At 45.1% G+C, this 57,671-nt stretch carries 40 protein-coding genes and 1 tRNA gene (1 of these 41 running past the window's edge); 21 read left to right on the plus strand and 20 right to left on the minus strand.

Going from position 1 to position 57,671, the window contains the following annotated elements; genetic code table 11:
* Positions 1-119: 119 nt before the first annotated feature.
* The 5 genes from V7R55_RS17030 (at position 120) to dusC (ending at position 3,084) form a co-directional block, all read left to right on the plus strand.
* Positions 120-195 (plus strand) — tRNA-Glu (locus V7R55_RS17030).
* Between the two features lie 350 nt (positions 196-545).
* The gene (locus V7R55_RS17035; protein ID WP_334060450.1) at positions 546-1,451 is read left to right on the plus strand and encodes a M14 family metallopeptidase; all 906 of its coding nucleotides are present in this window, start codon (positions 546-548) and stop codon (positions 1,449-1,451) included.
* Between the two features lie 59 nt (positions 1,452-1,510).
* A complete protein-coding gene (locus tag V7R55_RS17040; RefSeq protein WP_334060451.1) occupies positions 1,511-1,732 on the plus strand; it encodes a hypothetical protein in 222 nt (73 codons plus the stop codon).
* Positions 1,729-1,902, plus strand: a complete 174-nt coding sequence (locus V7R55_RS17045; RefSeq protein WP_334060452.1) for a DUF1289 domain-containing protein — start codon at positions 1,729-1,731, stop codon at positions 1,900-1,902. The genes V7R55_RS17040 and V7R55_RS17045 overlap by 4 nt, the downstream gene beginning before the upstream one ends.
* A 243-nt stretch (positions 1,903-2,145) precedes the next feature.
* Positions 2,146-3,084 (plus strand): tRNA dihydrouridine(16) synthase DusC, encoded by a 939-nt coding sequence (gene dusC, locus V7R55_RS17050; RefSeq protein WP_334060453.1) that lies wholly within the window; start codon positions 2,146-2,148, stop codon positions 3,082-3,084.
* Positions 3,085-3,110: 26 nt separating this feature from the next.
* On the opposite strand, the gene V7R55_RS17055 is transcribed toward dusC, so the two are convergent.
* From V7R55_RS17055 to V7R55_RS17065, 3 genes are all read right to left on the minus strand, one after another.
* Positions 3,111-4,085 (minus strand): transposase, encoded by a 975-nt coding sequence (locus tag V7R55_RS17055; protein ID WP_334060454.1) that lies wholly within the window; start codon positions 4,083-4,085, stop codon positions 3,111-3,113.
* A gap of 306 nt (positions 4,086-4,391) precedes the next feature.
* On the minus strand, positions 4,392-4,574 hold the full coding sequence (locus V7R55_RS17060; RefSeq protein ID WP_334060455.1) for a hypothetical protein: 183 nt from the start codon (positions 4,572-4,574) through the stop codon (positions 4,392-4,394).
* Positions 4,575-4,619: 45 nt separating this feature from the next.
* The gene (locus tag V7R55_RS17065; protein WP_334060456.1) at positions 4,620-5,276 is read right to left on the minus strand and encodes an arylesterase; all 657 of its coding nucleotides are present in this window, start codon (positions 5,274-5,276) and stop codon (positions 4,620-4,622) included.
* Between the two features lie 16 nt (positions 5,277-5,292).
* On the opposite strand from V7R55_RS17065, the gene V7R55_RS17070 reads away from it, so the two are divergent.
* Together V7R55_RS17070 and V7R55_RS17075 are read left to right on the plus strand one after the other, a co-directional pair.
* Positions 5,293-5,991, plus strand: coding sequence for an ABC transporter ATP-binding protein (locus V7R55_RS17070; protein WP_334060457.1), 699 nt, complete (start codon positions 5,293-5,295; stop codon positions 5,989-5,991).
* Positions 5,992-8,514: an ABC transporter permease gene (locus V7R55_RS17075; protein WP_334060458.1), complete on the plus strand. Its 2,523-nt coding sequence runs from the start codon at positions 5,992-5,994 to the stop codon at positions 8,512-8,514.
* 290 nt (positions 8,515-8,804) lie between these two features.
* On the opposite strand, the gene V7R55_RS17080 is transcribed toward V7R55_RS17075, so the two are convergent.
* Together V7R55_RS17080 and folX are read right to left on the minus strand one after the other, a co-directional pair.
* Positions 8,805-9,701 (minus strand): TIGR01777 family oxidoreductase, encoded by an 897-nt coding sequence (locus V7R55_RS17080; RefSeq protein WP_334060459.1) that lies wholly within the window; start codon positions 9,699-9,701, stop codon positions 8,805-8,807.
* A gap of 23 nt (positions 9,702-9,724) precedes the next feature.
* A complete protein-coding gene (folX, locus tag V7R55_RS17085; protein ID WP_012517852.1) occupies positions 9,725-10,093 on the minus strand; it encodes a dihydroneopterin triphosphate 2'-epimerase in 369 nt (122 codons plus the stop codon).
* Between the two features lie 73 nt (positions 10,094-10,166).
* Between folX and V7R55_RS17090 the strand changes: the two genes are divergently transcribed.
* Complete coding sequence (locus V7R55_RS17090; RefSeq protein ID WP_334060460.1) at positions 10,167-11,207, plus strand: AI-2E family transporter; 1,041 nt, start codon at positions 10,167-10,169, stop codon at positions 11,205-11,207.
* Positions 11,208-11,608: 401 nt separating this feature from the next.
* Here V7R55_RS17090 and V7R55_RS17095 read toward each other — a convergent pair whose 3' ends face one another.
* From V7R55_RS17095 to V7R55_RS17105, 3 genes are read right to left on the minus strand one after another with little or no spacing between them, the layout of a single operon-like run.
* On the minus strand, positions 11,609-12,940 hold the full coding sequence (locus V7R55_RS17095) for an ATP-binding protein (protein ID WP_334060461.1): 1,332 nt from the start codon (positions 12,938-12,940) through the stop codon (positions 11,609-11,611).
* Positions 12,937-13,611, minus strand: coding sequence for a response regulator transcription factor (locus V7R55_RS17100; protein WP_014948936.1), 675 nt, complete (start codon positions 13,609-13,611; stop codon positions 12,937-12,939). The genes V7R55_RS17095 and V7R55_RS17100 overlap by 4 nt, the downstream gene beginning before the upstream one ends.
* Position 13,612: 1 nt before the next feature.
* On the minus strand, positions 13,613-13,882 hold the full coding sequence (locus tag V7R55_RS17105) for a PepSY domain-containing protein (protein ID WP_334060462.1): 270 nt from the start codon (positions 13,880-13,882) through the stop codon (positions 13,613-13,615).
* 639 nt (positions 13,883-14,521) lie between these two features.
* Here V7R55_RS17105 and V7R55_RS17110 point away from each other — a divergent pair.
* Positions 14,522-14,986 carry a pyridoxamine 5'-phosphate oxidase family protein gene (locus V7R55_RS17110; RefSeq protein ID WP_334060463.1) on the plus strand — a complete coding sequence of 155 codons (465 nt, stop codon included), beginning with the start codon at positions 14,522-14,524 and terminating at the stop codon, positions 14,984-14,986.
* A gap of 328 nt (positions 14,987-15,314) precedes the next feature.
* Here the strand turns inward: V7R55_RS17110 and V7R55_RS17115 are convergent, their stop codons facing one another.
* From V7R55_RS17115 to V7R55_RS17145, 7 genes are read right to left on the minus strand one after another with little or no spacing between them, the layout of a single operon-like run.
* Positions 15,315-15,614, minus strand: a complete 300-nt coding sequence (locus V7R55_RS17115; protein WP_334060464.1) for a YciI family protein — start codon at positions 15,612-15,614, stop codon at positions 15,315-15,317.
* 4 nt (positions 15,615-15,618) lie between these two features.
* Complete coding sequence (gene trpA / locus V7R55_RS17120) at positions 15,619-16,428, minus strand: tryptophan synthase subunit alpha (protein WP_334060465.1); 810 nt, start codon at positions 16,426-16,428, stop codon at positions 15,619-15,621.
* The gene (gene trpB / locus V7R55_RS17125) at positions 16,428-17,609 is read right to left on the minus strand and encodes a tryptophan synthase subunit beta (protein ID WP_014976090.1); all 1,182 of its coding nucleotides are present in this window, start codon (positions 17,607-17,609) and stop codon (positions 16,428-16,430) included. The genes trpA and trpB overlap by 1 nt, the downstream gene beginning before the upstream one ends.
* A 20-nt stretch (positions 17,610-17,629) precedes the next feature.
* A complete protein-coding gene (gene trpCF, locus V7R55_RS17130; protein ID WP_334060466.1) occupies positions 17,630-19,039 on the minus strand; it encodes a bifunctional indole-3-glycerol-phosphate synthase TrpC/phosphoribosylanthranilate isomerase TrpF in 1,410 nt (469 codons plus the stop codon).
* The gene (gene trpD / locus V7R55_RS17135) at positions 19,032-20,063 is read right to left on the minus strand and encodes an anthranilate phosphoribosyltransferase (protein ID WP_334060467.1); all 1,032 of its coding nucleotides are present in this window, start codon (positions 20,061-20,063) and stop codon (positions 19,032-19,034) included. The genes trpCF and trpD overlap by 8 nt, the downstream gene beginning before the upstream one ends.
* Positions 20,056-20,688, minus strand: a complete 633-nt coding sequence (locus V7R55_RS17140; RefSeq protein WP_334060468.1) for an aminodeoxychorismate/anthranilate synthase component II — start codon at positions 20,686-20,688, stop codon at positions 20,056-20,058. The genes trpD and V7R55_RS17140 overlap by 8 nt, the downstream gene beginning before the upstream one ends.
* A complete protein-coding gene (locus V7R55_RS17145; RefSeq protein WP_334060469.1) occupies positions 20,685-22,421 on the minus strand; it encodes an anthranilate synthase component 1 in 1,737 nt (578 codons plus the stop codon). The genes V7R55_RS17140 and V7R55_RS17145 overlap by 4 nt, the downstream gene beginning before the upstream one ends.
* 278 nt (positions 22,422-22,699) lie before the next feature.
* On the opposite strand from V7R55_RS17145, the gene V7R55_RS17150 reads away from it, so the two are divergent.
* From V7R55_RS17150 to dkgB, 6 genes are all read left to right on the plus strand, one after another.
* The gene (locus V7R55_RS17150; RefSeq protein ID WP_334060470.1) at positions 22,700-23,557 is read left to right on the plus strand and encodes a PHP domain-containing protein; all 858 of its coding nucleotides are present in this window, start codon (positions 22,700-22,702) and stop codon (positions 23,555-23,557) included.
* Positions 23,558-23,757: 200 nt separating this feature from the next.
* A complete protein-coding gene (locus V7R55_RS17155) occupies positions 23,758-24,378 on the plus strand; it encodes an L-threonylcarbamoyladenylate synthase (protein ID WP_014948946.1) in 621 nt (206 codons plus the stop codon).
* A 223-nt stretch (positions 24,379-24,601) separates the two neighbouring features.
* Positions 24,602-25,465: a segregation and condensation protein A gene (locus V7R55_RS17160; protein ID WP_334060471.1), complete on the plus strand. Its 864-nt coding sequence runs from the start codon at positions 24,602-24,604 to the stop codon at positions 25,463-25,465.
* On the plus strand, positions 25,452-26,045 hold the full coding sequence (scpB, locus tag V7R55_RS17165) for an SMC-Scp complex subunit ScpB (protein WP_061485340.1): 594 nt from the start codon (positions 25,452-25,454) through the stop codon (positions 26,043-26,045). Before V7R55_RS17160 ends, scpB begins: the two co-directional genes overlap by 14 nt.
* Before the next feature lie 40 nt (positions 26,046-26,085).
* Positions 26,086-26,982 carry a 23S rRNA pseudouridine(2605) synthase RluB gene (gene rluB / locus V7R55_RS17170; protein ID WP_334060472.1) on the plus strand — a complete coding sequence of 299 codons (897 nt, stop codon included), beginning with the start codon at positions 26,086-26,088 and terminating at the stop codon, positions 26,980-26,982.
* A 214-nt stretch (positions 26,983-27,196) separates the two neighbouring features.
* Entirely contained in the window at positions 27,197-28,000 is an 804-nt protein-coding gene (gene dkgB, locus V7R55_RS17175; protein WP_334060473.1) for a 2,5-didehydrogluconate reductase DkgB, read from the plus strand.
* A gap of 222 nt (positions 28,001-28,222) precedes the next feature.
* On the opposite strand, the gene V7R55_RS17180 is transcribed toward dkgB, so the two are convergent.
* On the minus strand, positions 28,223-28,786 hold the full coding sequence (locus V7R55_RS17180) for a sugar O-acetyltransferase (RefSeq protein WP_334060474.1): 564 nt from the start codon (positions 28,784-28,786) through the stop codon (positions 28,223-28,225).
* Positions 28,787-28,827: 41 nt separating this feature from the next.
* The gene (locus V7R55_RS17185) at positions 28,828-29,499 is read right to left on the minus strand and encodes a hypothetical protein (RefSeq protein ID WP_334060475.1); all 672 of its coding nucleotides are present in this window, start codon (positions 29,497-29,499) and stop codon (positions 28,828-28,830) included.
* Positions 29,500-30,019: 520 nt separating this feature from the next.
* On the opposite strand from V7R55_RS17185, the gene V7R55_RS17190 reads away from it, so the two are divergent.
* The 6 genes from V7R55_RS17190 (at position 30,020) to V7R55_RS17215 (ending at position 55,986) form a co-directional block, all read left to right on the plus strand.
* On the plus strand, positions 30,020-30,514 hold the full coding sequence (locus tag V7R55_RS17190; RefSeq protein WP_334060476.1) for an arsenate reductase family protein: 495 nt from the start codon (positions 30,020-30,022) through the stop codon (positions 30,512-30,514).
* 12 nt (positions 30,515-30,526) lie between these two features.
* Positions 30,527-31,813 carry a DUF445 domain-containing protein gene (locus V7R55_RS17195; protein ID WP_334060477.1) on the plus strand — a complete coding sequence of 429 codons (1,287 nt, stop codon included), beginning with the start codon at positions 30,527-30,529 and terminating at the stop codon, positions 31,811-31,813.
* Between the two features lie 490 nt (positions 31,814-32,303).
* Positions 32,304-52,022, plus strand: a complete 19,719-nt coding sequence (locus tag V7R55_RS17200) for a beta strand repeat-containing protein (RefSeq protein ID WP_334060478.1) — start codon at positions 32,304-32,306, stop codon at positions 52,020-52,022.
* Between the two features lie 214 nt (positions 52,023-52,236).
* On the plus strand, positions 52,237-52,947 hold the full coding sequence (locus V7R55_RS17205) for a hypothetical protein (RefSeq protein ID WP_334060479.1): 711 nt from the start codon (positions 52,237-52,239) through the stop codon (positions 52,945-52,947).
* A gap of 43 nt (positions 52,948-52,990) precedes the next feature.
* A complete protein-coding gene (locus tag V7R55_RS17210; protein WP_334060480.1) occupies positions 52,991-54,673 on the plus strand; it encodes a type I secretion system permease/ATPase in 1,683 nt (560 codons plus the stop codon).
* A gap of 2 nt (positions 54,674-54,675) precedes the next feature.
* Positions 54,676-55,986, plus strand: a complete 1,311-nt coding sequence (locus tag V7R55_RS17215) for an HlyD family type I secretion periplasmic adaptor subunit (protein WP_334060481.1) — start codon at positions 54,676-54,678, stop codon at positions 55,984-55,986.
* 121 nt (positions 55,987-56,107) lie between these two features.
* Here the strand turns inward: V7R55_RS17215 and tmpT are convergent, their stop codons facing one another.
* From tmpT to recN, 3 genes are all read right to left on the minus strand, one after another.
* Complete coding sequence (gene tmpT, locus V7R55_RS17220; protein ID WP_334060482.1) at positions 56,108-56,761, minus strand: thiopurine S-methyltransferase; 654 nt, start codon at positions 56,759-56,761, stop codon at positions 56,108-56,110.
* 105 nt (positions 56,762-56,866) lie between these two features.
* Complete coding sequence (locus V7R55_RS17225) at positions 56,867-57,223, minus strand: outer membrane protein assembly factor BamE (protein WP_334060483.1); 357 nt, start codon at positions 57,221-57,223, stop codon at positions 56,867-56,869.
* A gap of 124 nt (positions 57,224-57,347) precedes the next feature.
* A protein-coding gene (gene recN, locus V7R55_RS17230; RefSeq protein WP_334060484.1) for a DNA repair protein RecN crosses the window boundary here: on the minus strand, positions 57,348-57,671 show its end. It continues 1,362 nt past the right edge of the window; the window shows 324 of its 1,686 coding nt (coding positions 1,363-1,686); the start codon falls outside the window, past its right edge; the stop codon is at positions 57,348-57,350.

The following is a 57,671-nucleotide window of genomic DNA, read 5'->3' on the forward strand; positions in this document are numbered from 1 at the left end:
GATAGGCTGGAGTTGATTATTCAACTTCTGACTGAAAGTTTCGGTAAGAATAAGATTGTTCATTGCATTCTTGAGCTTACAGGAATTTAGTGAAGTGTATCTTCACTAGCAAAGTTTCAGTCCCCTTCGTCTAGAGGCCTAGGACACCGCCCTTTCACGGCGGTAACAGGGGTTCGAATCCCCTAGGGGACGCCATATCGAAAAAAACCAGCCATCCGGCTGGTTTTTTTTTTGTCTCCAGAAGCTTTGTGGACAGACACTTTTATACCTCCTCAACCACTAACCGCATTTAACTGCCAGTGGACAGTCACTTACATTTTCTTCCTTAATAAATGACTATCGAAGTATTACTAAGTAAACCTTTCATGCTTATTTTAGGGTGGACTAATCCTTTGCACAGCAAAGCCAGTACACCGTGGAACAACTAACGTTTTAGGATATGAAGCGTAAAGATATTATGTCAAAGCTGTCGGTTGATCTCTTGTAGAGTAGATACGTGACCTTATTAAGCTGATATGATCTCTTAAATACAAAAGAGGTGTTATATGCAGAATTATCCAATTGGAACTCCTGGTGAGCCATGGAGCGAGAAAGAAAAATCGCAGTGGAAATCTCAACAGACTGTGAAAAGAAGTTACCAAGAAGAAGTACTCGATAAACTTTTTAATATTATTCCTGAAGGCTTTGAACTAAAGCAGTATGGTTCTCTCCCATACGATTCTGAGCGCTATCCGTTATATGCAGTAGTTCCAAATAACTTTGATACTAAAAAGCCTACAGCGCTTGTTACGGGTGGAGTTCACGGTTATGAAACGAGTGGCGTGCAAGGAGCACTTCAGTTTATTAACACAAAGTTGTCACAGTATGCAGACCAAGTAAATATTGTAGTTGTACCGTGTGTAAGCCCCTGGGGTTACGAGACGATAAATCGATGGAATCCAATGGCACTAGATCCAAATCGTTCGTTTTATAGCGACTCTCCGGCACCAGAATCCGCTCAGCTTATGCAGCTAGTGTCTGACCTAGCGTTGTCGCTAACGCTTCATATCGATTTACACGAAACTACCGATACTGATAACACTGAATTCAGACCGGCGTTGGCCGCACGGGATGGTGTTACCCATGATAATTGGAATATACCTGACGGTTTTTACACGGTCGCAAATACGCCAAATCCACAAATAGAGTTTCAAAAAGCTGTAATCGATGCGGTGAAGAAAGTGACGCATATCGCTCCTGCAGACGAGAACGGCAAGATTATTGGAGCAGATGTGGTGAGTGAAGGTGTTATTTGCTATGACAAGAAGGCTTTGTATCTTTGTGGCGGTATGACAGACGCCAAATACGTTACAACAACGGAAGTTTATCCCGATAGTGATAACGCGACACCTGAAAACTGTAACGACGCTCAGGTAGCCGCAATCTGCGCAGCACTTGATTACTCGAAATAGACGCTTGAACGTTTAGACGTCTAGATGTATATTTAAGCCTCTTTCAAAGGAGGCTTTTTGTGTTTACGTATTCTGCGGTTATTTACGACGGTAAAAAACAAAATCTGGTGCGATATGAATGTGGGACAGACACTGAGTTTGCTTCATATCTGGAATCGCGTTTTGGCTGCCATGTTTGTCTATGGTCGAATAAAGAGCTGTCGGAAAACACAATGGCCGCTATTGCTGCTTCGAATGCACAAAGTAAAAAAGAAGGTTTAGATAAGACTGAAGCTTTATGAACCCAACATCTCCGTGTATCGCCTTGTGTAAATTGAATGAAGATGAAATTTGCGTTGGATGCAAACGCACTATTGATGAAATCGTAAAATGGCGGACATACACCGATGACCAAAAGCTTGCCGTTTTTGCTCGCCTAAAGAGTATAGAGAAGGATACTACTACCCAGTAAAGTGATGATAATAAGGTAAAATTTGATGTTGGAACCCTCGCAATAACCCGCGCAACAACGACTCTTTTTTTGGTGGACAGACACTTACTCAACATTAGTACAATACCATTCAGCAATACTGTTAGTCGATTAAAGCGGACAGTCGCAAAGTTGATAAATTGAGCCCCAAATCCTGGCTGAAATAAACGCTTTTTGCTACACTCCCGCGCCAATTTTGTGTTCTATTAACGTGAGACGTTTGTAATGAAAGTAATGCTTGCCCCTATGGAGGGCGTTGTCGATCACTTAATGAGAGATATGCTCACTCGTGTGGGTGGTTTCGACCAGTGTGTTACTGAGTTTGTAAGGGTTGTTGATCAAAAACTGCCGAAGAAAACGTTTTACAGACTTTGCCCTGAGCTACACAATGGCGGCAAAACACCTTCAGGCGTACCAGTAAGAGTCCAATTGCTAGGGCAGCATCCACAATGGCTTGCCGAGAATGCCCAAACTGCAATAGAACTGGGGTCTCCAGGTGTTGATCTGAACTTTGGTTGCCCTGCTAAGACAGTCAACAAAAGTAAGGGCGGGGCAGTATTATTAAAAGAGACGCAAACCCTTTACGATATTGTGAAAGCTGTCAGGGAGGCCGTTCCTGCTGATATCCCGGTTTCAGCCAAAATCAGGCTGGGTTTCGAAGATAAGTCTTTAGCTATCGACAATGCTATTGCTATCACTGAAGCAGGTGCCTCTGAACTCGTTGTTCACGCAAGAACAAAAACCGAAGGCTATAAGCCACCGGCTTACTGGGATTGGATAGCGAAGATTAAGCAGCACACTGATATTCCCATTGTAGCAAATGGCGAAATTTGGAATGCTGAAGACGCCAAACGCTGTCAGAACCAGTCGGAATGCACTAATTTGATGATTGGGAGAGGGGCCTTAGCAATGCCCAATTTGGCGTTGAGTATCAAAGAAGGTAAAGCGCCTATGCCCTGGTCTGAACTTGCAGCGTTACTAATACAATATTCTGGCTACGAAATATTCGGTGATAAGGGAAAATATTACCCTAATCGCATAAAACAGTGGTGCGGTTACCTAAAAAGACAATACCCAGAAGCTGAAATACTATTTAATGACATCAGACGTCTGACGAACTCGCAAGACATCGTTGATGTGCTTGCTCGCCAGGCTGATATTTAGATAAATAATGTAGGCGCGTAATCAGCTCAAGATAAGTATTTCTGAGCATTGGAAACGTTGGGGCGACATGCTCTTTGACAACACTTAGCAAAACTCTCCATCATTTCTGGGCAGCCAACAGGGCCGGTAAAGAGAGTTTCAAAGTTACTAGTTACTAATTGCCAGTTTTCTTTTGTCATTCCAAGTTTATTGAGCAATTTATTAGGAAGCTTCGGTATTCTGCAGGCGTTGCTATTCCGCTCTGCGTTCAACGTATCAGTAATAAGTTGCAAGTAATCTGAAAAGGCGAAGGGCAAACTCTCAGCTTGCTTTTTCTTACTGTCGTTAAAGGGCATCAAAAACTTAGGTACTTTGTTTGAGCGCTTAGCATTTAAGCGGTATTGAATACTAGTGTAATGGGAATTGTGGAGTGTCTTCGCTATTTTTGCCCTGATCGGGTTCAAATCAACATAAGCCATTACGCTTGCTAACGCTTTTTCATCTAATATTGCTTGAGATCTAAACCTTCTTTCCCAGAAATAGCCTTTACACTCATCTTCCTTATTAGCTTTGCGAGCTATGTATTCATTTAACATACGCATAAACCAGCTTATGCTTTGAAGTCGCTCTCGATATATGACGGATAGCGACTTCAATTCTTCGCGTTCTTCTGCCGTGACCGAATTAAAGTTTTCTAGATATCTCTGAACTAGGGGAGGGCATTTATAAAACATCCTCCATCTAAGCAGTACGTCATCCATAGTCCAGCCATCAGCTCTGCCCTTCGCTATATGGAGTACAACATGAATATGGTTGTGCATTACAGCATAAGCGCATAAATCAATGGCAAAAGCCTGTGATAGCTTGTGAAGCCTATCTTGAATCCATTTTCTTCTATGCTCGTAGTTTATGCCCGTACGAGAATCACGACCACACAAATAAGACTGCCTCACGCAGCGGGAAATACAGTGGTAGTAAGGGGTGACATCGGTATTGATTTGTTTGTAACGAGGTAGAGGCATATCCGTATCCCATAATTATTTATAAGAGTATTATGAGAATTACAGCGTTAAATTTAAGTGGCCTTTGGAACAGTTTTGTTGGTCTTCGCGATTAACTTATTCCAAATAGGTCTTCCTGGCATACATATTCGAACGGAAGTTTGTTAATAATTGACGAGGGCGACAAAGAGCAGAAACCCTTTGGCTAGGCAGGGGGGCTATGGACAGACACTTCAGTTTAATAGTTTGCATGAGAAAAAGGACAGACACCCTTTGGTCAGTAAGTGTCTGTCCTTTCCACGTCCTTTCCACGTCTTTTGGAGAGAGCTATACAAATACATCCACTCTTGAGCCCACACGTCCATCGTTAGAACTTGAGGTCTGCTGCGTGCTCTGGGGCTGAGTCTCGCGACTTTCTTGCACATTACGCGGCTCAACCTGTTGAGTCGGTCGCTGTGGCGACTCTAAGACAGTGGAAACAGGAGACGAATTAACAGAAGAAACGTCCATAAACAAACCTCGCATTTAAAAAATCACTTAATAAGATTAGCACAATTATTGAGCATCAAGAATTAAACTTCTTAAGTGTCTGTCCATAAAATTAGCGATCAAAGGCTGTGCCTCAGCATTTGGATGAATACCATCGTTTTGCATCAAGTCCTTATTTAGCGCTATTTCTTCAAGGAAAAAGGGGATTTTTTGCACGTTCTGAGCTTCCGCTACTTTATTGAAGTTTTGAGTAAACATCTGCGTGTAACGTTTGCCGTAATTAGAAGGAATTTGCATTTCTTGCAGAAACACTACGGCGTTACTCTCCTTTGCAACACTTACCAGCGAATCTAAATTATCCCTAATCTTACCGATATTGTGCCCCTGAAGGCCGTCATTACCGCCAAGTTCAATCAATACATGGGTAGGGTTGTGTTGCTCTAATAAACGGGGAAATCGCGCTAGACCACCGTCAGTGGTCTCTCCGCTTACCGCAGCATTTACAATATCAATCGGAATGTTGTCGTCTTGCCACATCTTTTGTAACAAACTGACCCAACCCTCACGTTGCTGTAATCCATAAGCCGCGGATAAACTGTCACCTAAGATAAGTAAAACCGCATTTTCGCTTGTGTCGCTCTGCTCGGCTTGATCTGATAGCGCTTGAAAGGGTATTAAAAGAATAAGTAAAAAAGCGAACAAATAACGAAATTTAACAAACACGAATTGATGACCTCTTATGATAAAAGCTAATGCTGTAACCAAAGTAGTGGATACGAGTGAAGGTTCACTGCAGATCCTTCGTCCTATTTCTTTTGAAGTCAAGTCTGGTGAGTCTGTTGCCATTATTGGCGCGTCAGGCTCGGGTAAGTCAACCCTTTTAGGCTTGTTAGCAGGGCTTGACCAAGTTACAGAAGGAGAAATTTTCTTAGATGGCGAAGCACTTCACAGCATGAACGAAGAAGAGCGCGCAATTTTAAGAGGAAATAAAGTAGGCTTCATTTTCCAAAGCTTTATGTTAGTTCAAAGCTTAACAGCCTTGGAAAACGTGATGCTACCGGCAGAAATTGCAGGGCTTGATAACCCGAAATCCCTAGCTTTGGATATTCTAGAGCAAGTCGGTTTGAAGCATCGCGCGCATCACTTCCCTAATCAGTTATCGGGGGGCGAGCAGCAGCGCGTTGCCATAGCGCGAGCGTTTATTACCTCTCCCAAGATACTTTTCGCCGATGAGCCTACCGGCAATCTAGACGCTAAAAATAGTGAAAAAATAGAAGCACTTCTATTTAAAATGAATAGAGAAAAAGGCACGACTCTTGTCCTCGTTACCCACGATAATGAGCTTGCAGAACATTGTGATAGGCAACTCACTATGAATGCGGGAGAGCTTGTTGAAACAACCAGCGCGAACACAATAAACAGAAAAGAGGCGGTTTAGATGTCGACGTCTTTTAATTTAGCTTGGCGGCTTTTCAAGCATGAAGCTAGACGTGGTGAACTGACCATCATATTGCTGGCCATTGTGCTTTCTGTGGCAGCCGTATTGTCGTTGTCACTTTTTAGCGAGCGTTTACAGGGCGCACTAAAGTCTCGCTCTGCAGCATTCATTGCAGCAGATGCGCAACTTCGTTCAGATGACCCTATAAACGAGGAGTGGTTAGCTAGAGCCCAAGAAGAGGGCCTTGCGACGGCAAAGCAGGTGGCAACACGTTCAATGGTGTTTAAAGGCGACGAGATGTCGCTTGTTGATTTACGCGCCGTGAATGACGCTTATCCACTGAAAGGAACAGTCAATATTACCGACCAGCCTTTTGGAGAAAAACGCAATACTGCAGAGTTACCACAGTCTGGAGAAGCATGGGTACAGTCTCGGCTTTTTCAAAGTTTAGGGCTTTCTATTGGCGATAGTATCGAAATTGGCGACGGCACTTTTACCGTTACGCATGTACTGGTAGATATTCCAGATGCTGGCTTCAGCGTGTTTAATACCGATCCTATTGCTCTAATTAACTTAAATGACTTGGACAAAACTGCGATTACTGGGCCAGGCAGCCGCGCTCGTTATGTGGGATTTTTTGCCGGTGATGCGGGTGATATAGAAAGTTTTAATACCTGGTTATTGCCCCAATTAAATGACGACTTACATTCGTGGCGGACAGTTGAAGATGACGAGTCAGCGATAGGGCGTTCTGTCGCAAGTGCTGAGCGCTATTTTCTGTTAGCGAGTTTGTTAGCAATAGTATTAGCGGCCGTTTCCATTGCCGTTGCTGCTCAGCGTTATGCTCAACGTCACTTTGATCCTGTAGCAATTATGAAAACCTTGGGGGCGACAAGCAGTACCATCCGAAAGGTCTATTTGTTCCAAATCTTATTCATTACTGGGCTTGGTATTTTTATCGGCCTCGTTATAGGTTTTATCGGTCAGCAAGTGGTGGTTTCACTTGTAGCGGACAGAGTGGATGTATCTCTTGACGTGTGGCATTGGCGGCCGCTTTTAATCGCCGTTGCTACAGGCGCTACGTGTGCATTGCTTTTTTCCTTATATCCGCTTTTGCAGCTTTTTTCAGTTCCCCCGCTTCGCGTATTAAGAAAGGACATATCGGCGAATTTACGTTCCAGAAGCATTCAGTTCGTGGCTTCCGGTGGTGCAATATTCTTACTGATGTGGATGTATAGCCGAGATTTAAAAATTAGCGCCATTCTTTTCGTTTCTGGCGCTGCGCTGGTGCTTGGACTGCTTGGTGCTACGTATATCTTAATTGCAGTAGGTCGCAAGTTGGGCAGTGGAAGAATGGGGGCGTGGCAGTTGGCATGGGCACGTATTAAGCGACGTGCAATGGACAACAGCGTGCAGCTTATTAGCTTTTCCGTCACCATTATGTTGCTTTTAGTGGTGCTGGTAATGCGCAACGATATGGTTTCGCAATGGCGTTCGCAATTACCCGAAGGTACACCCAATTACTTCTTAATTAACATTACGCCGGATATTCAACCCGAGTTGGACAGACACTTCGCTGACAATGGCGTAAAAATTGAAGAGTTTTATCCTGTCATCCGAGGTCGATTTGTTTCGGTAAATGGAGAAGGGGTAAACACCGAGGTTTCTAAAGAAGATGAGCCAAATCGAGAAGGCCGAAGAGGTTTAGGCAGAGAAGCGAACCTAACTTGGAGTAATACGCTTCAAAAAGAAAACGAGGTTATTGATGGGAACTGGCACGGCGATGAGGATAAACAATACAGCGAAGGATGGTTCCCGGTTTCCGTTGAAGAAGGCGTTGCAGAAAGGTTGAACATTAAGATGGGCGATCGGCTTACTTTTAATGTGGGCAGCGAGATTGTCGAAACGAAAGTAACGAGTATTCGTAAGGTGAATTGGCAAACCATGCAGCCCAACTTCTTCTTCGTCATTCACCCTGAGGCGATGGCTGCATTTAGTCCAACTTATATTACTAGTTTCTACCTTCCTACCGAGAGAAAGGCCGAGCTAACTAACTTACTTAAGCCGTTTGCATCAATAACTATGTTCGACGTTGATGCTCGAATTAATCAATTGCGAGAGATTGTTGATCAGGTGTCTGTTGCCGTTGAATTTATTTTGGTGCTGGTATTGTTAGCGGGCAGCCTGGTATTGATTGCACAAGTACAGGCGAGCATGGATGAACGCAGGCAGGAAATAGCAATACTTCGCACACTTGGTGCTAAAGGCAGTTTAATAAGGAAAAGCGTGATTTTTGAGTTTGTTATCATCGGTGTAGTAGCAGGCTTTATGGCAGCAATGGCCAATGAGTTGAGCCTCTACTTACTTCAAACCTCGGTGTTTCAAATGGAAGCAAGCTTACACCCGGAATACTGGGCAATAGCACCAAGCGTTGGCGCTATCGTTGTAGGCATATTAGGTGCGTTCGGATGCTGGCGTTTGCTTACGCTTAATACCGGTCAGATGCTGAGGAATATGGTATAGACATTTTTGCGTTAGTTTAAAATGCGCTTTAATACAAAACGGACAGACACTTAAATGAGTGCCGTTTAAATTAAATGTAGTGGACAGACACTTGCCTAGCAATTCAAGTGTCTGTCCAATGCGTATTTCACAGCAAAGTTCGCTAATTATGAGAGAGTGGATTTCGCGAAGAGTTTAAGAAGTACTCTGGTTTGAAAGTAAATAGAAGTTATGCAATAAATGTGGACACACACTTGCTTAGCAATTCAAGTGACTGTCCACAAGGCATATAACGAATTTCAGTAATTCAACTATGCGCGATATATTTCTCTTAGCGCCTCGTCGATAGAAGGGAATTCGAAACTGAAGCCGGCGGTAGTAAGCTTTTGAGGAATGACTCTTTGCCCCTCAAGAATCATCGTCGATGAATCGCCCATGGCGACTTTCATAACAAAGCCCGGGACATTGAACAGGCAAGGTCGGTTAAGTGATTTTGCGAGCGCTTTAGAGAACTCCTTGTTCGTCACTGGTTCCGGTGCCGTTAAATTAAATGCACCAGAACATCCGCTATTTTCTAGCAAGAATGAAATAGCTCGCACCATGTCTTGTAAGTGGATCCAAGCCAAATACTGACTTCCACTCCCAAGTGTACCTCCGGCTCCCAATTTAAACGGTAGTGCCATTTTCCCTAACGCTCCGCCTTTTTTGGTGAGAACTACACCAGTTCGAAGCGTTACTACACGTGTCTTAGCTTGATCTACACTTTGGGCGATGGCCTCCCATTTAGCACACAGTTCATGGGTGAACTCGTGATGAGGAGAGGTTTCTTCAGTTACAACCTTGTCTCCTTGATTGCCGTAGTAACCAATCGCAGAGCCCGATAAGAGAACGGACGGAGGCGTATCACAGCTATTTATTTTTGAGACAAGCTCAGACGTGATGTCCCAGCGACTATCGCAAATTTTTTTCTTTTGAGTGTCTGTCCAGCGCTTATCGGCGATAGGCTCACCTGCTAGATTAATTACTGCGTCGAAATTCTCAAAGTTTTCTATTGAAGAAACGTTCTCGACGATTTTGACGTTCTCTCCCAATTTGCTCTTTGCCTTTGCAACGTCGCGAGAAATCACAGTGAATTCATGTTTTCGAGAATATTGACGAATAAATTCGCTTACTATCAGCCCTGTTCCACCGGTCAAAAGAATGTTCACAATTAGCTCCTCGAGGTATAACCTTATCCCGTCTTATTGCAAGATAGTGTCAGGGATACGGAATCAGAAAATCTAAGGGCATGTGGCTTATCGACCTCAACCTCAGCGTAGCGCACCGAAGAATGTTCCGCGGCAATGCTTAGCACATCGGCGGTAAGTTTTTCCAGTAGAGAAAAGCGGTTGTCTTCTACAAGCTTGATGATTGCCTTTGTAATCGTTTTGTAGTTAAGCGCATCACTCATATCGTCGGTGTTAGTCGCCTTTTCTGCGTCATAATCAATTTTCACGTTAACAACAACGTCCTGCTTGTTTTTTATTTCATCTTCATTGATGCCGATGTACGTACGTAGTCTTAAGTTTTTAATTTTAATAGTGGCAAGATTAAAGTTCATTGAAGTCTCTTGTTTGTAGTTGTTTATAAGTCGTTGTAAAGTGTTGTCGTTTCAGTCAGGAATGTAGCACAAAATGTCAATGGAACTACGCTCGCCAACAGCAAAAATTCTTATAGTTTTAGCATGTTTAGTAGTGGTGATGGCTGGTATTAAAGCCGCCAGTACGATCATGGTACCGTTTTTTCTCTCTATTTTTATAGCGATCGCGTGTAGCCCAATAATACGTTGGACCTCGAAATTCAGCGTGCCTAAATGGCTCTCTATCACCTTTGTTATACTGCTTATCGTTGTTTTTGGTTTTCTTTTAGCTGGCTTAGTTGGCCAGTCTATGACCGAGTTTCGAGAAAATTTGCCAGAATATAGAAGTAAGCTTGATACAGAGTTCGCCTGGGTTGTGTCCAAATTGGCTGAATTTAATATTCACATCAATCGAGAGTTAATTGCTTCTCACCTTGACCCCGCAACGGCTATGTCCGTAGCAACAAATTTCATCAGCGGAATGGGCGGCGTACTTTCAAACCTCTTTCTTATTCTTCTTACTGTCATTTTCATGCTTTTTGAAGCAGACAGTATTCCACGCCGGTTGCATATTGCCCTTGCTGATCCTGGAATGAAATTAAAGCATATCGACAGATTTATTCGTTCTGTGAACAGTTACTTAGCGATAAAAACTGTGGTCAGTTTAGGGACCGGCCTGATTATTGGTATTTGGCTGTATGTGATGGGAGTAGATCATTTCATGCTCTGGGCTGTGTTGGCTTTTATGCTCAACTTTATACCTAACATTGGCTCAATTATCGCTGCTGTGCCAGCGGTATTAATTGCATTTGTTCAACTTGGCCCCGCCTCTGCAGGTTTTGCAGCGCTTGGCTTTGTGCTTGTTAATACCATCATGGGTAATATGGTCGAGCCTAGATTAATGGGCAAGGGCATGGGGCTCTCTACACTTGTGGTATTCCTATCATTGATATTTTGGGGGTGGCTACTAGGCACCGTTGGAATGCTGCTATCAGTACCGTTGACCATGGTGGTTAAAATAGCACTAGAGTCTCGCGAAGAGAGCAAGTGGCTTGCGGTGCTGTTATCGAGTGAAGGTGAGAAGTCTGCTTCGTAACTTAGTGGAAGTAGAAAGTGGACAGACACTTGTTTGAAAGTCGATAGTGGACAGACACTCAACTGTTTTAGCGTAATTCTTCGAAAGATTGCCTTCAAATTAGATAGAAGCGACTGTCCGCTTCTATCTGTACAGTTTTTACGCCCGAAAAAGAAAGGTTAAAAGGCGACAGATACACTATCTATTTAAAAACAAATTTCTCTCACTGCTTTCTAGCTAAACAGTCAATTGAAGATATGTCTGTCTGCCCCAAACTTTTATGCAAATTTAAGTGTCTGTCCACTTTCTATGCACACCAAATCATTGTATGAACTTAAGTGTCTGTCCACTTTCATAACTCAGCAATTGAAAGCTCAAAGTTTGAACGACCATTCACAAACTCTGTTGTACTTTTTCAAGCACTATTCGGGATTGGGAAATTGAATTACGATACAAGCGCCGCCAAGCGGGCTGTCTTCGATAAGCATTCTACCTTCGTATATTGAAACTAAATCGGCCGCCAACGCCATGCCAATTCCATGGCCTTCTGTATAGGTATCGAGGCGAGTTCCTCGTTCTGATAAAAGCATCTTTTTGTCGTCAGGAATACCTGGGCCGTCGTCTTCCACTTTAATTGTTAGCCAACCAGCACTTTTCGTCACTGATACGATAATCTTATTGTTCGCAGCCTTGCATGCATTATCTACTAGGTTGCCACAAAGCTCCATGAAGTCAGTCTCGTCCCCTTTAAACTGAGTGTCCTCATCCACTTCTAACTCAATGGTAAGGGCTTTATCTTGGTAGACCTTGTCCATCGCATCGGCGAGTTTGTACAAAACAGGTAATATATCGATACCGTGTTGCCAACCAGATTTTCCTGCACTCGCTCGTTTCAACTGACGTTTAATTATTCTGTCAATTTGCTGTAGTGCTTCGTTTACCTCAGCGGGTAAACCACTAGTGCCCGATGCCACCGCCAAGGGCGTTTTCAAACTATGTGCTAAGTCTCCCAAGCTATTTTTATATCTCGCCCTTTGGGCGGCCTCAGTTTGAAGCAAACCATTAATGGATTGTTTTAAGGAATCGAATTCAACTGGATAGCGTGATTCTAACTGGCGTTTATGTCCACTTGAGGCTTGTGAAATCTCGTCAATTAACTTCCTAACAGGAAGAAGTACTAGGCTAATCCCGATAATAATAAAAATTAGGAGTGCTATACAGAGCGTGAAAATCCACTGCCACGTCGTGTCTAAGAACGTATTCCGCTCTGCTTCAAAAAGTGCTTTATTGTTAAATATATAAAACCGAACAGGCTCGAAGTCTCTACTTGAAGCAAATTCCGCAGTAAAGGCGTATACAAAAAACTCGGAATCTTTTTCAAACTTAGGTGTATGAAAATCCAAAAATAACTCGTTACCGACTGCAACGTCTATCTCAGGTGGTGCAAAGGTATATTCAAGAGCTGAGGCTGACTGCCAAATTACTTCGTCTCGAAACACAATCACGCCAAGATAACCTGATCCCGGAAGGTTTAACTGCTCTTCGTATAAAATTTCAGGCATATAGGGCAGGTCGCCATCTAACTCGAAAGCCGATAACAGACCTAAGTTCATCAACCTAAGCTCACTCATCTTGGCTTGCGTAAGGCTATCAGTATATGCCTCATCTAAAATGACAACAGTAAAGGGCGCAAATAACGCTAGAAGAACAATCGCTAGAACGATACTCCGAAGACGTAGCGACAATTGCCTCATAAACTTCTATTTATCCTATAGCCTCTACCTCGAAGGGTTTCGATTGGCTTTAACTCACCGGTCGGGTCCAGCTTTTTTCGCAGTCTTCCCACGAAAACCTCTATGACATTACTATCTAAATCGAAATCTTGGTCATAAATGTGCTCGGTTAGCTCTGTTTTTGAGATGACCTTTTGCGGGTTAAGCATAAGGTACTCCATGACTTTGTATTCGTAAGCTGTTAGATCCAGAGCTTGACCGTTTAACGATAGTTCTTCACTAACGGTATCCAGCGAGATAGGGCCGAACTGAATGGTTGGGTTCGCTTGTCCTGAAGCTCGTCGAATTAGTGCTTTTGTTCGAGCAAGTAACTCTTCGTTATGAAAGGGTTTGGTGAGGTAGTCATCGGCTCCGGCATCGAGGCCTTCTACTTTCTCTTGCCACCTATCTCTAGCAGTTAAAATGAGTATAGGGCAGGAAATATCAGCTTGACGAGCTTTTCGTATAACCTCAAATCCGTCTAGCTTTGGCATGCCTATGTCGACGATAGCCAGGTCATAGCTATATTCTTTAATGAGAAAAAGCGCGTGCTCACCATTATCTGCGAGGTCTACGCTATAGCCATTTTGCTGAAGGAGCGCATCAAGCTGGGTTAATAATCTGCTATCGTCTTCGGCTACGAGGATACGCATGTTAGTCCTTATCTTTACTTTTATTTACCTTGCCTGAACGCTTGTCTACATCTACTGACACTACTCGCCCCGACTTTTTAAGTACTTTTACCCGGTAGTTTTTTGAGGTCTGTTCAACTTTTAAAACGCGGCCATTTACAGCCGAGCGTGCACGCTCTGCAGCTTCGCTTTTTGATATATCGCCACCAGAATCTTGCAACGCCAATGCTGGCGTAGTGTTAGACAAAGCTAACACCAAACAAACTACTGCAACACGAAGCGATAATGCCATACAACCTCACAATTATTTTCCTACACAGGCCAAATTACAGATAAGTATAACTTGGTTAACTGAACCCATTCTGAACTAGGTTTAGTCTACCTTGCAGAGCAAAAGCTGTATATAAGCCTTAAGTAAATGGCTTTTAACAAAGAGCAAATATTGTGGACAGACACTTAATTGCAATAATGACGCAAGTCAAAATTAGAGTGTCTGTCCACAATCTATTTAAAGGCCTCATGTTACGAATATAGTCTAGCACTCTCGCTACTATTACAGATTGAGTAATCTTTACTATTACTTTGAAAAAGTGTCTGTCCGCTTTGTTGATTGTAGCTACGTGAGCAATATTTATGATGTTGTCGAGTCACTGTCCACGGTTTCCTTTACATCGATTAAACAGACCATGGGAATATATAAGTGTCTGTCCAAACCTGTACCTGCCTCGCGTTGGGTGAGAAGCAGACGTTTCTCAATAACTTTTTTTGCAAGAAAATTCGATAATATGGATTTTTTGGCATGTCATGTGCGATGAATAGGCTTTACATCAGTCAATAAAATGAAAATAAGGTGTTTCGTTCAACTGCTCGATTCAATAGTAACGTCGAATAGTAACGTCGGACAGACACTTATTTTCAACAAGGAGGAGCTATGTCTAGCGATATTAAGAAAACAATGTGGAAAGCAATGTCAGATAGTCCAAAAGTAATGGTAAGTCTGGTAGGCGAGGATATGCATGCCGAGCCTATGTACGCCCAACTTGATAAAGATGCTGATAGCGAGTTTTGGTTTTACACAAGTCGAGACAACCGCATTGCAAAAGGTGGAAAAGCCATGGTTCACTTTGCATCCAAAGGCCATGATGTATTTGCTTGTATCCGAGGCAATCTCACTGTTGAATCACGTAAAGAGTTGATTGATAAATACTGGTCTAATCCAGTAGAAGCATGGTTTGAGAAAGGTAAAGATGATCCTTCTTTATTAATGCTTCGCTTTGAACTTATAGATGCAGAAGTGTGGGATGCAGACCCTTCATTCAAAGGTATGTTTAAAATGCTTACTGGCAAAACGGTGAAGCCAGAAGAGATGGGTGAGCACGAAAAGGTCGATCTTTAAACGCAGCATCATGGGCCAATTTTATGACGAAGCTTTGAGGCGTTGGGGCACTCACTCAGATGAGCGAGTGTCTGACCACAAGGGATTGTTTATTGAGATTGTTGGCTGATTATTAAGTGACTGTCCATTTTCAACTAAATTAAGCGTGGTGAACAATTACGGGTGTGTATCCTCATTAGGCTAGCAAATGAGTGTCTGTCCACACTAGTTTGCTAAATAAGTGTTAGCTTCATAAGTGTTATAGAAACAAAAAAGCCCCTCAAAACCAGATTAACCCGGTCTTAAGGGGCTTTCGTTATTTTTTTACGTTACAGCGTTTAGCTAAAAACTAAGGCAAAACCTTTTTGTAAGGTTTAACTACAACACTTTCGTAAACACCTGCTTCGATGTAAGGGTCAGCGTCTGCCCATGCTTGAGCAGCTTCTAGTGAATCAAACTCTGCGACTACTAGCGAACCAGTAAATCCGGCTGGGCCTGGATCTGGGCTATCCACAGCAGGGAAGGGGCCAGCCATGATTAAACGGCCCGCATCTTTTAATGCATTCAAACGTTCAAGGTGAGCAGGGCGCGCTGCCAAGCGCTTTTCTAGACTGTCCGCAACATCGGTTGCACAAATCATATATAGCATGCGTTTACCCTTTTGCCGTAGCTGCTTTCATGCTTTCAACAAAGCTGCCGAGCTCGCTTAGCATTTTGTGACTGTCCGATAAATTGGCAGCGATAATATTCACTGTCGCCGAGCCTGAAATTGCGCCAGCGGCACCTGCGTCAACAGCAGATTTAACCTGTTCAGGTGTAGAAATACCAAAACCTAACAATGCTGGTGCTGCTTTGTGTTTATTCAAGCGCTCAATAAGCTCTGAAGCAGGCACGTTTGCAGCAGTTTCTGCGCCAGTAACGCCCGCACGACCTAGCAAATACGTGTAGCCTTTTGAGTATTCCCCGATTTTTTCCATGGTTTCGTCAGTAGCATTAGGTGGTGCAATCAAAATCTGAGAAATGCCAGTGGCTTCGGCTGCTTTTTGGAAAGGTGCCGCCTCGCGAATAGGAACGTCAGCAACCAAAATTGAGTCAACGCCCGCGTCTTGCGCTTTGGAGTAAAAGTTTTCGATGCCTTGGGCCATTACTAAGTTGCTGTACAGTAGCAAGCCGATAGGCACATCTGGATACTTTGCGCGAACCCGTGAAATTACGCCCAAGCAATCTGCTACCGTTACTTTGCTTTCTAGAGCACGAATAGCTGAGGCTTGGATAGTCGGGCCATCAGCAATGGGATCAGAGTAAGGAATACCCAGCTCTAGTGCATCTGCCCCGCTTTCGATCAACTTACAAATAATAGCTTCAGATTGCGCTAAATCGGGGTCGCCTACCATAACGAAAGGTACGAATGCGCCCTGGTTTTTCTCATCAAGGCCTGCAAACATTTCTGCATATCTATCCATTATAAATCGTCCCCTAAAATGTTGATAACGTGCGCTAAATCTTTGTCGCCACGACCTGATAAGTTAACTACGATGATAGTCTCTTCTTCCGCTTCATCTGCCATATTAAGCGCGTGCGCTAAGGCATGCGACGATTCAAGGGCAGGAATAATACCTTCTTTCCTTGCAAGCAATTGAAATGCGTTCAGCGCTTCTTCGTCGGTAGCGGCCACGTATTCCGCTCGGCCAATATCGTGAAGGTAAGCATGCTGAGGGCCAACAGCAGGGTAGTCCAGACCAGCAGATACTGAGTAGCTCTCTTCAATCTGGCCTTCTTTGTCTTGCATAATGAAGGTGTAAGCGCCATGAAGAATACCTTTTGTACCCGTCACGATAGTTGCGCCGTGCTCTTTGGTGTGCACACCTTTACCCGCAGGCTCAACGCCAACTAGGCGCACAGATGGCTCATCAATAAAGTCTGCAAACATACCGATAGCATTTGAGCCTCCGCCGACACATGCTACTACGGCGTCAGGTAAGCGACCTTCTTTTTCCATAATTTGTGCACGAGTCTCTTCACCAATCATGCGGTGATATTCACGAACAATGGTAGGGAACGGGTGAGGACCCGCAGCTGTGCCTAACAAATAGTGCGCTTTATCATAGTTTGCTGACCAGTCGCGCATGGCTTCGTTTACGGCATCTTTAAGCGTACCAGAACCGGCATTCACAGGAATAACCTCTGCGCCCATAAGCTTCATTCGGAACACGTTTGGCGCTTGACGCTCAACATCTTTCGCACCCATATAAATACGTGCTTTTAGCCCCAATAATGCACATGCTAACGCGGTTGCAACACCGTGTTGGCCTGCTCCTGTTTCGGCGATAACTTCTTTTTTACCCATGCGCTTGGTAAGTAGCGCTTGGCCCAACACCTGGTTAGTTTTGTGTGCGCCGCCGTGAAGCAAGTCTTCACGCTTTAGGTATAATTTTACCTTTGGGTTGCTTACTAGATTGCGAGTTAACGTCATTGATGTGGGGCGACCGGCATAGTCTTTTAACAGAGATAAAAACTCTTCGTTAAATGTCGGGTCGTCCTTGGCATCCAAAAATGCTTTTTCCAGCTGGTCTAGCGCCGGAATAAGTAGCTCGGGCACGTACATGCCACCAAATTCACCAAATTTTGTATCTAACTGGTTCATTACGTTGTCCTATTTTTAAATTAGTAACGGCGGCAAATGGCAAAAAGCGCATCGAGTTTTTCTTCGCTTTTCACGCCGGGTGCGGTTTCTACACCTGAATTCACGTCAATAGCACCACTGCCGGTTGCAATAGCATCTGCAACGTTCTGGGCGTTGATACCACCAGCGAGCACTAACTTATGCTTCGCTTCGATATCGTTTAATAGCTGCCAGTTGAACGCTTCGCCCGTACCGCCTTTTGCATCGCCTACTTGGCAATCCAGAAGAACGCGGCTTACAAGGCTATTTTTTAAGTGTCTGTCCACTGCGTCTGGTAGTGCGTCAGAAGATGTTGCTTCAACGCCTTCGACTTTCCAAATTTCACAACCTTCTGGAAGCTTGGCAGCAAGCGCTGAAATGTAGGTGTCATCTTCGCTGCCGTGAAGCTGTACGGCAAAAAGGTTGAGCGAGGCGGCGAGTGATGCCACTTCATCAATGTCGTGATTAACGAACACACCAACAAAAGCACCGTCAACGCTCTGCGTTATAGTCAAAGCCTGTGCTTCGCTCACACAGCGTGGCGATTTTTCAGCGAAGATAAGCCCGCCAAAGCTAGCACCTTTATCAAACGCCATTTGCGCTTGTTCGGGGGTGGTAAGTCCACACACTTTAACTGCGCCATTCACTAACGTTTTTACTGCGCGCGGTAGGTCAGACTCTGCCATTAACGCACTGCCCACCAAAAAGCCTTGGGATACAGGCGCTAAACGAAGCACGTCTTGGTGTGTGTATATGCCCGACTCTGAAATAACCACGTAATCGTGCGTGGCTTTTTCAAGCATGGGCACAAGGCGTTCGGTTGTGGCTAAATCGGTAGAAAGGTCGCGTAAGTTGCGATTGTTGATACCAATGATATTGGCTTCAAGGGCAATAGCGCGCTCCATTTCTTCTTCATTACTTACTTCGGTAAGAATGTCTAATGACAGAGCATTGGCAACGCTTGCCAACTCGCGATATTCGTCATCATTTAGCACACTAAGCATTAATAGCACTGCGTCGGCATTATAGTGACGGGCTAGATACACTTGATAGGTATCAACGAAGAAATCTTTGTTAAGCACAGGCTGCGCAACACGCTCAGTAACATAAGCTAAGTACTCAAATTTACCTTGGAAGTACTTCTCGTCTGTCAGCACAGAAATACCGGCAGCATAAGGCGTGTAAGCCGCTAAGATCTCGTCTAAATCGAAATGCTCTCGAATAAGGCCTTTTGAAGGCGATGCTTTTTTGCATTCGAAGATAAAGCCTGCGTTTGGCTCACTAAGTGCGGCAAATAAACTCTTCTCGGAAGGAACTAGATTCGCCTTGAAGCCTTCTAGCGGCAGTGCATCTTTGCGTGCGGCCACTTCTTCTCGTTTGTCTGCAACAATTTTCTCAAGCACATTAGCCATTCGTGCTTACCTCCTGAGTAATTTTGGCAACCTTCGTTAATAACTGCATGGGTAACCCTTCGGCCATAGCGTTCATCGCCATTTCAGCCCCTTCTTTGAAGGTTGAGGCTTTACCGGTTACTTTCAACAGTGCCCCGCAGTTCATAGCGATAGCGGCACGGTGCGCCTCTTTACCTTCGCCGTTTAGCGCTGCTTCAACAAATTGTTTGTTTTCTTCAGGTTCACCGCCCTCAATCGCAGAAAGAGGATAATGCGGTAAACCGAAGTCTTCAGCGGTAACGGTAAGCTTGCGAATATCGCCATGCTCAAGGTCGTAAATCATTGATTCGCCGTGAAGCGCCAGTTCATCCAAGCCATCGCCATGCACTATCATTGCGCGGTGTTGGCCAAGCAGCATAAGGGTTTTTGCGTAAGGTTCAAGCAGTTCGGGGGAGTATACGCCGAAAACGCCATGAGTTGGACCCGCCGGGTTTGCCAGCGGCCCCAGTATATTAAACAAGGTTCTGGTCTTCATCGCAGCGCGCACGGGGGCTGCGTGGCGCATACCGGCGTGATAAACCGGTGCAAAAAGAAATGTGAAATTTGCTTCATCTAAGCACTTGCGGGAAGTTTCTGGGCTTATTTCTAAATTAAGACCAAACTGGCGAAACAAATCAGCAGAGCCAGACTTACTCGATACACTGCGATTACCGTGTTTCGCCACCTTCACGCCACAAGATGCAGCAACAACGCCGGCAGCGCTGGAAATATTAATGGTATTGTGGCCATCGCCGCCTGTACCAACGATATCTGCAAACTCATAAGAGGGAGAGGGAAAAGGCAATGCATTTGCAACCATGGCACTCGCTGCACCCGCAATTTCGCTGGGAGATTCTTTTTTCATTTTCAGCGCAGTCAGCACTGAAGCAATCATCACCTCGCTTTGCTCACCGTGCATGATGCTGTTAAACAAGCTGTATGCCTCGGTTTGCGACAGTGATTCTCGCAACATAATTTGTTCTAGTAGAGGGCCTGCGTTAAGCATGGTTCGCTCCCTGTAACGTTAAATAGTCAATACTTTGCTTTAACAGCAAACTGCCGTGGGCTGTTAAAATAGATTCTGGGTGAAATTGGAAACCCAACATGCGATCTTCGCTATTGTAAACTGCCATTACGGCCTCACTGCCGTCATCGTTTATTGTAGATGCGCAAACAGTAAGGTTTTCAGGCAATGAATGTGCCACTAAAGAGTGGTAGCGTGCTACATGTAAGGGCTGCTGTAAGCCTTTGAACATAGCATCTTCAGAATGGGTAATAGCAGAAGACTTGCCGTGCATAACTTGGCTGGCGCGACCTACGGTGCCGCCGTAATGCTCAACAATAGCTTGATGGCCTAAGCAAATACCAATTACGGGGAACACGCCGTGTACCTTTTTAAGTAGCTCAGGCATACAGCCGGCTTCACTTGGTGCGCCTGGACCTGGTGACAACATAAGAAGCACTGGGCCTTTCGTTGCTTGTTCCTGCATTCTTTCAAACAGAGTATTTGCTGAAACCGTGTTGCGATAGACCTTAATGTCTAGGTTTAAGGTGCGCAGTTCGTCCACAAGGTTGTAGGTAAATGAGTCTACGTTATCGAGCAAAAATAGGGTGGTCACTTGCTGATTCATGCGTTGCCTCCTTCATTTAATGCAACGTTAATACTTTCAGCTTCTTCTTGTAGCGCTGCTTTTACTGCACCAATTACCGCTTGCGCCTTAGCGCGGGTTTCGTCAGCTTCAGCTTGTGGAACCGAGTCATATACTACGCCTGCACCAGCTTGAATATAAGCCGTGCCGTTTTTCACAAACGCTGAGCGAATGACGATACAGGTGTCCATATCGCCTTGACCATTCAAGTAGCCAACCGCGCCGCCATAACTGCCGCGGCGTTTTTTCTCTACTTCGCGAATTAACGTCGCTGCGCTTACTTTTGGTGCGCCCACTAGTGTGCCCATGTTCATGCAGGCTTGATAAGCGTGCAGTGGATCTAAGTCGTCACGTAGCTGGCCAACCACGCGCGACACCAAGTGCATCACGTGAGAGTAACGGTCAACTTTTAGCAAGTCTTTCACATAGCGCGTACCTGGGCGACTCACCTTTGCCACATCGTTTCGGGCAAGGTCAACCAGCATAATGTGCTCAGACTTTTCTTTTGTGTCTTCGCGAAGGTTAAGCTCAATACGGCTGTCTAAATCTCTGTCGATACTGCCATCAGGGCGCTTGCCGCGTGGACGGGTACCAGCAATCGGGTAAATCTCTACCTGATTGCTCTCTCTTTCGTATTTAAGCGCTGATTCAGGAGAGGCACCAAATATGCTGAAAGCGGCATCTTGCATGTAAAACATGTAAGGGCTTGGGTTTGATTCTTTAAGTTTAGCGTAAGCAAGTAGGGGCGACGGGCAGGGGAGAGAGAATGTACGCGAGGGCACAACCTGAAAAATGTCGCCAGCTAAAATGTGCTGTTTTAAGTCCAGCACATGGTTGCAAAACTGTTCATCACTTAAATCAACACTCACTTCAACGCTTGGGTCAAAAGAAGAAAGTGACTGTCCGCTTTCGGTTTCGTTTGGGCTTTCTGAGTCGGAAACGAGTGACTGTCCGCTTTGTGCTTCACGTTCTACATCAGCAATCTTTGCTGTATTTGCACCGACTAGCACTGGCTCAGCGGGCATATCGTGTAGCTGCTGATGAATTGCTTCTAAGCGCTGAGCAATGGCAAAGTATTGCTGGGCAACGTCTTGTCCGCTAAAAACACTGCCAATTAAATGTGTCTCGCGGGTTTGGTGGTCAACGGTAATTAAGGTCTCTGCCAAGTAAAACACAAAGTCTGGACAGTCATTTTCACCTTCTGCAACATCGGGTAATTTTTCAAAGCCTGCTAGCATGTCGTAGGCAAATACACCGCCTAAGAAAACCGCGTGGGGATGTTGGCGGATTGGCGTTATCTTATTGATAACAATGCGAAGCGCGTCCATTACGCTTGCGGCTTTTAAGCGACTGTCTTCGTCAAGTTCACCGTCAGCTTCATCACACATCAAGGTGATTGAAGTGTCTGTCCTTTCTTTGATGTGTAGGCCGTCAGGGGCGTGGTCAACAAATAAAGGTAACACTGAAGCGCCGTTACCTGTCAGTGCTTTTACTTCAACGCGGTTGCCCCGGCATTCCATGCGCAGTGCTGCGTCAACCATTAACAAGCTTTGTAAATCGTCTTTAGAATCAATTTCTGCCGACTCTAAAAGCAATGCGTTATTTTTATTGCCACAAAGGTGGGCAAACGCGGCAAGTGGATCATCGACATAGTGTCCCACCTGCTCAATTGTCTCTACCTTACCTGGAGAAATCCCCAGTTCCGCTAAACTCATTTTTGCTACTCTCCAACTGCAAAAAGACAAAAAAAAGGCCCGTATAAACGGGCCTTTATGTGTATTCATTCACGCACTACAGTGCACACCGCCCGTTAAGTTAGGGAGTGCCACCACCAAGCTGCAATTGTCATTGCTGTCGAAATGTCGTATGAATGCATGAATTACTCGTTGTTTCTACAAACTTCAATAGGATTTGAAGCCGTTAGTACGTATACTTTGTGTGTATAGAAGAAAACAAATTGCCCTTTGTGTCAACCTAAAATTTGCATAAGACATTGAAAATAGATCTACATAGTCATACAAAATTCTCTGATGGCCACTTAACCCCAGAAGAATTAATCCTTCGCGCGCACACCATGCAGGTGGATGCGCTTGCCGTTACCGACCACGATACCGTAGCCGGTTTAGAAGAAGCGCACGCTACTCAAGCAAAACAAAAACGAGCACTCACTATAATTGATGGTGTTGAAATTTCCACCACATGGCACAGTTTCGATATCCATATAGTTGGATTAAATGTGGACAGACACTGCCCAACGTTTCTTGAGCGGCTGCAAGGCCAGTCTCAAACCCGAGAAGCCCGAGCTGAAAAAATTGCTGATAAGCTCGAAAAGTGTGGGTTTGAAGGTGTTCTAACGCGAGCAAAAGCGCTAGCGGGCGTTGGCCAAGTGACACGGGCGCACTTTGCGCGCGTATTAGTAAACAACTACGGTGTGCCAAGTATGGACGCCGCGTTTAAAAAGTATCTTGGCAAAGGCAAACGAGCTGCAGTTAAAGCAGAGTGGCCAAGCATCGAAACGGCTATCGAGTGGATACACGATGCAGGTGGACAAGCTGTACTGGCTCATCCTGCTCATTATGATATGACAGCGAAGTGGCTACGGCGCTTGGTGGCCTTGTTCGAACAAGCAGGTGGCGACGCCATTGAAACCGCATTTCCAGGTATCAATAAAACCAAACAAGAGCTTATTAATGAGCTTGCACAAACCCATGAGTTGTTAGCATCGGCGGGCTCTGATTTTCACTTTCCGTCTCGTTGGACTGAGCTGGGCAAAAATTTAGGCATTAGCAGTAAGCTCACTCCTGTATGGCATAATTGGAAACAATTTGAAGGGCAGATGGCTGAAAGCTAGGAAAATCTAATTTGCTACGCTCACGGTATGAATGGGTGATGTAACGCAAATGGTTCACGTGCGATTGATGAGCGATATTGCTAATTAATTTGCCGAGAGTTGTTAAGTAAAAAGCCCAAAAGCAAGCTTAATAAGTGGACAGACACTTACCCCGTAGGCAAAGTAGTATCGTTCTGCGCGTTTAAGAAAAGGAAGTAATTATGAGTCAATTTTTCTATGTGCACCCCGACAACCCGCAAAAGCGCCTAATTAGTCAGGCTTGTGAGTTAATTCGAGAGGGAGCAGTGGTGGTCTATCCGACAGACTCAGGCTACGCCATAGGTTGCCAAATGGAAGACAAAAAGGCGCTTGAGCAGTTGTGTCGTATTCGTCAAATCGATAAAGATCACAACTTTACCTTAATGTGCCGAGACATGTCTGAGCTATCAATTTACGCAAAAGTAGACAACACGGCGTTCAGACAAATTAAGAACAACACACCAGGGCGTTACACCTTCGTGTTGAAAGCGACCCGCGAAGTACCAAAGCGTTTGCAAAATCCTAAACGTAAAACCATAGGTATTCGTGTGCCCGATAACGCCATTGCACTTGCATTATTGGAAGAGCTGGGCGAGCCGTTGATGTCTACGTCTTTGATTTTGCCAGGTAACACCATGGCTGAATCAGACCCAGATGTCATTCGCGACAACCTAGAAAAGCAAGTAGGACTTATTATTCACGGTGGTTACATTGGTGAGCAGCCCACTACCGTGGTTGATTTGTCGGAAGACACGCCAGTCATTGTGCGACATGGCACGGGCGATCCGTCTCCCTTTGAGTAACTTTCATTTTCCTGTTTTTTGAACAGATTGTTGTAAATAGACCATTTTAAATAGCTTCTTTTGCTAGTTGCAGGTGAAAGCTATAGTAGGAAGCCGTAAGCTATGTCGCGAGGGCCTATAGCGCTTCGCTGTACAGCGAAGCGCTGCAGTCTCTCGCGTGAACGCGTAAATAATAATATCAATAATCGCCGCTTTGTTAGCGCGTAAAAACGGTTGTGGAACTGTGTCAGAGCTTGTTGAAGAAAATAATAACGATAATGAGGCCTCCGTTGAGAAGGGGCTTGCGACACCTGTTCAGCAGCCGTTGCCACTTGCGTTTATTAATGGCGAAGCGCTGATTGAAAAACCTGAAGATCTCTTCATTCCCCCCGATGCGCTAGAGGTTATATTAGAAACCTTCGAAGGGCCTCTCGACTTACTGCTTTATCTGATTAGAAAACAAAAGTTTGATATCACCACATTACCCATAGCTGACGTAACCAAGCAGTATATGGAATATGTGGATGCCATGATGTCGCTAAAATTAGAGCTGGCGGCAGAGTACTTGCTGATGGCAGCCATATTGGCAGAAATTAAGTCCAGACTTCTACTGCCTAAACGCAGTGACGATTCCGACGAAGAAGAAGACCCTCGCGCAGAGCTTATTCGCCGATTAAAAGAATACGAGCTAGTAAAGCAAGCAGCAGAAGATTTAGATATTCAGCCTAGACTTGAACGGGATATTTTCACCACTCACGTTGAACTAAGTGAGAATGTGGCGCCAATTCGTATTGAGCCCGACGTGTCTTTAGCTGAAATTGTATTGGCGTTCAGCGCGGCCATGAAGCGCGCTGAAGCGTTTGAACATCATACTATTGCTAGGGAAGCACTGAGCACGCGAGAGCGCATGTCGCTCATCTTGTCGTTACTCACAACAACAGAGTATACGCCGCTTGAACGCCTATTTACGGTTGAGGAAGGTAAGGCTGGTGTAGTGGTTTGCTTCTTAGCAATTTTAGAATTAGTAAAAGAACAGCTAATTTTATGCATTCAGGCAGGTCCTTATGCAAAAATTCATGTAAAATTAGGTGCCCATGAAGAAAATTAACACGGCGCAGCTTAAACAATTGGTTGAGGCAGCAATATTTGTTGCTGATAAGCCTATTTCAAAGCAGCATTTAAAAGAAACGGTACTTAATGAGTTTACCGTCGCTGATAGAACCTTGAGTAAGGTGCTTAACGAGCTAAAGTTAGATTATCAGCCAAGGGGCATTCAACTGGTGGAAGTAGCAAGTGGCTATCGCTTTCAGTCGTTAGATGCGTTAAGCCCGTGGTTAAGCAAATTGTGGCAGGAAAATGCGCCAAAGTATTCTAGAGCAATGCTCGAAACCTTGGCACTCATTGCTTATCGGCAACCTATAACCCGCGGAGAAATAGAGCAGGTAAGGGGCGTGGCGGTAAGCAGTAATATTATAAAGACACTCACAGAACGAGACTGGGTAAAGGTAGTAGGACACAAAGAAGTGCCTGGGCGACCAGCGCTTTACGCAACTACCAAAGGCTTTTTAGACTATTTTTCGATGACGTCGTTGAGCGATTTGCCCAATGCCGACGCTTTTGAAAATATGGCAGAAAGCGTTGCATCAGACTCGCCGCTTAAGGTGTTAAATGAGGCACCGTCAGAATAGACCGTGCGACCGTAAACAAGCAATTAAAGAGTGAAAAACCATGACTGAAAAGTTGCAAAAAGTGCTAGCTAACCAAGGGCTAGGCTCGCGACGAGAAATGGAACGTTGGATTGAAGAAGGCCGAGTATCGGTTAATGGTACAAAAGCGACATTAGGAGATAGAGTCGATCATACTGCGCAAATTCGTGTAGATGGTCATTTGTTATCTCGTCAGACAGAACAGCCTGTCTGCCGTGTGTTGATGTACAACAAGCCTGAAGGTGAATTGTGCAGCCGTCACGACCCTGAGGGGCGCGATACGGTATTTGACCGTCTTCCCGCTATTCGATTAGGACGTTGGATCACCGTTGGTCGTCTAGACATGAATACCAGTGGCCTGCTGTTATTCACCAACGATGGTGAACTAGCCAACCGCTTAATGCACCCAAAATGTGAAGTAGAACGCGAGTACGCAGTGCGTGTGTTCGGCGAAGTTACTGGAAAAACGCTTCATACCCTGCAAAAAGGGGTAGAACTAGAAGACGGCGAAGCAAAATTCCTGACAATTTCAGGTGCGCCTACGCCGCAGCATGCTGAAGATGAAAGCATGAACCGTTGGTACAACGTGACTTTGAAAGAAGGACGTAACCGCGAAGTACGTCGTCTTTGGGAATCGCAAGGCGTGCAGGTAAGCCGTTTGATCCGTGTTAAATATGGCCCAATCGAACTGCAAAAGCGTTTACCGCAAGGTGCATGGGTAGAACTTGGGTTAGAAGACGTGAACGCCCTCCGTAGTCATGTTCAACTGCCGGATGAAACGCAAACTATGGTTAATGTACGCCAGGGTAAACTTGACCACGCGCGTTTAAGTCGCATGCGTCGCTCGGTTAAAAAGCATAAAGTGCGTAAGCAACAAGGTTTGAATAAACGAGCTGGGCGCCCCGCTAAACGTAAGTAATATCCAACTATATCTATTTGAATACTCAAGGCCGCGAGCAAATGCTAGCGGCTTTTTTATGCCAGCATAAAATACAAACCTACTAACAATCAGAGTGGGTAAATTAATGCTACTAATCAATTAGCGTGTTGCGATCTTCTTTCCAAACGATGGCGTAGGAACGTATGAATCTGCTACATCAAGTAGCAAAGGCCACACGGAATAGGAGATTGTTATGAAAGATATGCCTCAGTTAGGAATGGGAACGTTTCGATTAAAGGGTGACGAGGCCCGTGAATCAGTCAGTAAAGCGCTAGAGGTTGGTTTCAGACACATTGACACCGCACAAATTTATGACAACGAAGCACAAGTTGGCGATGCCATAAAAACCAGCGGCCTTGATAGAAGCGAACTGTTTGTCACCACCAAGGTGTGGTATGAATCTTTGGGAGACGATCACTTTATACCAAGCGTTCACGAAAGCTTAGAAAAGCTAAAGCTAGAATATGTTGATTTGCTTCTTATTCATTGGCCATATCCAGGTAACGATATTTCACTAGAAAGTTACTTAGGCAATCTTGCCAAGGCGAAAGAGCTTGGGCTTACTCGTCATATTGGGGTGTCTAATTTCACTATTGATTTGTTAGATAAGGCCGAAAAAATTCTTGGTAAAGGCGAAATTTACACTAACCAAATTGAAATCCATCCTTTCATGCAAAATAAGAAAGTTGTTGAAGCGTGTAAGGGAAAAGGCATAAAAGCGACCGCATATATGCCATTTGCTGTAGGCAAAGTTATGAAGGATGAAAACTTATTGCGAATAGCGCAAAACCACAATGCGACGCCGGCGCAAGTGATATTGGCGTGGATGGAGAAACGCCACATTCACGCCATTCCTTCATCAACCAGTAAAGTACATTTGGCGGAGAATTTAGCTTACGGTGGTGCACATCTAACTGATTCAGAGCTCGAGCTTATTGATGATCTAGATAACGGTGACCGAATTGTAAGCCCAGATTTTGCTCCAGACTGGGATTAACGATTTATAGAGCGCGTTTATCTTTAGACTACTAACGGGATAGCGTTTAATTTTACCTAGCTCTGTGTACTAGGCTAAAGTGAGGGCCGCCTTTGAGGTACTAATGGCGGCCCTTGAAGAGTCTTTGAATTACCGGTTCAGATTAAATCGATAGATGTGACTTGGTATGGACTCGTGTAGAGGTGTTTTTTAAGGCATGTGATACCGAAAACATCACATGCTCTATTCGGCTTGCTCTATTTCTTTGATGACTTTGGCAGGGTTACCACCAATGACCACATTGTCCCTAAAAGACTTAGTTACCACCGCGCCAGAGGCCACAACCACATTGTCACCCAATGTCACACCAGGGTTTATCACCGCCATGCCTCCAATCCAGCAATTGTCGCCAATAGTTATAGGCTTGGCGAACTCGATGCCGGTTGCCCTTTGCACAGGATCTAATGGGTGCGTAGCGGTGTACAAACCGACTTGAGGCGCAATCATGCAGTTATCACCTATCGTGACCTTCGCTGCATCTAAAATCACACAATTGAAGTTAGCGAAAAAATTCTCGCCTACGTGGATATTTTCGCCGTAGTCGCATTTGAATGAAGACTCGATGTAAAGCCTTTTTCCAGTACTACCAAACAGCTCCTTCAATAGTCTTGTACGCTTTTTGTGGTCGCTTTGACAAGTCGCGTTGAGCTCGTCTAATTGTATACGGCATTGCTTTCGCAACGCCGTCAACGCTTTGTCTGAAGGGAAGTATAAATCGCCAGCAAGCATCTTTTCTTGTTCAGTCATGTCATTCCGAAACGTTAGGCTTGGATATTGGAGCCAATACGTTACTGCGCACCATCGTAGCTTACAACGACTTTTTGTTTTAACTCGTCACTTTCAATGTCTAGGTTAACAGGGCGGTGCAGAACAATATTGCCGTCTACAGTAACCGATGCACTAATCGATAGGGTAGGTTTGTTGTCTGATTTCTTGCCCCACGAGCTTTCACTTTCCTTATATACGATATCGCCTAAAACGTGAGAAGAGCCAGATAAAGTAATATCGCCGTTGAGTGTTTTGATGTGTTTTTCAATGGTTGTATCAACGGCTGTTATGTCTCCATTCACTGTTTCAACGCTACCGCCAATTGTACTTTGAGTAGGAAGCGTAACATTTCCATTCACGGTCTCTATACCCTTAAGCACATTGAGGTGTGAATCTGCATTTACATCGCCATTTACAATGTCGATATTTCGGACAGACACATGGCTACCCATTTCAAGGTTTCCGTTAACGATGCTGACTTCATCCGCGCCACCATGATCGCTAATTTCCACATTGCCATTAACAGATGAAATATCGCCAGCGTGCTTCCCTTCAGCTATGTCAATATTGCCTAGAATAGAACTGAAATCGCTGCCTTCTAATGCACTAGCGTCGCCAACATGGATTACGCAGCCAGTTAGCAAAGAGGCTGAAAGCAACATAGCTGCACTAGCAATAATAGACTTTTTCATATTCTTATATCCTTGATTGTTTTATAAATACTTAATAACACGCTTTGACGGTATTGATATCAAACACAAATTTTGTTGTGCATTTATAAAATACATATCACGTATCATGCCACTCTTAAAAAACATTTTAAATCAAAAGGTTAGTTTGATATGCCAAAGGGGGAAGACTGCCTCAATGGTGTAATGACTAATTTTATAGTTTCATCTGCCACCGGATGGCGAATTTGACCATCCTGTACCACATGGCCCTAAGCTCAGAAGGGAGCTCAGAAGGGGACAGACACTCGCTTAAAAGAAATTAATAAAAGAAATGAATTAGAGAAATGGACAGACACTCAATGTGAATACACTTTTTGGTTACAAGCTGCTTTTTTCAGTGTGTGTCCAAGAAGTACAGGTAGCAATTTGAGTGTGTGTCCACGAGTACAGGCGAGGTTTTAACCTATGCGAGTGTCTGTCCTCAAATTTTAATAGTATGTTGGTATATGTGGTTTTTACTTTTTAGCGAGGTTAGGTGGCGATGATAAAGATTTATCACAACCCAGAGTGCGGCACGTCTAGGAATGTACTGGCGGTGATCAAGGCTGCTGGGTATGAGGTGCAGGTTATTGAGTATTTACATATTGGGTGGGAACGTGAACAACTAACTTATTTGTTAAATGCAGCTAACCTTAACCCTCGACAGGCACTTCGCACAACAAAGTCGCCAGCTGCTGAACTAGGGTTACTTGATGAGACAGTGAGTAACGAAACTATTTTTGAATTGATGTTGAAACACCCCATTTTAGTGAATCGGCCTATTGTTTGCATTTCCAAAGGTGAATACGAAAAGTCGGCCTCATCTATCGAACTAGTCGATGACGCCAAGACTGTTTCTAGTAGATTGAAAGAAACAGTAAAACTTTGCCGGCCAAGTGAAGCTGTTTTAGATATTTTACCTGTATGGCCACAAGGCCCTTTGGCTAAAGAAGACGGAACACCACTTATAGACCAAGATGGTAAACGAGTAATTTAAACGGAGTAGTTTATGCAGGACAAGTACACGCAATTGAATAAGGCTAAAAGGCTTGCATTGGCCTGTTTGATTTTTGCCGCAGGTGTATTTGTCTTTACAGTATTACTACCCAAGTTTTACCCAAACCTGCAGAGTGCATGGTGGTTAGGGCTTATTAAGATGGCGAGTGAGGCGGCACTTATTGGTGGTCTAGCTGACTGGTTTGCAGTGACGGCATTATTTAAGCCAATTCCAGCGAAGTACCCCATTCCTCACACCAATATCGTGGCTAGTAACAAGTCTGTTATTGCTAATAACCTGTCATTGTTCGTTAAGGAAAAGTTCTTTCATCCCGAAGCAATAGAAAAGCTAATTCGGGACAGCGACCCTGCTAAGGGCGCGGGAAGGTGGTTGTCACAGGATAGAAACGCTGCCCGTTTAAGTCGCTTTCTATGCGATGCTTTCGCAGGCGTTCTGCGTGTACTCGATGACAAACCTGTGAAAGCGTTTATCGCTAAAACCGCACAGAAGGGCATTAACCAACTTGATCTTAGACAATTGATGGCAACCTCGTTAAGCGCCGTTACGAAAGAGCGTCAGCATCAGGTAGTGCTTGATAGGGTATTAGGAAAATTAGCCAAACTGCTCGCAGAGCCAGAAACACAAATCTACATAGCAGATACCTTAGTGGTCTGGTTAAAAACAGAATATAGCCGTATTGAAAAGTTATTGCCGTCTAGTTGGCTAAGCGAGCAGGGGGCACTCATTGCCGTTAAAGCGGTTTCAAGTATTTTAGAAGATATATACGAGGATGAGCACCATCCTATTCGCCATGCGTTCGACGAGCAGGTGCATGAGTTTTTATACGAGCTACAGCACAGCCCGTTAATGGAGAAAAAGGTAAACAGCTACCGTGAAAAAATCATCAATGACCCTGCGTTAAATACCTATGTTCAGCAATCATGGGCCAAATTCCATCAATGGCTTTTAAGGTCGCTTGAAGAGCAAAATGGCAAAGCAGAAACTAAAGTGTCGGGTCTTCTGAAAGATTTGGGCACAACGTTAACGCAAGACAGCGAGTTGGCAAAAGCGTTTAATAAGCATATTGGTGAAGCAGCAAAATATATGGCGCCTGAGTTGGCTGAATTTCTAACCCGTCACATACGCGATACCATTAATAGCTGGGATGAACGTGAAATGGCTGTTCAGGTGGAGCTAAATATCGGTCGCGATCTTCAAAAAGTACGTATAAATGGCACGATTGTAGGCGGGTTGATAGGTGCAATATTGTTTGGTGTAGAGACGCTGCTGGGCCTCTGATACAAATGAATTGGATTTATTCTTAGAGGTGTCGAAATTATTTACAGTTCAAAAAGTAGACAGCATTGTGAAAGTTATAGTTGTATGAAAAATATACGCTATTTAATGTGGGTATGGTTTATGCTACCAAGGCGAAACGCTAAATAATCAATATTGGTGCGTGGTGCAGTAGGTATTACGTTTAGTTGTCGCAAGCCCTTCTACGGCGAAAATTGATAGTTGTTTTAGTTACATTCAAAGTAATTAAAAAAAGGCTATCTTCAAGGATGAACATATTTTATAAGGAAGTAACGCAACGTTGTCCTCATGGCATTGTTGTATTCGAAATATTTCTCAGCTTACTCTCTCTTAACTCCCTTCGCGCTCTCACTAATTGTGAGCTGAGCCGTTCAGAAAATCATTCAATCAAAACAATATTCAAACCTGCTCGTTGTTGGTGGTGGGTTACTAATCAAATTACACGTCATTTCAATATTTAAGGACAAAAGTTATGGCAACTCCTATCAGCAACGAACGTTTAGTCAACTCTATTATCAACAACAGTATAGGTGCCAATCATACCGCAGCGTTTGCTGACGGCAGCTATATTACCGTCTGGCATTCAACACGAGATGTCGCAAATTCATATGGTATTTATGCCCAGCGGTTTAACGCGAATGGCACACCAATAGGGCATGAGTTTCAAGTGAATGTTCCGTCTAACTCATATAGTAATCAGCAAAATCCCAAGGTGACTACACTGGCTGATGGTAGTTTTGTGGTGACTTGGCATGGCGCTGGTGAGGGGGACGGAGCTGGAATTTTTGCTCGACATTTTAACGCATCTGGTGAGCCCACGACTGGCAATATATTAATAAATGAAGTCACCTCTTCAACGCAAGATTACCCCGATATTGCTACGCTAGATAACGGAAATATAGTAATCGGATGGCGCAGTGACAACAGTAATAACGCTGAGCTTGTTTTTCGAGCGTTCGATAGCTCACTAACTGCAGTCTCAACAGAGCAGGCAATTACCGTACAGGGCGACACTACTAATTATTATTTAGATATAAGTGCTCATGCAGGAGGGTTTGCGGCTACTTGGTACCCTTATTACGGAGATGAAGCAGTAAGGTTCCAGCAGTTTAACAATGACCTGAGTGAAAAAGGCGCAATTACTCAAGTTGGCTTACAGGTGGGCGGGGATCAAGATAACCCAAAAATCGAATACTTCAGTAATGGTGATTTTGTCGTTGTCTGGGAGGAAGTCAGTGGTTTTGATGGTTCAGGTGACGGAATTTACGCACAACTATTTAATGCTGATGGAACCAACGCATCTGGAGTGTTTCTTGTAAATACAACAACGAGTAGTTCGCAGAACAGGCCCGATGTCGCTGTGCTCGATGACGATACTTTTGTAGTGACTTGGGACGGTCGAACTACGTTAGACGGCAGCTTTGTATCGGGTGTCGTATATCAACAATTTGCGCAAGATGGCACGCCGATTGGTATCGAAACCCTCGCAACTACAGCGTCGAATTCTAATGGAAGCCAATACACCCCCGATATCACCGCACTTTCAAACGGTGAATTTGTTATTACATGGGACTCAGACAGTTTTACCACTGATGATGGTGCACAAGCAGGTATTGTGCAGCGTGTTTTCTCGACAACGAATACTTCTGTTTTAAATATCCCACCAGAAATTGTTGGTATGGTTGATCAAATTGTTTTCGATGAGAACGTAGTGAATGCAGCCCCACAAATTATTGATATTGCGGTTGCAGTGGTAGACACAGACACCGCAAACTATGATGGAGGCGAACTTTCTATTGCTTATGTGGTGGGAGGTAGCAGCGAAGATTCACTATCGATACGCAATCAGGGGACTGGCTCTTCGCAGATTGGTGTGTCTGGTAATCAGATCACCTATGAAGGAAATGTGATAGGTACCATCGTTGAGAATGGCGACAGCGGCAGCAACCTACTTGTCAATTTAACCAGCAATGCAAATGTAGAATCGATAGAAGCACTGCTGGAAAACGTTCAATACGCCAACAGTTCACAAAGCCCTCAAGCAACGCGTACGATCTCTATTCGACTCGACGATGGTACGGGCAACACAAGTAGCAATGTAGTAACAGAAATCATCGTCGAACAAACTAATGATTCAATTGCGTCAGTTGGCACAACAGAAAGGGTAAACACTTATACAAACTCAGTACAGTCCGGTCCTTCTATCAGCGAGTTCGACGATGGCAGTTTCATCGTTGTTTGGGATAGCTATTCACAAAACGATACTAATAATTATGGAATACACGCTCAGCGCTTTAGTGCTAGTGGGGAGCCTGTAGGGTTAGAGCTACAAATAAACCAGTCCGACTTTTTGCCCAGTGACTCAACGCAGCAGCATGCTGATGTCACCACTTTTTCGGACGGTAGTTTTATGGTTACCTGGGATGGCGCTGGAGAGGTTGGGCAAGACGGTTCAGGCATTTACGGAAGAATCTTCAACGCTGATGGTACTCCAGCCACCGATGATTTCCAGGTAAACCAATATACGTCAAGCACGCAATCTGACAGTCAGATTACCCGCCTGTCAAACGGCAATGTCGCGGTAACATGGCAAAGTGCGGGTGCCGACGGTAGTGGGTGGTCCATCGTAACAAGAATTTTCGATTCCAATGGGGCTCCCGTTACAGATGAAATTGTCGTTAATAACACTACTACTAGTACGCAATATGCACCTTCTGTCGATTCGTATGATGGTGGATATATTGTGGGCTGGTACTCAAGTACACAGGCTGGCGGAAGTTCGAGTGATGTCGTTGCTCGTGCGGTAAACAATGATGGTACCTTTGCCAGTGCAGAACTTGATATTACGTTGGGTCAGGCTGGAGATCAGCTCAGCGTCGAAGTGAATGCATCAGCCGATGGAAGCTATGTACTTACGTGGGTAGACCTATCTGGGAACGCAGACGGCAGTGGATATGGTATTGTCGCTCAAAAATTTGATGCCTCTCATAGTGCACTTACGGCACAAATCGTTATTAATGAAAATAACTCAAGCACTCAATACCGCCCTGACATCGCTCAACTTGATAATGGCAATTACGTATTCACGTGGCACGATGCGAATTTAGGCAGCATTATGCGCCGCGAGTTTACTTCTGATTTAGTGCCTATAGACAGTGAGTTACGGGTTGAATCAAATATAAATACATCGGTTGATAATCCTGTTGTCATTGGTTCGGGCAACAACTACTTCATCGCATTTGAACAAAGCGGCACCGGATTCAATAGCACTGATATCAGCCTTAATCGTTTTGGCTCTTTTGCCGACGCAATCGGGCCAGAGATAACGGGCTTCGCTTCTAGCTATAACTTTGATGAGGCACTGGTTAATGCGGGGCTTGTGCCTTTGGAGCTTGGTGTATCAGTAGCTGATGTGTCAGATGTAGGCTTTGACGGCGGGACACTCACCGTAGGTTATAATGTTGGAAGTTCTAGCGACGATCAGTTGGGACTACTTAACCAAGGGAATGCTGCAGGACAAGTGAGCGTTTCAGGAAGCTCTGTATTTTATGAGGGCACTCAGATTGGTTCGCTCGTTAGTGATGGGCAAAATGGTAGTCAACTAGTCATTGTTTTCAATGCCAATGCGACAACGGAAGCCGTTGAGGGCGTAGTTGAAGCAACCGGGTACCGAAATACCTCTAATAGCCCCGAAGAATCACGCAGCATTAGCCTGCGGCTTACCGATGCCGATGGTGCATCGAGCGAAAATATTAACTTTACTGTCAATATTAGCGCTGAAATTGACTCGACAGTCACTGCTTTTACCTCCTCTCTAGTCAATACATTTACCGGGGGAGTTCAACATAAGTCGGATGTTGCTGCTTTTGATGATGGCAGCTATGTCGTAGTGTGGCAAAGTGAAGGGCAAGAAAATAACAATAGTGTCTATAGTATTCACGGTCAGCGCTTTAGTGCCGACGGCAATGCTTTAGGGACAGAATTTCTTGTAAGTCAAGAATCAGCCGTAACCGCAGGTCAATCAGATAATGATCCTAAAGTCACCACCTTTGCTGATGGTTCATATGTGGTGGTTTGGCAGGGGCATGGAACAAACGATAGTGTCGACATTAAAGCCAGGCTCTTCGACGCAAATGGCTTGGCATTGGGTGATGAGTTTCAAGTTAATGACTTTGCATCTAGCTCACAAGAATATCCTGACGTGGTACGACTGTCTGATGGTAACTTTGCTGTAACGTGGCCCTCGTCTGGTGGCGACGGCAGCTCATGGGGAATATCGTATCGAATATTTCAAAGTGATGGGACTGCCGTTACAAACGAATTAATTGCTAATACTACGACTAACGGAACCCAGTATTCCCCCAGTATTGATGCGTCATCTACAGGATTTGCAATTACCTGGTATTCCGATAATCACAATGGCAGTACGTCAAACGAAATTATTGTTCAGCAATTTGCTAACGACGGTACACCGTTAGGCTCAGAAATTGAGGTAACCAATTTGTCGGCGGGCAATCAGGCTACGCCAAAGGTTTCTTATGCCACTGATGGCAGCTTTGTTGTGGTATGGGAGGATACGACAAATCTGTCGGATGGCAGTGGTAGCGCGATTTTAGCGCAACGTTATGACGCTTCGGGTAGTTCACTGGGTCAAACGTTCGTTGTAAATGAAAATCCAGCTTCTGGTCAAAACAGCCCAAGCATTGATCATCTACCAAACGGTAATTTTGTCATCACTTGGTATTCAGCTAATAGTGCTGACATATTTCGGCGCGAATTTTCATCAGATGGGCAGCCCTTAGATGGAGACCAGTTAGTCAATATAGGGCAACAGTCCGGTACACAAGCTCGCCCCAGTGTTACCTCGCTGAGTAACGGCGATTATGTCATCACTTACCACGATCAAAGCAGCGCCGATGGCAATAGTTATGGCGTTTTTCAGTCGTTTTTTGGAAGCCAATCGACCAATCAGAATCCTACGCTTTCAGGTTTCGCCAATGAAGTAACATTCGCTGAAAACGCTGTAAATAATGCACCTCAAATTTTAGACGCTGCTGTGTCCCTTCAAGACGGCGACTCGAGCGATTTTGACGGTGGTGTTGTTACCCTTGGGTATATCCAGTTTGGTGGAGAAGAAGATCAATTAGGCGTTAATAATCAGGGCAACGGGCCAAGTCAAATTGGGTTGTCGGGTTCAACGGTATCTTACAGCGGTACCGTTATCGGAACTATCGTTAACGATGGCCAAAATGGCACTCAGCTGCGCATAGAATTAAATAGCGCTGCATCAGCAGAAGCCATTGAGGCGCTCGTCCAAAACTTGACGTATGCCAATACATCAGAAGCGCCTAACGCACAGCGAACTCTTTCTCTTAATGTGGAAGATGGTGATGGAGGCAGTACAGGCAATCAAACTATTATCGTAAATGTTTCACCCGACACCGATGGCACTGAGTCTGTCTTTGGGCCAGATTTAGTCAATACATTTACAGCTGGGGGGCAATACAGCCCTGATGTGGCGAGCTTTTCTGACGGAAGTTATGTGGTCACCTGGCAATCATCCGGCCAGGATGACAGTAGTTGGGGCGTCTACGCTCAGCGCTTTGATGCCAATGGGTTATCTGTAGGAAACGAATTCTTAGTCAATACAACTACAGCAAGCGCTCAATCAGCTCCGGCTGTGACTGTTTTAAGCGATAACTCTTTTGTTATCACTTGGGAAGGAAATGGTATTTCGGATAGCAGCGGTGTGTTTGCACAGCGGTATGCGTCTGATGGCTCACCTTTGGGCTCAGAGTTTTTGTTGCGAGATGGCTCAGACAACACAGAGACATTAGTGGACGTGGTCGCTTTGTCAGATGGAAAGTTTGCAACAACCTGGACCGACGGCGGCGCCGATGCTTCCGGTTGGGGGATTTCGGTGCGCATTTTCAATGCAGATGGTACCCCCGCAGGCGCATCATTTACGGCAAATACTACGACTTCCAGCACACAATACAACTCGTCTATTAGCAGCTTTAGCGGTGGCTTTGTTGTCTCTTGGTATTCCACTACGCAAGCAGGGGGAGACAGTAGCGACATAGTAATGCAGCGTTTTGATAACAATGGCAATGCGATTGGTAGCGAAATAGACTTGTTAATCGACGGTTCACAACAAAATAATCAGGTTGCGGCTTTCTCAGATGGCAGCTTTGTCGTTGTATTTCAAAGTACAGATGGCAGTAGCGATGGTGTTTTTGCCCAGCTTTATAATGCTGACGGAACCGTTAGCGGCGATCTCATTCAGGTAAATGAAACGCTGACAGGAAATCAAACAGAACCTAGTGTCGCGATTTTACCTAATGGGAACTTTGTCGTTGGCTGGACGGGCAATGGTGTAGGGGATAACGACGGCGCATTTATTCGCGAGTTTGACAGTAATGGTGTTCCCATTGATGGCGAGGTGATAGCAAGCAGTACCTCAGGGTCCAGTGTTGATAAAATTTCTCTCACTGGCCTAGGGTCGTCAAACAACTTTATTGCAGTTTGGGCTGACTTCTCTTTAGAACCAGATGATAGCAGCTGGGGCGTATTTCAAAACATTTTTGGCAACCCTAGCGACTTCAACCGTACTACGCTACCTAAACTAGATGACTTGACCGATACGCGGCAAATTGTAAATTCAGTGGCATCAACGCCTGTGAGAATTGATGCGGACGTGGATTTTACTCACATTAGCGATGATTTTGACGGCGGTATGTTAGAGGTGTTCTACCTTACCCAAAGCGATGCTGATGACCTGCTTGCCATAGATACAAGCGGCACGGGACTTGGCCAAATCTCTGTTAGCGGAGTTGATGTTAGTTTTGAAGACACGGTGATCGGGCAAATTTCGAGTGGTGAAAATGGTGCAAACGGCAATGGTTTATCTGTCACTTTCAACGCTAATGCCACAACATTAGCAATTGATGCACTGATAGAACACCTTACCTATGCCTCTCAAAATAACGTAGAAAATGATGAAACAATCTCAATTCGCGTGACCGACGGCAGTGGTGCAGCTACCCAAGGAAATGCCATTCTTATTGATATACGTTCATCGGTGTCAACTCCTGCCTTTTTAATGGAAGACTTTGACAGAGATGTAACTTTCAACGAGTCGGACGTAGTAGGTCAGCTGGCGTTATTAGACAGCAACATCAATTTTGAATACACCGGTTCAAATAGTCTAGACGGTGGGTATTTGACTTTACGTTATATTTCAAACAACGAGACATTCGAAGATACCCTAGGCGTGGCTGACATAGGAACGGGTAATGGCCAAATAAGTGTGAGCGGCTCTACTATTTCGTATGAAGGTACTGCGTTTGCCTCAATTGATTCTTCCGAGAATGGAGAAGCGGGCAATGACCTGCGTATTGATTTTACGACTGGCGTTACCGATGAAGCAGTTGAAGCTTTAATTGAAGCACTGGGCTATAGCAGCGATTCAGGCGCCCTTAACACCAGAAGTGTTAGGCTCTATGTATACGACAGTGCTAACAGCACCTCAACGAATATAGATTACAACCTTAATTTTGAGCAGTCTGTAAATGACTTTGACCTTGTTGGTGTGTCGACTCTAATTAACCAAGTGACTGCTGGTAACCAGACTATACCATCTGCCAGCGAGTTATCGGGTGGGGGGTATGTGGTTACCTGGACTGGCGAAAACAGTCTTGATGGCAGTTCCAATGGAATATTTGCACAAATCTTTGATGAAAATGGACAAGCAGTTGGTAACCAGTTCGTGGTTAACACGGAAAACTTCGGCAATCAAACCAACGCTGACGTCGCAGGACTCAGTGATGGGGCTTTTGTCGTGGTTTGGGAGGGCGTTACCAGCGAGTCCAACAGCGATATAAATGTTTATGCCCAGCGCTTTGACGCTTCTGGCCAAGCTCTTGGCAATCAATTTATTGTTAATGAAAACCTATCCAGTATACAAGGTACACCTTCTGTTTCTGCGCTTGCTGATGGTGGCTTCGTCGTAGCGTTCGATACTTACGATAGTGCCACAGGCGATACAAGCGGTATTGGTATTGCTATGCGCTTTTTTGATAATGCTGGTGTTACAACAACTGCTGAATTATTAGCGAACACGTCAACTTCGGGTTCTCAAAGCAATGCCGACATAGCAGCCTCAGCAAGTGCTGTGGTAGCAACGTGGAAGAGCAACTCAGGTGACGATGTATTTGCGCGTATTTTTAATCCTGCAGATGGAACAGAGATCGTTTCTGAATTCAAAGTAAATACGTCAGAGGGTAATGTATGGAACCAACCTGCAGTGACCGCGCTTGATGACGGCACTTTCGTACTCGTTTGGGGGCACTATATTGATGAGTTTGCGAAAGATTTTTGGGGGTTCCGCGGTCAACGCATCGATGCAAACGGCAACTTTATAGGAGATGAGTTTATTGTTAACACCAGCGAAACAAGCTGGAGTTCTAACGATGGTATTCAAATAGCTTCATTGAATAATGGTAATTTCGCCGTTACTTGGGGGGCGAGTGCGGGCGTGTACGTCCAAGAATTTGAAGCTTCAGGTACTACCCCTACAAAAGTGGATGGGCCAGTTTTAGCTGGCTCGGGGCCGAGTACAGACCACCAATCTACCATTGTGAGCGTTGGAAATCAGAGCGCTGCAGTTATTTGGTCTGGATATAATCTTACATCACCTGCTAATAGCACCTATGAAATAGGGCAACAGCTAGTTGGCATTGCTAGTGATTTCAGTAATAGCGAAGGCCCAGAGATTGAAAATATTCCAGCAGAAATCACGATTACTGAAAGTACCAATGCTGAGTTTATTTTCAGCAATGTTGATGTTCTTGATAGCGATTCGGCGGATTTTGATGGTGGCCTTTTAACAATCGATATTGTGGGTGGGTATCGGGATATCGTGAATACAGACCAAGAGTTTGCTGATGACAACTTTACCATCGATAATCAAGGTGTCGGACAGGGACAGATTGGGGTTTCAGGAAGTACGGTGAGCTATGAGGGCGCCGCAATAGGCACCATTACACAAAATGGGCAAGCGGGGAATGGTCTACACATCGCTTTAAATGCAAATGCAACGTTAGAAGCTGTAAACGCGTTAATGCAGTCAATCGGTTACTCCAACCTTTCTACCTCTCCACAGGCCAGTCGAGAAGTCGCGTTGCGTTTGACCGACGGTGATGGAGGTTCTAGCGCAAATCAGATTGTTACGCTAAACATTACGGAAGTAGCTAACGGTTCCTCACCACAGACTGGCGACATACAGGCAAACAGTTTCGAGTTGGGCAATCAAACCACGCCAGCGCTTGCTGAAATGGCAAGTGGCGGATTTGTAATGGTCTGGACGTCTGATGCCAGTCAAGATGGAAATGGCCAAGGTATCTTCGCTCAGAGGTATAGTGAAAACGGTGCGCCTATTGGCAATGAAATTGCTATTAATACCAGCACGTTAAGTTCACAGTCATTGCCATCAGTAGCGGCTAACGGCAATGGATTTGTGGTGGCTTGGTCGGACACTGGCGGTGTTGATGGCAGCGGTTACGGTATCGTTGCGCAGCGATTTGATGAATTTGGTGAACCAATTGGTGGTGAATTTGTAATTAACGAAACCACAAGTTCCACTCAAAACGACCCGCAAATTATTCAACTGAGCAGCGGTGGATTCGCAGCAGTTTGGGAAGGTAATGGTGTCGGCGACAGCAGCGGGGTATTTGGCCGCTTATTTAATGAAGATGGTACACCGTTAGGCGCAGAGTTCTTAATCAATGAATCTACGAGTGGGTCACAGTTTGATCCTTCGATCACAGAATTGGCTAGCGGGCAACTTGCTGTTACATACGAAAGTAGTAATCAAATAACCATTCGTTTAGTTAATGCAGACGGAACCACACTAGCGCCAGAAATTATTATTGACCGCCCCGTAACGACAGAGCGGGAGCCAGATATCACGGCTCTGTCTAATGGAAACTTTGTAGTTTCTTATACGGTCAATAATGACGGCAATGGTTCAGGTGTATTTGCACAGCTGTTTGATTCAAGTGGCAATGTAATTGGCGATGAAATTCGGGTGAATGAAGGGACGTTGGGCAGTCAATCTCAATCTAAAGTGGATGCACTGGCCACAGGTGGGTTTGTTGTAAGTTACTATTCAGGTGCCTCACCTGATGGCATTTTTACCCAGGAATTTGATGCTGCCGGCAACGCTATTGACGGTAACAATCAGGTCAACATTAATAACGTCAGCACCGATTGGGAGCCTGTTGTGTTAGGCTTGTCCAGCGGTGGCTACATTACTGCTTGGAGCGGTTATAACGTTGAAGCTGGGGTAAACAATTCCTTTGGAGTGTTCTGGCGTGGTTTTGGCAGTGACGGTCAATTTTCTGATGGTGCAGGTCAAATTAAAATTGCTGGTTTGCCTAACGAAATCATCTCGACCGAGTCTGATACCCCTGAAGCATTTATTCCTAGTGCTGATTTATTCGGCGCTGAGTCTAATGACTTTAACGGTGGTAGCCTAACCGTTACTGTGATTACTGGTTATGGTGCACAAGGTCAATTTGTCAGTGCTAATGAACAGGATAACTTCTCTGTACTAAGTTCGGGGAACGGATTAGGGGAGATCAGTGTATCTGGAAGCACTATTTCTTATGAAGGTACCGCTTTTGCCAGCATTACCAAAGATGGTGCTAACGGTAGTGAACTTCATATCGATTTTAATGCCAATGCAAATCAAGCTAGCATAAACGCTTTACTTCAAGCATTAAGCTACCTGAACTCTTCAGATGGTCCTACGCTTCAACGAACCATATCTCTGCGCCTAACAGATGGCGAAGGCAACAGCACATCAAACAATGCGATTAACTTTGTCGTTGAACCCGTTGCTGATGGCGCGTCGCCGCAGGGAGATGAAATTCAGGTCAATACTTTCCAAGAAAACAACCAGCAGTATTCAGAAGTGACAGAACTGGAAGATGGCTCGCTAGTGGTCGTTTGGCAATCGCAAAATCAGGATGGTTGGGGTAGTGGTATTGTGGGGCAGCGCTTTGATGCCAATGGCTCACCAATAGGTAACGAGTTTATTGTTAATCAATATACCCCAGAAGGGCAAACATATCCGAGTGTAACAGCCGTGGCTGGTGGGTTTGTGGTTGCTTGGCAGGGTCGTGGGGAAGATGATAGCTCAGGTATATTTGGTCGCCTATTCGACTTAAATGGCGTGCAGCAAAGCGACGACTTTATTATCAACGATACGCTGTCTAGCACCCAGTCACAGGTGCGCTTGACTTCAATGGCTAACGGTGGGTTTGCTGCCATTTTTAGCGGCAACGGTGTAGGCGACAACAGCGGTACCTTTTTAACCACGTTTGACGCTAATGGAAACCGCGTTATAAACGAAACGCTTGCCAATGCCACAACCTCTGGTACTCAGAGCGAGCCGGATATCACTGAGTTGGCCAATGGAAAGCTAGTCGTTACCTATCGCACAGGTTCTGATATAGAAGCTCGAATTTTCAACAGCGATGGTAGTGCGTTCTCAAGTGCAATTAGTGTGGCCGATACCAGTGATAGCGAGTACCAGCCGAAAGTGGCAGCGCTAGAAAACGGTGGTTTTGTTGTGATTTATACTGACAACAACGATACCAGTAACGCTGGCGTTTTTGCTCAGCTATTTGATGCAAATGGTCAAGCTGTTGGAGAATTGCTGCGCGTTAACGAGCAGACGAGTGGTGCACAATACGAGCCTGATGTTACTGCTTTAGTCGGTGGTGGTTTTGCCGTAAGTTACTCAGATTCTAACAACCCTGACAGTATTTTTGTTCAGCAGTTTGACAATGATGGCAATATTGTCGACGGTCCAAAACGCGCAGAAACTAACAATATTAACGGAAACGATGAACCTAGCATTACTGCACTGAGTAATGGGGGCTTAGCAGTCACCTGGACGAGCTATAACACCGAACCGGATCAAGCAAACAGCTATGGCATTCTTATGCGCATGTTTGGTAGTGATGGCCAGTTTGAAACTAGTCAAGCGCCTGTCGTTGAAATTGCATCTAACTCCATAGAGTTTAGTGAATCCAGTCTTAACTTTGCTCCCCAGCTGTTGTTTATTGGTGCCGGTGTGGCGGATATCGATACGACCGATTTTACAAATGGACAGCTAGAGATTGCACGTAATTCTTCTTATGGGCAAGGCGACCAGCTTGGACGTCAGTCCTTCTTTCCTCAGGATAACTTGGGGATTCAAAACCAAGGTTTTGGTGCGAACGAAATTGCTGTGTCTGGTAGCGACGTTTTGTATGAAGGCACGGTGATAGGTACCTTGGACTCTAGCGGAACCAATGACACTGCACTAGTGGTTACGTTTAATGCTAGTGCGAGTGCACAGGCCATAGAATCATTGCTCGAAGCCGTCACTTACAGAAATATCTCTGATGCACCAGAGTCGACGCGTACCTTTAGCGTACGCTTAACTGATGGTGCAGGCGGTTCAAGTATAGCGCAGTCTATTGTTGTTAATATTTCTCAAAACTTGGATGGCAATTTACCGACGCTACAACCAGAGAGAGTCGTAAACACAGATGCCACGGGAGGACAATCAGCATCGCAGACTTCGGCACTTTATGACAGCAACGGAGCGCTCGATGGCTATGTTGTCTCTTGGCAAGACAGCGAAAGCGGTGATGTACATTTTCAACTCTATGACAATGAAAACAATCCAGTTGGCGCTAATCAGGTAGCGAACACAACACTCACAAGTACGCAAAACGAAATTACCGTGCAGTCATTAAATAATGGTACTTTCGTAATGACATGGACCTCTTCTGACTCTTCGCAAGATGGTTCAGGGTCTTCAGTCATTGGGCGTATTTTTAATAATGACGGCACGCCGTTTAACCAAGCTCCGCACAATGGCGCTGAGTTTGTCGTGAATACCGAGGTGTCCAGCACACAGAGTTCTTCACAGATTGCAGTTTTACCAAACGGTGAGTTTGCTGTGGTATGGCAGACATATGACTCGGATACGGGGGATAACAGCGGGTGGGGTGTTGCTATGCAGCGCTTCGCAGCTACAGGTCAAGCATTAGACAGCGAATTGCTGGTAAACACTACGGTTTCGAGCAATCAGGACACTGCTGACATAAGTTCATTAGCAAACTCGACGGCATTGCCAGATGGTGGCTATGTCGTATCGTGGCAAAGCCCTGATGCTAACAGTACCGGTATCTTTGCTCAGGTATTCGACGCCAACGGCAATGCGGTTGGAAGCGAATTCCAAGTCAATACATCGGTAAGCGGAAGCCAGACGCAAAGCGCAGTTGCTGGGCTGGCTAACGGAGACTTTGTTATTACTTGGACTGATAATACGGCCGATTTATATAGCTCGGGCGTTTACGCACAACGCTTTACGTTTAACGCTGCAGGCGAATCCATTGCAGTAGGCGAAGAGTTTAGGGTAAATCAAGACTACTTATATTCACAGTATGATCCAAGCATTATTGCGCTTGCAGGAGGTGGTTTTGCTATTGCCTTTACCGGCAATGACGGAAGTGGCGATGGCGTGTTTGTGCAAGAGTTTGACCAAGGTGGGCGCCTTATAGATCTTCCTCAGTTGATAAATCAAAATACTAGTAGTTCACAGTATGAACCAAGCTTAGCAGCATTGAGCGATGGCGGGTTTATCGCGTCATGGACATCTTGGATGGGGGGAACCGACGGTTATGATGTCTTTATGCAGCGTTTCGGTAATCAGGTACCTCAAACCACGGATTTTGTTGTTCAAGGAAGCGAAGACGAGAGTATTGTTATAGATGTTAACGAGTTTTTAAACGCATTTGTTGACCCTGAAGGGGAGCCACTTCAAGAAGTTGCGTTTATTACACTTCCCATCAGCGGTGTACTTACACTTAATGATGTAGCTATAACGCCAGGACAGACCTTTGATATAAATGCGCTTCAAGCTGGTGTATTAGTTTATCTGGGTGACCGAGATTTTAATGGGCTGGATAGCTTTACTTGGGCGGGCAGTGATGGGGCAAACTTTGCTGAGCCCGCTACAACAAATATTACTGTATTACCTGTAAATGACGCACCAGGGATGAGCGTAGGTGCCGACGATACGGGAACTGAGTCGTATGGAATTGGTTTTAGTCACACAATAAACTTTACCGATCCTGATGGTGATACACTTCTGGTGAATGTGGACTGGGGAGACGGTGAGTCGTCACAATATACAACCAGTTCAGGCACGCTTAATACCGGCCATCGCTATCTTGACGATGGAGTTTACACCGTTACGGTTACGGTAGACGACCAATCAGGTACAGCCGAAGCAATAGAGACACAAACGTATCAAGCAACTATCAGCAATGTTGCCCCATCAATAGGTTTGTTTGGAAATAATGATGTCGAACAAGACCAGGTATATACCCTAAGATTAGGTAACCCGAGCGACCCTGGCGATGACACAGTGACAGATTTCATCGTCGATTGGGGAGACGGCACCGTTGAAACCTTTAACAGTCCTGGTGATGTTACCCACGTCTATGCCACTCCCGGCGATTACGAAATCTCTATAGACCTTGTCGACGAAGATGGCACATACGAAGGTGTTTCAACAAAAGACGTGCAAGTCAGTGTACCTGCCGAAGTGTTGGATGTTCAGGCAATCTCTGATGCAACTACGAATGAGGGCGCTACTTTCGTTCAGGGTATTTCGTTTACTGACCCTACAGACCAGAATAGTAATGGCTGGACCTACTCCATCGATTGGGGAGACGGGACTGTTCAGAATAACGTTTCCATATTCAGTCGAGACTTTAACATTGCTCATAATTTTGCCGATGACGGCGTTTATGATGTCACTGTTACCGTATCTGACGATGTGAACGGACAAACAGATACAGAAACGTTTACTGTGACTGTGGGCGATGTAGCACCTACCGTTAATCTTCATGGTGGAGGTTCAGTTAACGAAGGGGCTGTATATAGCCTTACCGCAAGTGTGTTTGAGCCGGGTGATGACCCAATTCAGGAGTTCGTTATTGATTGGGGTGACGGTACAGTTGAAACTGTCAATGGTAATGAATTTGGTACGCAGACTCATGTCTACAGTGACGGCCCTTTCGGCTTTAATATTTCGGTCGATGTCGTCAATGATGACGGTACTTTTGAAAATGCGGGTACACAATTTGTCAATGTTCTTAACGTGGCGCCGTCTTCTATTATCACAGGCCAGACTTCCGTTGATGAGGGCAGCGAGGTGACCTACACCTTCGGTGATATCGTCGACCCAGGTGATGATACTATTGCCAATACCGTGATCGATTGGGGCGACGGCACAACTACAGCCTATACCGGTGCTGGAGAATACAGTCATACATTTGCAGATGGAAATGCTACACGCAGTATTAGACTCTTAGTTACAGACGAAGATGCTGATCCTCATGTCGCAGCCACTCTTATCGTAGATATTGAAGATGTAGCTCCATCCATCACTGTAAGTGGCGCTAGTGAGACAGACGAGGGCAGTGTGTACACCCTAACGTTAGCTGACTTGGTAGAGCCCGGTGATGACCCGGTCTCCGAATATCTCATTGACTGGGGTGATGGTTCTACAGTGCAGTCGGTTACTGAGCTAGGTGATGTGACCCACACATTCGCAGATGGTGACAGTAGTGCCACTATTAATGTGCAGATCGTGAATGATGAAGGCACGTTTGACGCAGGCACCGTCGATGTCACCATTAAAAACGTAGCGCCAACGTTGGCATTAACAGGTGCGTTGACCAGTATTCAAAACACCGCGTATACCCTGAACCTAGGGGCAATAATCGACCCGGGCGATGATACTATTGTTGCGAATGGCATTACCGTGAACTGGGGTGATGGCACAACAGAAACCTACAGCAGTGTGGGCGATGTGTCGCATACCTATACCACAGTGGGTGACTTTACTATCAGCGTCAGCTTGGAAGATGAAGACGGTACCTTTAGCGATGTCGCAACTCAGGCCGTAAGTGTGAGTGCGCCAGCGGATACGATTGATGTAGCGGCACAGGCTGATGCTGCAATTGATGAAGGTGATACTTTTACTCGTACTATTAACTTCACTGACGGTGAGGATAATGGAGCTGCAGGCTATACCGTAGATATTGATTGGGATAATGACGGTAACGTTGATGAGACCTTTGCTACAACATCGACGAGCTTTGATGTATCGAAGGTGTTTGCCGATGGTGCATCCGTGCAAACTGTATCAATTACGGTGACCGATGATGCAGGTGAGTCTGATACCGAGGCCTTCGATGTCACAGTAAATAATGTAGCACCTGTGAGTAGTATAAGCGGACCTATCGAGGTCAATGAAGGAAGTGAAGCCATATTCACGTTTAGCGATATCCTTGACCCTGGCGATGATACGGTAACCAATGCGGTTATAGAGTGGGGCGATGGCACCACCACAGCCTACACAGGAGCGGGTGATTACAGCCATACCTATGCTGATGGCGATAGCTCGCCAGTTATTAGCTTAATAGTAACCGATGAAGACGGCACCTATACGGCGGCAAGCCTTGGCGTTGCAGTGAACGACGTCGCTCCATCCATCACTGTAAGTGGCGCTAGTGAGACAGACGAGGGCAGTGTGTACACCCTAACGTTAGCTGACTTGGTAGAACCCGGTGATGACCCGGTCTCCGAATATCTCATTGACTGGGGTGATGGTTCTACAGTGCAGTCGGTTACTGAGCTAGGTGATGTGACCCACACATTCGCAGATGGTGACAGTAGTGCCACTATTAATGTGCAGATCGTGAATGATGAAGGCACGTTTGACGCAGGCACTGTCGATGTCACCATCAACAATGTAGCGCCAACGTTGGCATTAACAGGTGCGTTGACCAGTATTCAAAACACCGCGTATACCCTGAACCTAGGGGCAATAATCGACCCGGGCGACGACACCATTGTTGCAAATGGCATTACCGTGAACTGGGGGGATGGCACAACAGCAACCTACACCAGTGTGGGCGATGTGTCGCATACTTATACCACAGTGGGTGACTTTACTATCAGCGTCAGCTTGGAAGATGAAGACGGTACCTTTAGCGATGTCGCAACTCAGGCAGTGAGTGTGAGTGCGCCAGCGGATACCATTAATGTAGTTTCACAGGCAAATGCAGTAATTGATGAAGGTGATACCTTTACTCGCACTATTAACTTCACTGACGGTGAGGATAATGGAGCAGCAGGCTATACAGTAGATATTGACTGGGATAATGACGGTAACGTTGATGAGACCTTTGCTACAACGTCGACCAGCTTTGATGTATCGAAGGTGTTTGCCGATGGCGCATCCGTGCAAACTGTATCAATTACGGTGACCGATGATGCAGGTGAGTCTGATACCGAGGCCTTCGATGTCACAGTAAACAATGTAGCACCTGTGAGTAGTATAATTGGGCCTATCGAGGTCAATGAAGGAAGCGAAGCCGTATTCACGTTTGGCGATATACTCGACCCTGGCGATGACACGTTGACCAATGCGGTTATTGAGTGGGGGGATGGTACCACCACAGCCTACGCTGGAGCGGGTGATTACAGCCATACCTATGGTGATGGTGATAGCTCGCCAGTTATTAGCTTAATAGTAACCGATGAAGACGGCACCTATACAGCAGCAAGCCTTGGCGTTGCAGTGAATGACGTCGCTCCATCCATCACTGTAAGTGGCGCTAGTGAGACAGACGAGGGCAGTGTGTACACCCTAACGTTAGCTGACTTGGTAGAGCCCGGTGATGACCCGGTCTCCGAATATCTCATTGATTGGGGTGACGGTTCACCGGTGCAGTCGGTTACTGAGCTAGGTGATGTGACCCACACATTCGCAGATGGTGACAGCACTGCCACTATTAATGTGCAGATCGTGAATGACGAAGGCACGTTTGACGCAGGCACCGTCGATGTCACCATCAACAATGTAGCGCCGACTACGTCAGTTTCATCGGACGCAAGCGTTGATGCTAATGCGCTGTTTACTATCAACTTTGGCGAGGTGGTCGACCCAGGTGACGATACTATTTCAAACGCCGTCATTAACTGGGGAGATGGAACGACCTCCGTTTACAGCGGAGCAGGGGATTACGTTCATAGTTATGATGGGGCAACTACTAATCCGACTATAGAACTCCTTGTTACTGATGAAGATGGAGAGTTTGTTGCTGCCAGCACCACGATAACGGTAAATGAAGAAACCAGCGAACCTACAGCAACGGGTTCTATTCAAGAATTTGCCCTTCGCGACCAAGAAGTGCAGCTTGATTTGCAAATATCTAGTGATGAGACTGTCTTGGAAGTGATAGTAGATTGGGGAGATGGCACGTCTGAGAGCTTTAACGATCCAAATGCTTTACTACATGAATACGGTGACCTTGGTCTGTACGAAGTTAGTGTTCAGCTTGTCACTGCGTCTGGCACGTATGATGTGGGTGTTGTAGATGATGTAGACGTTGGTACACGTGTTGGTGATGTTCCTGGTTTCTATAATTTTTTCGACCCAAATGCTTGGCAGAGTGGTTGGACCGATGAAGGAATTACTTTGGCGCACAAATCGAATACCGCCGACCTAAATGAAGCATGGTCAGCAATGTCTTTCGTTGGTTGGGACTCTTGGCGTATTGAGGGGCAAGATGTTGCTTTCGGACACTTAGGTGTATCTGGGCGCACATCACAAACGGGCTCTTTCTTCCAGCAGTTAGACGGTACCGAGGGAATACGGTTCGATATAGATACATCAGCGATGAGCGGCGAAATTATGTTTACTGATTTGTATGCTAATGAATCAGGTAATCTTGATGAACAAGCCAGAGTCCAGTTCTTTGATGAAAGCGGTAACCTGGTTGATGAATATTTGGTTACCGGTAGCGCTAGTGGTGAAGTATCAATGGGCTTCACTACTCAAAGTACATTCGACTACTTTGTGGTTACCGCAGGCGCTTATGATGTCAACGGACAATTTGTCTATGGCAGTTATGCTGACGACGGTGGGGTTGCAGCGTCAGGAGAGGCTAATACAGGCAGTGAATTACTCATAGATGCTATTCAAGTGGGGTTCCGTGGGAATGACAATGTCACAAACATTGCTAACAACCTGCTAGAAGAAGCGCAAGATACTATGTTGTCTATTCTGCCTATACCAGAGTTAATTAGCCCAGCTGATGAATTGGGCAATAGTTCAAGGACAACGCCGTTGCCAAATGTGGTAACCATTCCCGAAACAACTGAAAATGACGTTAAGTCGATATTGCCTACCCCAGTTCGGTTAGTTGGAGCATCTGCATCTTTAATGGCATTGGATGTTGATGTTGCAGCAGGCGAGAACGACAACACGCAAGAGGTGACACTACCAACTTATGACAAAGACGTGATGTCAACGTTACCGGTAGTATCAGACCCTATTGAGTCAGATGAGAATGACAGTGAAAAAGTCTCATCTAACCCAAGCGATAACGCGGCGGATATAAACGATGCTGGTCTCGAGTTCGCTAAAGCAATCGAAGGCAAAAAAGATATCGTTTCAACGCTGCCGGTGGTGGAAGAACCCGTCGAGTCGGATGAAGAACCAGATGAAGGTGTATCTGTAGGCTTAGGTGAAACGGCTACGGGTGATGAAGTCCCACTGCTCGAAACAGTAGGGAAAGTCATTCAGATCGATGACGACATTATGTTCACATTACCTGTGATGTCAGATCCGATTGAGTCTGACGATGAGCAAGATGAAAGCCAAGCAGCAGTAACGAGTGAGCTGGAAACAACTGGTGAAGTTACGCTGACTCAACTTGAAGTAGAATCTATCGAAGTTAAAGAAGATATCGTTTCAACCTTACCCGTGGTGCCTGACTTAATAGATGCTCAAGAGACGCCTACCCAGAGCAGTTTGTCCTTAACTGGTGAAGTTGGTAATAATGTTGAATTTGATTTCGCCCAACTATCAACGGATAGCGCAGGTACGAGCAAAGCGATGACGCTGAATTACGCTTTACAAAGAGGCGAGCAGTCGGCAGCGCTTAATGCCAACGATGAAAAGCAGGCAATAATTGCTGAACTTGCGTTAGAGTTCGAGGATAGTGATATGCAGTTTACGCAATATGACGATTACTTGATTCGATAATGGTGTCTGGTTTTTATACAAATGTTGGGTGGCGACACCCAACATTATTTTCAGCTTATTGAATTTTAAATAAAATTTTAGTGGCTTAATAATTGCTAAAACAAAAGCTACAAGGTAGTAAGGTCACGCGGTTGCAAACAAGCAGTAACGTTTTGTATGTAGACTTATAGTTGGTTAGTTAGATAGCAAATAACACCGAGATTAAGGAAGATATATGAAACATTCGTTTTCAAAGTATGGATTAGTGTTTTCCGTGCTGCTCTATATACTAAGTTTGAGTTATTCAAAAGCGAACGCAGCGTTGATTACTAACGCCCCCGTCAACTCTCCAGCCGCTGTCATATCTGTTGCGGATACAAACTTCGGGTTCTCATCACTATTAGATGAATTCTCTTTATCGCAATCTTCCTCTATTACTAAAATTACATTTTGGTCTTTAGAAAACCCTAATCAAGGGGTAATTAGTGACTTCATTACACTTAGGCTTTTTAAAAATGAGCCGGGCTTTGATCATAACACGCCATTATTTGCTGCTTCGGGCGCTTCTGGTCCGGGGGCCGTTTTCACCAAAGAAGCTGTTGCTGGGGTAACCGGAATGTTTTTACACGAAATTGAACTGGTAAACTTCGATTTAGGGCCGGGCGACTATTTCTTGAATATTGGAGCCGATTTAATAAATAACAATGGTTTTTTTGGTTGGGCTAATGCTTCGACCTCAATTGACCTCGGTGTAGCGGGATGGGAGTTGACACCATCAAACCCTTTTGACCCATCAAATCCTGTTGGAGCAGTAAATTTAAATGGTTTTGAAGTTGATTTGGCATTTCAAATAGAGTACGAACCAGTCGTTCAAGCTAATGCACCTTCAGCGCTGTCAATATTGTCACTAGGTTTAATATTGATGCTTGTTCGAAGAAGAGTGTAAACCGCTAAATCTAAGCACGCCTTAATCATTACGGACAGTGACTATGAAGAATGGCAATGGATTGATGCCTGTGAATAAAGCGTTGGCTAATATTAAGTCAGCGCTCCTTTATGTTTTTTTGTTTAGTTTAGCCATTAACCTATTGATGCTTGTCTCGCCCCTGTACATGCTGCAGGTCTATGATCGGGTATTGGTTTCTGGCAGTCATGCCACTCTACTTTTTCTTACTATTTTTGCTTTGGTTGCACTGATTGTGTTGGCCACGTTAGATATCGTTCGCGGGATTTTACTCGCTCGTTTAGGTAATGCTTTTGATAAAACCGTGAGCGGATACTTGTTCAAAAACATTATTGAACAGGGAGGGCATAGCCAGCCACTACGTGATGTTGACACCGTGCGCAGTTTTCTTTCATCACCGGCACTCACCGCAATAATGGACGCACCGTTTACACCGCTTTATCTAGCGTTAATCTACATTCTACATCCAATGTTAGGGCACATTGCGCTGGCAGGCGCTATTGTACTTTTTACCCTTGCGCTTCTTGGCGAGAAAATGACCCGTGTCGCGCAAAAAGACAGTCAAAATGCATCTAGCCAAGCTCATCGCTATACGGATGTTTGCGGAAAAAACCGAAATGCAGTTTATGCAATGGGTATGAGCAGTCATATTCTTGCTAAATGGAATATTCCACATTTAAAAAGCTTGAGTTTTGGAGGCCTCGCCAATTCCCGAAGTAGCGGTATTTCGGCAATATCTAAAGGCCTGAGATTTGCGCTCCAGGTAGGTATTTTGGGAATGGGGGCATTCCTTGTGATTGAGCAAGAATCTTCCCCTGGCGTAATGATTGCCGCCTCAATTGTAATGGGAAGAGGCCTAGCACCTATTGAAGCTTCTATAAGTGGATGGCGTCTGGTTATTGCTGCCCGTGATGCGAGGGAACGATTACTAGAATATCAAAGTAGTTTACCTCCCTTGACCGAACCGCTGCCGTTGCCAGAACCAAAAGGCAAGTTAACCGTTCAAAACGCTATTTTTCAGTTTCCACACAGTGAAAAGCCGCTGATAAGAGACTTAAGTTTAACGATAAACCCGGGTGAGGTAATTGGGATAACAGGGCCCAATGCAGCAGGTAAAAGTACGTTGGGCAAATTGCTTTTAGGACTTTATGAACCCACCCATGGTGATATTCGCCTTGATGGTGCGACTTACTCCCAATGGGACAGAAAATTGCTTGGGCCGCATATAGGTTACTTACCGCAAAGTGTAGAGCTTTTTCCTGGAACAATTGCGGAGAACATCAGCCGTTTCACCAATGCAGATCCAAACGAAATAATGCAAGCAGCGCAGCTTGCTGGTGTACATGAGATGATCCTTGGCTTGGATAATGGCTATAACTTCGCTGCTGATAACTTTGATGAAGCATTGTCTGGTGGGCAAAGGCAGAGAATAGCGCTAGCGCGGGCAGTTTTTGGTTCGCCGAAGCTCATTCTACTTGATGAGCCGACGTCTTCTTTAGACGCAGAGGCAGAACGTACCGTCGCTGCTGCGATAAAAGCGCTGAAGGAACATGGCGCTACAGTTCTAGTGATAGGGCACCGCCCAGCTCTTATGAACTTAACGGATAAGTTATTAGTCATGCAAAACGGTGCACTCGCTGCTTTTGGCCTCACCAATGAAATTATGGCTAAACTCGTCAGGCCTGCTGTTCAAAAAACAGGTACCTAAAAATGAATATAGCTAACGAAGATTTACCTAAAATAAAGACATCACTTAAGGGGCCCATTGTGTCCGGCCTGATTATCTTACTGGTATTTCTTGTAGGAGCGACGGCCTGGGCGTCTTCAGCGAAACTTGCCAGTGCTATTATTGCGGTAGGTCAATTGAAAGTCGATTCCAACCGCAAGCAAATTCAACACCTTGACGGAGGAATTGTTAACGAAATAATAGTTTCTGACGGTCAGAGAGTGAAAAAGGGCGATACGCTCGTAATTTTAGATCCCGTTCAAGCAAAGTCTTCTTTAGGGATTGTCGCGGGGGCACTGTTCACTGCAGAGTTGAAACGTAGTCGTTTACAAGCGGAGAGAGACAATACTGACCAGCCTGATTTCACGCGATTTTTGCATAGAGAGCATGAAGATAAAAATAGCCTGATCGACGCTCAGCAATCTTTATTTTCGATCCGGCGTTCTGTTCAGGTATCCCAACAAGAAATACTGCATCAACAAATTGAAAATCTCAAATCACAAATATCGGGGTTTAATAGTCAGCAAGCCTCTACTCAAACCCAAATAGGAATAAGTAAGAACGAACTGGTAAATCTTAGAAACCTTAAAGCCAGAGGATTAGTAGGAAATGAGCGCCTGCTTGAACTAGAAAGGAATTTGGCCCAACTTGAGGGAAGGGCTGGCGAACTTGTTTCGTCCATTGCCAGTGCTAAAGCGAGTATTGATGAAAAGCGCCTAGAGCTTATAAGAGTGAAGCGTAGCTTTAATGAGCAGGTGCTAGCTGAGCTGCAAGATGTCGAGTCTGAGATCATTGATTTACAAGAGCGTGCTAATGCTGCAACTCACCACCTACAACAAATGGTCGTTAAAGCCCCTGTTGATGGGTTAATCGTAGGTTTGAATGTGCATACCGAAGGAGGTGTTGTAGTCCCAGGGCAATTGCTTATGGAGATAGTTCCAGACAATGACGCGCTTATTGTTGAAGGACAAGTATTACCTACGGATGTAGATGACTTGCTGGTTGGTCAAAGTGCACGAGTCAAACTCTCTGGTCTTCAGCAAAGGACAACTCCTGAGCTGACAGGAAAGCTACAGTATGTTTCAGCCGATAGTATGTTAGACGAGCGTTCGGGTATGACTTATTTCATCATTCGAGTAAGTATAGCGGCAGAAGAACTTGCGAAACTTCCTTCAGAAGGTCTTATTCCAGGGATGCCAGCAGAAGTGTTTGTACAAACCGGTGAGCGTACCGCTCTAGAATATTTACTTCAACCGCTTTCGGACACTATTGATCGGGCATGGCGAGAAAAATAAGTCCCGACGTAAACAAACTTTTTCGCAGCGCTTAACGTCACTCAATAAATAAAGCGATTTTCAAACAGGCAAGCTGCGAACGCGTTAGTCGAGTATTTAAGAGTTTCAATGCAAAATAAGATTATTTAGCGAGTAAGTGAAATACCAAATTGTCAGCGTCTACTTTGCCTTTCAAACCGCCTTCAAGCACTGAGCGCTCTAACTTCTGAATGTTGTAATCGGCTGAATAAAGAGACTCAACAGTTTTTTCGTTTACGCTAAAAGGAGGACCGGGCATTTCATTTTGGTCATACTCGAATGAAATGATTAGCTGAGGGGGACACTGCGTAATGGTAATTAAGTGTGCAGCATATTGCTCGCGAAGGGGGCTGGGTAGTGCAACTAAAGCTGCTCTGTCGTAAACACCAGTAACGTCACCTATGTCGCTTGATGTGAGTTTAAAAATATCGCCCACGTGTATGGTTAAGCCGTCTTTAGCATAAACCTTACCCTTTGCTGTTGAGGTAACGGTAGGCTCGGCTCCCAGCTCTTCAAATAGCTGTATTATAGCCACTTCACTCAGTTCAGCACCTACCACCTCACAACCTTGGGAAAGTAGCCAGCCGATGTCGCGGGTCTTCCCGCATAGCGGAACAAATATGCGTTTCAAAGCTGAGTGAGAGCTTTCAGCATCCAATAGGGAAGAGGCATATTTGATAAGAAGCGCGTTGCCTTCGGGCTCATGAAATCCAATTTCATTTTTCTGCCATTTACTGTGCCAAAAACTGTGTTCCATGTAGACCTCAATTAGGTAAGTGATGTAACTCAAAAAGCAGGCATTGTTACCAAGAACATGCGAAACTAAAAAGGTAGCGTGAAAACCCTACCTTTTTAAATATGATTAGTTATCAAGCGGCGTGTTGAAGTCTTCCGATAATTCGAAGTCTCCTTCAACCGTGGTCACTTTGTCGTCAACGAAGTTTATCACCATCTGCTGTTGAAAATCTTTACCACGCTTTTCCATACCGCGCTTCATATCATAAACGTAGTACCAAGTGTCGTCATCGAATGAGTCTTGAACAACCGGGTTGCCTAGTACATAAACAACTTGTTCTTTTGTCATTCCAACGCGCAGTTTTTTAACGTCTCTTTGATCAAGAAAGTTTCCTTGAGGAACGTCGATACGATATATCCAGTTCGAGCAAGCGGTTGATGTAAGTGTGATACCAAGAATTACTAATAGGTGTTGCAACTTCATGCGTTAATTTGTCCAGTATTGCCTTTGTTAGTGCCAAGGAATTCCGCAGAAGCGAATTTCGAGGCTGTTTTATTGCAAGCGCGAAAGCATGCTACATTGACAACTATGACCAATCAACTGCATTTTAGTTCGATGCTGCGCTTTTAAGCAGTTCTTTTGCGTTTGCTAAGGCAGACTTGGTTACTTTGTCACCGGCTAGCAATCTCGCCAACTCATCAATGCGGTCTTGCTTGGTAAGCGGTAGCATTTGAGTTTCTGTACTTTCCCCATCGGTAAGCTTAGTAACGAAAAGCTGGTTATGCGCCTGCGCAGCTACTTGTGGTAAATGCGTTACACACATTACTTGTGACTGCTTGCCCAGTTTGCGCAACAGACCGCCAACGATAGACGCAGTTGGTCCGCTGATACCTGTATCGACCTCATCGAAAATCATGGTAGGCGTAGCGTG

This window comes from Alteromonas sp. S005, assembly GCF_036864475.1.
Taxonomy (GTDB): Bacteria; Pseudomonadota; Gammaproteobacteria; order Enterobacterales; family Alteromonadaceae; genus Alteromonas.

Excerpts from the sequence above, each read along its gene's own strand:
- V7R55_RS17055 (WP_334060454.1), bottom strand. The coding sequence starts at position 4,085 with ATGCCTCTACCTCGTTACAAACAAATCAATACCGATGTCACCCCTTAC.
- V7R55_RS17215 (WP_334060481.1), top strand. The coding sequence starts at position 54,676 with ATGAATATAGCTAACGAAGATTTACCTAAAATAAAGACATCACTTAAG.
- V7R55_RS17185 (WP_334060475.1), bottom strand. The coding sequence starts at position 29,499 with ATGAAAAAGTCTATTATTGCTAGTGCAGCTATGTTGCTTTCAGCCTCT.
- V7R55_RS17090 (WP_334060460.1), top strand. The coding sequence starts at position 10,167 with ATGTCAATGGAACTACGCTCGCCAACAGCAAAAATTCTTATAGTTTTA.
- V7R55_RS17045 (WP_334060452.1), top strand. The coding sequence starts at position 1,729 with ATGAACCCAACATCTCCGTGTATCGCCTTGTGTAAATTGAATGAAGAT.
- V7R55_RS17210 (WP_334060480.1), top strand. The coding sequence starts at position 52,991 with ATGAAGAATGGCAATGGATTGATGCCTGTGAATAAAGCGTTGGCTAAT.
- V7R55_RS17105 (WP_334060462.1), bottom strand. The coding sequence starts at position 13,882 with ATGGCATTATCGCTTCGTGTTGCAGTAGTTTGTTTGGTGTTAGCTTTG.
- tmpT (WP_334060482.1), bottom strand. The coding sequence starts at position 56,761 with ATGGAACACAGTTTTTGGCACAGTAAATGGCAGAAAAATGAAATTGGA.
- dkgB (WP_334060473.1), top strand. The coding sequence starts at position 27,197 with ATGAAAGATATGCCTCAGTTAGGAATGGGAACGTTTCGATTAAAGGGT.
- V7R55_RS17095 (WP_334060461.1), bottom strand. The coding sequence starts at position 12,940 with ATGAGGCAATTGTCGCTACGTCTTCGGAGTATCGTTCTAGCGATTGTT.
- V7R55_RS17110 (WP_334060463.1), top strand. The coding sequence starts at position 14,522 with ATGTCTAGCGATATTAAGAAAACAATGTGGAAAGCAATGTCAGATAGT.
- scpB (WP_061485340.1), top strand. The coding sequence starts at position 25,452 with ATGAAGAAAATTAACACGGCGCAGCTTAAACAATTGGTTGAGGCAGCA.
- V7R55_RS17075 (WP_334060458.1), top strand. The coding sequence starts at position 5,992 with ATGTCGACGTCTTTTAATTTAGCTTGGCGGCTTTTCAAGCATGAAGCT.
- V7R55_RS17070 (WP_334060457.1), top strand. The coding sequence starts at position 5,293 with ATGATAAAAGCTAATGCTGTAACCAAAGTAGTGGATACGAGTGAAGGT.
- V7R55_RS17190 (WP_334060476.1), top strand. The coding sequence starts at position 30,020 with ATGATAAAGATTTATCACAACCCAGAGTGCGGCACGTCTAGGAATGTA.
- trpD (WP_334060467.1), bottom strand. The coding sequence starts at position 20,063 with ATGCTTAACGCAGGCCCTCTACTAGAACAAATTATGTTGCGAGAATCA.
- V7R55_RS17155 (WP_014948946.1), top strand. The coding sequence starts at position 23,758 with ATGAGTCAATTTTTCTATGTGCACCCCGACAACCCGCAAAAGCGCCTA.
- trpA (WP_334060465.1), bottom strand. The coding sequence starts at position 16,428 with ATGGATAGATATGCAGAAATGTTTGCAGGCCTTGATGAGAAAAACCAG.
- V7R55_RS17145 (WP_334060469.1), bottom strand. The coding sequence starts at position 22,421 with ATGAGTTTAGCGGAACTGGGGATTTCTCCAGGTAAGGTAGAGACAATT.
- V7R55_RS17035 (WP_334060450.1), top strand. The coding sequence starts at position 546 with ATGCAGAATTATCCAATTGGAACTCCTGGTGAGCCATGGAGCGAGAAA.
- folX (WP_012517852.1), bottom strand. The coding sequence starts at position 10,093 with ATGAACTTTAATCTTGCCACTATTAAAATTAAAAACTTAAGACTACGT.
- trpB (WP_014976090.1), bottom strand. The coding sequence starts at position 17,609 with ATGAACCAGTTAGATACAAAATTTGGTGAATTTGGTGGCATGTACGTG.
- V7R55_RS17200 (WP_334060478.1), top strand. The coding sequence starts at position 32,304 with ATGGCAACTCCTATCAGCAACGAACGTTTAGTCAACTCTATTATCAAC.
- rluB (WP_334060472.1), top strand. The coding sequence starts at position 26,086 with ATGACTGAAAAGTTGCAAAAAGTGCTAGCTAACCAAGGGCTAGGCTCG.
- V7R55_RS17195 (WP_334060477.1), top strand. The coding sequence starts at position 30,527 with ATGCAGGACAAGTACACGCAATTGAATAAGGCTAAAAGGCTTGCATTG.
- trpCF (WP_334060466.1), bottom strand. The coding sequence starts at position 19,039 with ATGGCTAATGTGCTTGAGAAAATTGTTGCAGACAAACGAGAAGAAGTG.
- V7R55_RS17205 (WP_334060479.1), top strand. The coding sequence starts at position 52,237 with ATGAAACATTCGTTTTCAAAGTATGGATTAGTGTTTTCCGTGCTGCTC.
- dusC (WP_334060453.1), top strand. The coding sequence starts at position 2,146 with ATGAAAGTAATGCTTGCCCCTATGGAGGGCGTTGTCGATCACTTAATG.
- V7R55_RS17100 (WP_014948936.1), bottom strand. The coding sequence starts at position 13,611 with ATGCGTATCCTCGTAGCCGAAGACGATAGCAGATTATTAACCCAGCTT.
- V7R55_RS17140 (WP_334060468.1), bottom strand. The coding sequence starts at position 20,688 with ATGAATCAGCAAGTGACCACCCTATTTTTGCTCGATAACGTAGACTCA.
- V7R55_RS17060 (WP_334060455.1), bottom strand. The coding sequence starts at position 4,574 with ATGGACGTTTCTTCTGTTAATTCGTCTCCTGTTTCCACTGTCTTAGAG.
- V7R55_RS17180 (WP_334060474.1), bottom strand. The coding sequence starts at position 28,786 with ATGACTGAACAAGAAAAGATGCTTGCTGGCGATTTATACTTCCCTTCA.
- V7R55_RS17115 (WP_334060464.1), bottom strand. The coding sequence starts at position 15,614 with ATGCTATATATGATTTGTGCAACCGATGTTGCGGACAGTCTAGAAAAG.
- V7R55_RS17225 (WP_334060483.1), bottom strand. The coding sequence starts at position 57,223 with ATGAAGTTGCAACACCTATTAGTAATTCTTGGTATCACACTTACATCA.